Origin of the sequence: Micromonospora sp. DT62, assembly GCF_049847285.1 — a bacterium.
GTDB classification, from domain to species: domain Bacteria; phylum Actinomycetota; class Actinomycetes; order Mycobacteriales; family Micromonosporaceae; genus Micromonospora; species Micromonospora reichwaldensis.
The window spans coordinates 1-57359 of the sequence record NZ_JBNCOB010000030.1 but is presented as its reverse complement, the minus strand read 5'-3'; the positions used below and the strand labels follow the sequence as shown (position 1 = coordinate 57359).

The window sequence follows — 57359 nt, the reverse complement described above, 5'->3', positions numbered from 1 at the left end:
GTCAGCCGCAGCCCCCGGGCGTGGTCCGGGTGCAGGCGGCGGCCCCGCCACGAGGAGCGCGGCGGGGCGGCGAGGGTACGCGGGCCGGACGGGCTCATGACAGTGGTCCTACCCGGGACGTGGCCCGGTCAGACCCGATCGGGGGCGGCCACCCGGGGCCGGTTGCCCGTGCGGGGCGACGGCGGCGCCTCCCGGCAGGGCGACGACGACCGGGCCGGCCGCTCAGCGCGCCGGTGGGCGACGCCACGTCCCGGTGGTGCGCCGGGGCGAGGCCAGCGGGGTCCACTGGCGGAACCGGCGCACCATCAACGCCGCCCCGGTCAGCAGGGCGACGAAGAACGCGGCTCCGGTCCACAACTGCTCCGGCGTGGTCTCCTCCTGCGCGCCCGCCGGCTGTGCCGCCCACCGGGACTGCTGGCGCGGCACCGTGAAGCCGCGCGGGTCGCCGCCGACCCCCGCGACGTCGGGCTGCGTCGCCCCCGGGGCCGGGCCGAACCCGACCACGCCCGGCGAGGACTCGTCGTCCAGCGGGTTGCGGCCCACCGGGCTCACCTCGGCGTCCAGCGCGGCGACCGGGTCGACCATGCCGTACCCGAACCGGTCGTCCCGGCCGGTGGGGCCGATGTCGCGGGCGGTGGCGAGCAGCCGGTTGACGACGTCGCCGGCGGACATCTCCGGGTAGCGGGCCCGCACCAGCGCGGCGGTCGCGGCGACCAGCGGCGCCGCGAAGCTGGTGCCCTGCACCCGCCAGTAGCCGCCCGGCCGGGCCCCGACCAGGCCGGTCGCGGGGGCGGTGAGCACGGTGGCCCGTCCGGTGATCGAACCGGACCAGAGGTTGTCGCTGTCGCGCTCCGACCCGGCGACCGCGATGACGCCCGGCTCGCGGGCCGGGTACCAGACCTTCGCGTTGGACGAGTTGCCCAGGTTGCCGGTGCAGGCGACCACGACGACGTCCCGGGCGAAGGCGTAGTCGAGCGCCGCCGCCAGGGCGGGGCTGTCGCCGCTGCCGCCGAGGGACAGGTTGATCACGCGGGCGCCGTTGTCGACGGCCCAGCGCACGCCCTTCGCGACGATCAGGGCGTCGTCGTAGCGGTTCTCGGCGTCGAGGACGCGCACCGGGAGGATCCGGGCGTCCGGCGCCAGGCCGACAGCCCCCCGCGCGTCGTCGTTGCGGCCGGCGATCAGCCCGGCCACGGTGGTGCCGTGGCCGACCGGATCGGGGCCGCCGACGGCGCCCCGGGGCGCGACCAGGTCGAGGCCGGGCAGCACCTGGCCGGCCAGGTCGGGGTGGGCGGCGTCCACGCCGGAGTCGATCACCGCGACGGTGACCCCCCGCCCGGTCGAGCTGCGCCAGGCGGTCTTCGCCTGCAACACGTCGAGCTGCCACTGCTCGTCGCGGACCTGGTCGGGGCGGTTCTTGCTGTCGGGCGCCGCGAGCGCCACCGGGACGACGGCGGCCGGCGGGTGGAGGACCTGCCGGGCGGCGGGCTGCGGAGGGGCGGCGTCGGCCGCCGTGACCGGACCCGCGACCGACACGACGGCGGCCGCCAGACCGAGCAACGTACGTCCGGCGATCCGCCGAGCCGCTGGCGGACAGCTGTGCCGCACGGTCGTCACATCCTCAGGCATTCATCGCGACGCAAACATGACGATCGGAGATTACCGGTTCCTCGCCGCCTTGCGGGGCGTTCCCGGGACACCGGTCACGGCGGCGGCAGATGCGCCAACTGGACGAGGCGTACGCCCTCGCGCCGAGTGACCAGCCGGCCGCGCCCCGGGGGCAGCGGACCGGGCCGGACCGGACCGACCAGCGCCCCCTCCTCCGGGCTGCCCGCCATCACCAGCCCCGAGGTGGAGAGCTCCCGCAGGCGCTGCACGAGCGGCTCGTACTGGGCCCGTCCGGCGCCGCCCGAGCGACGGGCGAGCACCAGGTGCAGCCCGACGTCCCGGGCGTGCGGCAGGTGCTCCTCCAGGGCGCGCAGCGGGTTGGACGGCCCGCCGGCGACCAGGTCGTAGTCGTCGACCAGCACGAACAGCTCCGGCCCGGACCACCACGACCGCTGCCGCAGCTGCGCGGGCGTGACGTCGGGCCCGGGCACCCGCCCCGCCATGTAGCCGGCGGCGGACTCGACCAGGTCGGTGGTGTGCGCCGCGGCGGAGCCGTAGCCGATCAGGTGCGGCGACGCCGACTCGGTCAGGTCCACCAGGCTGCGGCGGTAGTCGACCAGGATGACCCGGGCCTGCTCCGGGGTGAACCGGGTCATGATCGAGGTGGCCAGCGCGCGCAGGAACGACGACTTGCCGCACTCGGCGTCGCCGAAGACCACGAAGTGCGGCTCGGTGCCGAAGTCCAGCACCACCGGGCGCAGGTCCGCCTCGGCGATCCCCACCGGGATGCCCAGGCCGGTGGCGACGGCCAGGTCCAGCTCGGCGTACGGGAGCACCGGCGGGAGCAGCCGCACCGGGGGCGCGACCGGGCCGGCCCAGCCCCCGGCGGACTGCGTGACCAGATCCGCGGTGTCCCCGCCCGAGGCGGCGAGCTGCGGCAGCGCGGTGAGGAAGTGCAGGCTCTCCGCCGTGACGCCCCGGCCGGGGGTCTTCTCCGGCACGTTCGCCGCAGCCCGGCGGGCCACCAGCGAGTCGGCCGGGTCGCCGAGGCGCAGCTCCAGCCGGGAACCGAAGAGGTCCCGGATCGCCGGCCGGAAGTCCAGCCAACGCACCGCCGTCGCCACCACGTGCACCCCGTACGACAGCCCCCGGGTGGCCAGGTCGGTGATGAGGGGCTCCAGGTCGTCGTACTCGCCGCGCAGGGTGGCCCAGCCGTCCACCACCAGGAACACGTCGCCGAACGGGTCGGCCCCGGGCTGGCCGGTGCCGGCGAGCGCGGCCCGGCGCTGCCGCCAGGCGACCATCGACTCCACGCCCAGCTCGGCGAAGCGCTGTTCCCGGTCGACCAGCAGGGTCGCGATCTCGCCGACCGTACGCCGGACGGCCGTCGGGTCGGCGCGGCCGGTGACCCCGCCGACGTGCGGCAGGTCGCGCAGCGCGGCCAGCCCACCGCCGCCGAAGTCGAGGCAGTAGACCTGCACCTCGGCCGGGGTGTGGGTGAGCGCCAGGGCGCAGATCAGCGTGCGCAGCGCGGTCGACTTGCCGCTCTGCGGGCCGCCGACCACCGCGACGTGGCCGGCGGCGCCGTCCAGCGCCAGCCAGAGCGCGTCGCGGCGCTGCTCGAAGGGCCTGTCGACGACCGCGACCGGCACCTGGAGCGCGCCGTGCAGCTCCGGGTTGCCGAAGGTCAGACCGCGCGTCGGGTCCACGCCGACCGGCCCCAGCAGCTCGTCCAGCGCGGGCGCCCGGCCGAGCGGGGGCAGCCAGACCTGGTGGGCGGGCGGCCCCTGCCCGGCGAGCCGGTCGACCATCAGCTCCAGCAGGCTCTCCGTGCCGCCCTCGTCGGCCGTCGCGGGCAGGGCGGGCGGCCCGACCGGCTCCGGCTTGGGCACGAGGTGGGTGGAGAAGGCGAGCAGGCGCGGGGCCCCGGTGCCACCCGCGCCGGGCGCCGCACCGCGCCGGCGCAGCGCCCCCGAGACGTACGCGGCCTTGAACCGCACCAGCGGCTCGGTGCCGAAGCGCAGGTAGCCGTGGCCGGGGGAGCGGGGCAGCTCGTGCGCGTCCGGCACCCCGAGCACCGTGCGGGACTCCAGCGCCGAGAAGGTCCGCAGCCCGATCCGGTACGACAGGTGGGTGTCGAGCCCGCGCAGCCGCCCCTCCTCCAGCCGCTGCGAGGCCAGCAGCAGGTGCACGCCGAGCGACCGGCCCAGCCGGCCGATCTGCACGAACAGGTCGATGAAGTCGGGCTTGGCCGAGAGCAGCTCGGAGAACTCGTCGCAGATCAGCAGCAGCGACGGCAGCGGGGCGAGCGGGGTGCCGGCGGCCCGGGCCCGCTCGTAGTCGCGCAGGCTCGCGAAGTTGCCGGCCCGGCGCAGCAGCTCCTGGCGGCGGACCAGCTCGCCGTTGATGGCGTCGACCATCCGGTCGACCAGCGGCAGCGCGTCGGCCAGGTTGGTGATCACCGCGGCGGTGTGCGGCAGCCGGTCGAACGAGGCGAAGGTCGCGCCGCCCTTGAAGTCGATCAGTACGAAGTTGAGCTGCTCCGAGCTGTGCGTGGCGGCCAGCCCGAGCACCAGCGTGCGCAGCAGCTCGGACTTGCCGGAGCCGGTCGCCCCGATCAGCAGGCCGTGCGGCCCCATCCCGTCCTGCGCCGACTCCTTCAGGTCCAGCTCGATGGCGCCGCCGTCGGTGCCCACCCCGATCGGCACCCGCAGCCGCTCCCGGGCGGACCGGGGCGCCCACCCCTGCTCGGCGGTGAAGCTCTCCGGGTCGCCGAGACCGAGCAGCTCGGGCAGGCCCAGCTCCGCGCCCGGCGGGGCGTCGGGGCCGCGTGCCGCCGTGGCCAGCCGCAGCGGGGCCAGGCGCCGGGCGACGGCCTCCGCGTCGACGAGGTCCAGCCGGTCCGCCGTACCGACCTCGGCGTGCCCGTCGGCGGAGTGGGAGTGCAGCCGGCCCCCGCGCAGCTCCAGCAGCAGCGCGAACCGGTCCAGCAGGCGCGGCGGCGGGGTGTCCAGGTCGATGATCGTGACCGCGTCGATGCCGCCGTCGCCGGTCAGGTCGGTGGCTCCGGTCAGGTCGCCCCCGTCGAGCACCACCACCACGTGCGGGCCGTCGGTGGCCGGGCCGGCGGGGCTGAACCGGGACCGGCTGGCCAGCACCTCGTCCAGCAGCCCCTCCAGCTCGGCCCCCGCGCTGGTGACCAGCCGGACCGGGCCGAGCGCGTCGGTGCGGGTGGGGTGGTGGGCGTGCGGCAGCCACTTGACCCACTCCCAGGCGGCCCGCCGCTCCGGCCCGGCGCAGACGGCGACGAGCAGCTCGTCCGGGGCGTGGAAGACCGCGAGCTGGGCGAGCATCGCCCGGGCCAGCGCCTGGGCGGCGGTTCCGTCGGCGTCGTCGGCCGGGCCGGCGGCCCGTACGAAGACCCGGGCGAAGCTGCGCAGCGAGAGCGCCACCGGCAGGTCGGGCACCACGGAGTACGCGTCCAGGAACCGGCGCAGCGAGCCGGCGGTCATCGGTTCCAGCTCCTCCAGCGGACGGGTGACCGGGGGAACCAGCGGGGTGGCGAGGGTCTGCGGGCCGACGGCGACCCGGACCACCGCGAAGTCCGGGTCGGTGGGACGGCGTTCCCAGACCCGGTGGCTGTCGACGGTCGACCAGAGCCGGCCGGGATCCGGGTGCCGGTAGTAGAGCCCGGCGCGCTGCTGCCCGGCGGTCTGCCGGACCCGGCGCCGCAGCACGGTCAGGTGCCGCAGGTAGTCCCGCCGGGCGGCCATCATCTCCGACTTCTTCGGCGTGCCGGAGGCGCTGCCCCACGAGGTCACCAGCATGGCCAGCGAGGAGAGCCCGAACATCCCGCCGACCACGTACGAGTAGGCGCCCCCGCCGCGGCCGAACATCATCGCCATCGCCACGGTGCCGCCGAGCATGGGCAGCACCATGAGCAGCTGCTGCCAGCGCCCGCCGGCGACGGCGGGGATCTCCGGCGGCGCGTCCACCGGCAGCTCACCCACCGGAATCTCCGGCGCCGGTCGGCGGGGCGGCCGCTTGATGACGACAGTGGACACTCGACCTCCTGACAGCGCTCGGTAACCCGAGCCTGGCTCATGGTAGGTAAAGTCCTGTCGTCCGCGCAGCCACCAACCCCGCCGAACATGGAGATCAGTCGATGACGATCGGGCTGGCCCGGGTCACCATCAGCGCCCCCCAGCGGCGGGTCGACGTCGCACTGCCCGAGCAGGTGCCCCTGGCCGAGCTGCTGCCCGAGGTGTTGCGGCACGCCGGCGAGGGGCTCGCCGACGACGGCGAGCGGCACGGCGGCTGGGTGCTGCGGCGCACCGACGGCGCGGTGCTGACCACCGCCCAGGCCCTGCTGCCGCAGGGGGTCCGCGACGGCGAGGTGCTGCATCTCGTACCGGCCCACGCGCAGTGGCCCGAGCTGGAGTACGACGACGTGGTCGAGGCGATCGCCGACGGCGCCCGGCGGCGCGGCGGGGCGTGGTCACCCGCCGCCACCCGGGCCGCCGCCCTGGCCGGGGCCGCCGTACCGCTGGCCGTCGGGCTGCTCGCCGTGACGGCCGGCGGGCCGGCGTACGGGTCGGCCTGGCCGGCCGCCGCCGTGGTGGCGCTCCTGCTCACCCTCGCCGGGGTGGTGGCGTCCCGTGCCCACGCGGACGGGGCCGCCGGCGCGACCCTGGGCGGCTACGCCCTGCCCTACGCGGCGGCGGCGGGCGCCCTGGCGGTCAGCTCCGGCGATCCGGTCGGGCCGGTCCCGGGGCTGCGCTGGATCGGCGCGCCCGAGCTGCTCGCCGGGTCGGTGGCGCTGCTGCTGGTGGCGGTGCTCGGGCTGGTCGGCGTCGCCACCCGGCTGCGGGTCTTCGTGGCGGGCGCCACCGCCGGGTTCGTGGGCGCCCTGGCGGCCCTCGGTGGACTGCTGCTCAGCCCGGCCGGCACGGCGGCGGTCCTGCTCTGCGTGCTGGTCTTCGCCGTGGGGGCGGTGCCGCTGCTGGCCATCCGGCTGGGGAAGGTGCCGCTGCCCCCGATCACCCTGCCCACCGGGGAGCCGGGCGACGCCGACCGGGTCCGCGACCTGCCGGACCGGGACCGGGTCTACGCGGCGGTGGCGCGCACCGAGGAGATGCTCACCGGGATGCTGCTCGGGCACGCCGTGCTGGCGGTCGCCGCCGCGGTGGTGCTGGGCCTCTCCGGCGGGACGGCCGGCCGGCTGCTGGTGGCGGTGGCCGCGGCCGTGCTGCTGCTCCGCTCCCGGCTGTTCGTGTCCCTGCGCCACCGGGTGCCGACCGTCGTCGCCGGCCTCGCCGGGTACGCCGTGCTGGGCGCCGTGCTCGTCGGGCACTCCGGCCCGACCGGCCGACTGGCGCTGGTCGTCGGCGGGCTGGCGCTGGCCCTCGTGGCGGTGGTCGCCGGCACCACGTACGCCCGCCGCCCGGTCTCCCCGTACGTCGGCCGGATCGCCGACCTGACCGACACCGCCCTGGTGGTGTCGGTGGTGCCCGTCGCCTGCGCGGTGCTCGACCTGTACGAACGGGCCCGGGGGCTGCTCGGCTGAGCGGCCCCCGGGCCCGTTCGGTGGTCAGTGCCGGGTCAGTGCGCGGACTCGCCGCGCGCCTCGGCGTCCCGGGCGCGCTGGTACGACGCCACGATCTCCGCCTCGGCCTCGATCCGCCCCACCCACGTGGCGCCCTCGACCGACTTGCCGGGCTCCAGGTCCTTGTAGACCTCGAAGAAGTGCTGGATCTCCAGCCGGTCGAACTCGCCGAGGTGGTGGATGTCGCGCAGGTGCTCCTGGCGCGGGTCCTCGTAGGGCACGCAGAGGACCTTGTCGTCGCCGCCCTTCTCGTCCGTCATCCGGAACATGCCGATGGTGCGGCACCGGATCAGGCAGCCCGGGAAGGTGGGCTCGGGGACCAGCACGAGCGCGTCCAGCGGGTCGCCGTCCTCGCCCAGTGTCCCCTCGATGAAGCCGTAGTCGGCCGGGTACTGCGTGGAGGTGAAGAGGGTACGGTCCAGCCGGATCCGGCCGGTCGCGTGGTCGACCTCGTACTTGTTGCGGTGACCCTTGGGGATCTCAACCGTCACGTCGAAATCCATCTGCACGCTCCCTCGTTTGCCCACGCTGGCCAACGGAAACCAGCGGCACGCCGCTCCCGCACAGGTGAATGCCCACCCGCGGGCTCCGGCCGCCGCATAGTGTTCGGACCGAAGTAGTGTCACCCAAGCAGATTTTCACGGGGCGAGGAGGGGGCCGTGGGGAGGGAAGATTCACACTACCGTCCGGATGCCGACGCTGGACGGGGTACCGGGGGATCTGCTTCCGGCGAGGCGACCGGGCGGTTCCCGGTGCCCGACGCCTACCTTCCCCACCCGCCCGCGTCCCCGGGCGACCCTGCCCTGACGCCGGTCCCGTCCCCGGGCAACGACGCCCCAGCCGGTCCCGACGCCGCGACCGGTCCCGGCGCTCCGGCCGGTCCCGGCGCTCCGGCCGGTCCCGGCGGCCAGTCCGGCGCAACGGGCCCGATGGGCCCGACCGGCGCGGCCGGCCCGGCTCCCTCGTCGGGCTCGACCGACCTCTGGGCCGCCGCCGCGAACCGACCCGCTGGCGGGCCATCCGGTCCCGGCGGCCCGGGCGACCCCGCCGCGTCACCCGCGCCGGCCTCCCGCCGCCGGACCCTGCCCGTCGTGCTGGCCGCGGTGCTCGTGCTGGTGCTGGCCGCCGTCGGGATCGCCGTGGTCCGTCCGGGACCGGTGGCGGACTGGCTGGGCACCGAGCCCGCCGACCGGGGGGCCGCCGAGACGGCGGCGGAACCGGCGCCCGTGGCGGTGCTGGCCGGCACGGACGCGAACGCCCCGATGCCCACCCCCGAGGGCGTACGCGCCGCGCTCGCCCCGCTCGTCGGCGTGCCCGCCCTCGGCGACCGGGTCCACGTCTCGGTGGCCGACGTGACCACCGGCCAGCCGCTCTTCGGCCGGGGCGAGGACGACGGCACGGTGCCCGCCTCGGTGACCAAGCTGGTCACCGGGGTCACGGTGCTCGCCGCGCGCGGCCCGGCGTACCGCATCCCGACCCGGGCGGTGGCCGGTGCGACCCCGGGCGAGGTGGTGATCGTCGGCGGCGGCGACCCCACGCTGGCGGTCGACAAGAACGGCTTCTACCCGGGCGCGGCCCGGCTGGACGACCTCGCCGGCCAGGTGCGTGACGCCCTCGGCGGCACGAAGCCGACGAAGGTGACGGTCGACTCGTCGCTGTACTCCGGTCCGCTCTTCGAGCCGGGCTGGGACGACGACATCCCCACCGGCGGCTACGGCGGGGCGATCACGGCGCTGATGACCGACGGGGCCCGCAGCGACGTGACCCGCGCGAAGAAGGACGACGCGGCCGGCAACCACTGGGCCGAGCGGGTGTCCCAGCCCGACCTCGCGGCCGGCAGGGCCCTCGCCAGGCTGCTCGGCGTGCCGGCCGGCGCGGTCGCCCGCGGCACCGCCCCCGCCGGCTCCACCCCCGCAGCCGACGCGGGCGCCACCCCCGCAGCCGCCCCGGGGCCCGGCGCGGAGCTGGGCAGAGTGGAGTCGCTGCCGATGGTCCGGCTGGTCGACATCATGATCAGCGACAGCGACAACATCGTCGCCGAGGCGCTGGCCCGGCAGGTCGCGTTGGCCCGCAACCAGCCCGCCTCGTTCGCCGGCGCCGGGGCGGCGATGGACGCCGTGGCCGGGGAGCTCGGCCTGCCGGCCGACGAACTCACCCTCGCCGACGGCAGTGGCCTGTCGCGCAGCAACCGGATCAGCCCCTCGCTGCTCACCGACCTGATCGCGCTCGCCGGCGACGGCAGCCGCCCCGAGCTGGCCGCCATCTTCGGCGGCCTGCCCGTCGCCGACTGGTCCGGCACCCTCGCCGACCGCTACGAGACGGCGGCGACGAAGGCCGGTGCCGGGGTGGTCCGGGCCAAGACCGGGACGTTGACCAAGGTGCACGCCGTCGCCGGCCTGGTCAGCACGGCCGACGGGCGGCTGCTCACCTTCGCCGTGCTCACCGACGCGGTGCCCCCCGACGGGCTGACGGCCGCCCGGGGAGCGCTGGACCGGATCGGCGCCGCCCTGGCCGGCTGCGGCTGCCGCTGACCGCCGTCGGGCGGGACGGGCATCGACCGCCGGGCGCGAGCCCGGGCCGGGGTGTCGCGGCGCGGGTACGGTGGGGTGCATGGCGCAGTTCGTGGACTGGGATCTGGCCGCCGCTACCGCGGGGGCGCTGAGCAAGTCGGGCCCCCGGGTGTCGTACACCGAGGCCACCGACGTGGTCAGTGACCTGCGGCGGTTGACCGACGAGGCGGCGGGGCACGTCGCGGACTACACGGGCCTCCGCTCGCAGGTGTCGCACCCGCCGGTGCGGGTGGTGGACCGGCGGGACTGGGCGGCGACCAACATCGCCGGGCTGCGCGAGGTGATCACCCCCCTGGTGGGCCGGCTCACCAAGGACAAGCAGCCGGGCGCGCTGACCGAGGCGATCGGCTCCCGGGTCACCGGCGTGCAGGCCGGCACCGTGCTGGCCTACCTCTCCGGCCGGGTCCTCGGCCAGTACGAGGTCTTCTCCGCCGACCCGGGGCAGCTGCTGCTGGTCGCGCCGAACATCGTCGAGGTGGAGCGCAAGCTCGGGGCCGACCCGCGCGACTTCCGGCTCTGGGTCTGCCTGCACGAGGTGACCCACCGCACCCAGTTCACCGCCGTGCCGTGGATGCGGGCGTACTTCCTCAGCGAGGTGCAGGCATTCGTGGACGCGTCGTCCAGCGGCGGCGAGCACCTGCTGGAGCGGCTGCGCCGGGGCGTGGCCACGCTCTCGGACGCGGTGAAGGACCCGGAGAGCCGCACCAGCGTGCTGGACATCGTCCAGACCCCGGGGCAGCGGGCCGTGCTGGACCGGCTCACCGCGCTGATGACCCTGCTGGAGGGGCACGCCGAGTTCGTCATGGACGGCGTCGGCCCGCAGGTCGTCCCGAGCGTGGATCAGATCCGGGCGGCGTTCAACCGGCGCCGGGAGGCCGGCAACCCGCTGGAGAAGGCCATCCGCCGGCTGCTCGGCATCGAGGTCAAGATGCGCCAGTACGCCGAGGGCCGCAAGTTCGTGCACGGCGTCGTCGACCGGGTCGGCATGGCGGGCTTCAACAAGATCTTCGACTCGCCGCTCACCCTGCCCCGGCTGGAGGAGCTCGGCGACCCGGACGCCTGGGTGGCGCGGGTGCACGGGCCGGTCGGCCCGGCCCCGACCGCCGGCTGACCGTACGCCCGTGGCCGCGCTCGCCCCGCCGGTGGCCGCGATCCGGGTCGCGGTCCGCCGGGCGCTGGCCGACCTGCCGCCCGGGGGGCCGGTGCTGGTCGCCTGCTCCGGCGGCGCGGACTCGCTCGCGCTGGCCGCCGCCACCGCGTTCGTGGCGCCCCGGCTGGGTCGCGCCGCCGGCCTGGTGACGGTCGACCACGGCCTCCAGGAGGGCTCGGCGCGGCGGGCCGCGGCGGTGGTGACCTGGGCCCGCGAGGTCGGCCTGGCCCCGGTCGAGTCGGTGCGGGTGGAGGTGGCCGGGCGACCGGGCGGGCCCGAGGCGGCCGCCCGGGAGGCGCGCTACCTGGCGCTCGCCGAGGTGGCCGGCCGGCTCGAGGCGGGGGCCCTGCTCACCGGGCACACCCGCGACGACCAGGCGGAAACCGTGCTGCTCGCGCTCGCCCGGGGCGCCGGCCCGCGCGGGCTGGCCGGGATGCCCGCCCGGCGGGACCTCGACGGGGTGCCGCTGCTGCGCCCGCTGCTGGAGGTCGGCCGGGAGCAGACCCGCACGGCGTGCGCGGTGCTCGGGTTGAACCCCTGGGAGGACCCGCACAACGCCGACCCGTCGTACGCCCGGGCCCGGGTCCGGGCCGACCTGCTGCCCGCCCTGGTCCGCGCGCTCGGGCCGGGGGTGCTGGACAACCTGGCCCGAACCGCCCGGCTGGTGGCGGCGGACAACGCCGTCCTCGACGAGTTGGCTGACGCCGCGCTGGTCGACGTCCGCCATCCCGACGGCGGGCTCGCGGTGCGGGCGCTGGCCGAGCTCCCGCCGGCGGTACGCGGCCGGGTGCTGCACGCCTGGGCCCGGGAGTTGGGCGCCCCGCCCGCCGCCCTGTCGCACCGGCACGTGACCGCGCTGGACACGCTGGTCACCGGCTGGCGGGGGCAGGGGGCGGCGCACCTGCCGGGCGGGCTGCGGGTGCTGCGCCGCGACGGCCGGCTCGCCGCCATCGGTGCCCGCTGATCCGCTCCGCCGGACGGTGACCCCGTGGCCCCGGCGCCGGTCCGTCGGCGCGGGGTCCGGTTCCGGGGCCGCGGGATCCGCCGGGAGGCGGTAGACATGGCGCATGGCGTACCCCCGACAGCCGCTCTTCGCGCCGCACGGCGCGGTGGCGACGAGCCAGCCGCTGGCCGCGGCGGCCGGCCTGGCCGTGCTGCGACGCGGTGGCAACGCCGTCGACGCGGCCCTCGCCACCGCGATCACCCTGACCGTGGTGCAGCCCCCGTCCAACGACATCGGCGGCGACCTGTTCGCGATCGTCTGGGACGGCGAGCGGCTGCACGGCCTCAACGCCTCCGGCCGGTCCCCGGCGGCCCTGACCCGCGAGCTGGTGCTCGCCGCGACCGGGGGGCGCGGCGCGGCCCCGGTCGACGCCCTGGGCGGCGCGCAGCGGGCCGGGCCGGCGATGCCCGCCCGGGGCTGGCTGCCGGTGACCGTCCCCGGCGCGCCGGCCGGCTGGCGCGACCTGCACGACCGGTTCGGGTCGCTGCCCTTCGCGGATCTCTTCGCTGACGCGATCGGCTACGCCGAGCACGGTCACCCGGTCTCCCCCGGCGTGTCGGGGATCTGGTCGCGCGCGCTCGCCGCGCCAGGTCCGACCGGCGCGGAGTTCGCCGAGTTCGACCGCGTGTTCGCGCCCGGCGGCCGGGCGCCCCGGGCCGGGGAGCGCTGGCGCAACCCGGACGCGGCGCGGACCCTGCGGCTGATCGCCGACACCGGGGCGGAGGACTTCTACCGGGGCGAAATCGCGGAGGCGCTGGCCGCGCACGCGGCCCGCACCGGCGGCCTGCTCACCGGCGACGACCTGGCCGGGCACGCCTCGACGTGGGTGACCCCCGTGTCCGCCCGCTACCGGGGCCACGAGGTCTGGGAGCTGCCGCCCAACGGGCAGGGCCTGGCGGCGCTGCTGGCGCTGCACATCCTCGACGGGGCCGACCTCGCCGGGCTGCCGCTCGCCGAGCGGCTGCACCGGCAGATCGAGGCGATGAAGCTCGGCTTCGCCGACGCGCACGCCCACGTCGCCGACCCGGAGCGGGTGCCGGTGCCGACGGAGGCGCTGCTCTCCCCGGCGTACGCGGCGGCCCGCCGCGCGCTGATCACCGAGCGGGCCGGGGAGCCGGCCGCCGGCGACCCGGAGCGCGGCGGGACGGTCTATCTCTGCACCGCCGACGCCGGCGGAATGATGGTCAGCCTGATCCAGTCGACCTACCTGGCGTTCGGCTCCCGCGTGGTGCTGCCCGGGCACGGCTTCGCCCTGCAGAACCGGGGGCTCGGGTTCCGGCTCGACCCCGCCCACCCCAACGTGGTGGGGCCGGCGAAGCGGCCCTACCACACGATCATTCCCGGCTTCCTGACCCGGGACGGGCGGCCGGTGGGCCCGTTCGGGGTGATGGGCGGGCACATGCAGCCGCAGGGGCACGTGCAGCTGGTCTCGGCGACCCTGGACGGCGGGCTCGACCCGCAGGCGGCGCTGGACGCGCCGCGCTGGTACTGGCACGCCGGCCGGTCGGTGCTGGTCGAGTCGGAGCTGGTCGCCACCGCCGAGGGGCGGGCCGCGGTCGACGAGCTGCGGGCCCGGGGGCACGAGATCGCCGTCGCGGAGGAGCCGGGGGTCTTCGGGCACGGGCAGGCGATCTGGCGGCTGCCCGACGGCGGCTACGCGGTCGGCTCGGAGCCCCGCGTGGGCGGTGGGATGCTCGGCTGGTGACCGCAGCCCCGGGGGTGCCGTCGACCCTGCCGTCGGTGCCGCGGTCCGACGTCGCGGGGCCGGGGCTCAGGCCTCCACGCGTTCGCGGAAGGTGGTCCGGTAGGTGTGCGGGGTGGCGCCGACCCGGCGGGCGAAGTGGTGCCGCAGCGCCGCCGAGTCGCCGAAGCCGGCCCGGTCGGCGACGGCCTCGACGCTGAGCCCGGTCTCCTCCAGCAGCCGCCGGGCCAGCAGCACCCGCTGGTTGGTCAGCCAGTCGTGCGGTGTGGTGCCGGTCTCGGCGCGGAACCGCCGGGCGAACGTGCGCGGCGACATCTCCGCCCGCGCGGCCAGCTCGTCGACGGTGACCGGGCGGTCCAGGTGTCCCATCAGCCATTCCAGCACCGGCTCCAGCGTCGGCGCCTCGGGGGTCTCGGGGATGGGCGCCTCGATGTACTGCGCCTGCCCGCCGTCGCGGTGCGGGGGCACCACCATCCGGCGGGCCAGCCGGGTGGCCGTCGCCGAGCCGTGCTCCTGGCGGATCAGGTGCAGGCAGGCGTCGATGCCGGCGGCCGTGCCGGCGCTGGTGAGCAGCCGGCCGTCCTGCACGTAGAGCGAGTTGCAGCGGACCCTGGCGGTCGGGTGGCGGCGTTGCAGCTCGTCGACGTACCGCCAGTGGGTGGTGCACTCCCGGCCGTCGAGCAGGCCGGCCTCGCCCAGCACGAACGCACCGGAGCAGACACTGAAGACGTACGCCCCCCGGTCGGCGGCGCGGCGCAGCGCGGCGAGCACCGTGCCGGGCACGACGGTGCCGTGATGGGCCGGGACGGCGACCAGGTCGGCCTCCTCCATCGGGCCGAGGTCGGCGTGCGGGGTCAGGTGGAAGCCCGACGAGGTGCGGACCGGAGCCCCGTCGGGGCTGCACACGTGGAAGCGGTGGTCGGGGAACCCGTCGGCGGTGCGGTCGGTCCCGAAGACCTCGGCGAGGACCCCGAGCTCGAACGTGGCGACCTGGTCCAGGGCGAGGACGGCGACCGATCTGAGCATGTGACGAGGGTAACCGCACGGGTGGCAGGAAATCGAGGGTGCGTGGCATTCCTGCCACTGTCCGGGTGGCGGTGGCCGGCGGAGACTGGTTCCAGTCCGGTGCGCACCGGCGGCGAAAACGACAGCAACCATGCGAAAGCGAGCGCCGCCATGGAGATCTTCCTCTTCCTCTTCCTCTTCTTCTTCGTCCTCCTGGCCCTGGCCTCGGCCGCCGGTCTCACCGCCGACAGCCGGGACTCGGCCGACTGGAAGCCGTCCGACGACGGTCGCCGCTGGCGGTCGCGTGCCTGCTGAGGTGGTTCGCGGCCTTCGTCAGGGTTTATCCAAGGTGGGACCGCGCCCAGAAGGGGCGGCCCCGCCGACGGAGGCCATCCGGCGTACGGCAGGCTAGGAGCCATGGCTGACGGCTCCTGGTACGACGCCGATATCGACCACGTGATCATCTCCGAGGCGCAGATCCGCGAGAAGACCGCGGAACTCGCCAAGCAGGTCTCGGCGGACTACGCCGACGTCGATGACGGGCTCCTGCTGGTCTGCGTCCTCAAGGGCGCGGTGATGTTCATGGCCGACTTCGCCCGGGCGCTGGGCCGCAGCGGGCCGCCCGCCGAACTGGACTTCATGGCCATCTCCTCCTACGGCCAGGGCACCACCTCCTCCGGCGTGGTCCGCATCCTCAAGGATCTGGACCGGGACATCGCCGGCCGGCACGTGGTCGTGGTCGAGGACATCGTCGATTCCGGCCTGACCCTGTCCTGGCTGCTGCGCTACCTGGAGTCCCGCTCGGCCGCGAGCGTCGAGGTGGTCGCGCTGTTCCGCAAGCCGGACGCGGTCAAGGTGCCGGTGCCGGTGAAGTACGTCGGCTTCGACATCCCGACCGAGTTCGTCGTCGGCTACGGCCTCGACTTCGGCGAGCGCTACCGCGAGCTGCCCTACGTCGGGGTGCTCAAGCCCGAGGTGTACGCCCGGACCTGAGCCCTCGCCGGGCCCGGTACATCGGCACCGGTCGAGCGGACGTTCAGCGGGCTCTCAGCGATTCGGACTACGGTAGAGGCCGGTGGCGTGGAGGCACCCTCCACGCCCGACCTCTCGAACCGCGGGACCGGGCGGACGGGAGGCCGGGCGCGGAGCTCCCGTCACGCCGGCTGGACCCGGTTCGCCCTACGCGTAATTGTTGGGCTCGCAAGCGCGCTCCACGCGCGCACGATGATCGGATCGTGCGCGATCGCGGGGTTCGCAAGCTCGCTCGGTGCGCGCACAGCTGTTCCCTTTGTGCGCGACTGCGGGGCTCGCAAGCTCACTCCTCGCGTGCACGGTGTACCGTCGAATGACCGCGGCGCGGCAGTTTCGTGCCTCGGGGTCGAGCCGGCCCGCACGGCGGCTCCGGCCGCCGCCACAGGCGGCGACACCATCAGACGGTCAGGACGTCGATCAGGAGGATGCGGGCGCCTCGGCGCTCGACAACAGTATGGAACGTACGCGTTTCTTCCGCCGACCGGTGGTCTGGATCATCCTGGTCATCCTCGGCGCCGTTGTGCTCAGTCAACTGTTCACCGCTGGTCCCAGCTACCACCGGGTGGACACTTCCATTGCGCTCGACCAGCTCAACAAGGGCGGCATCGACAAGGTCGTCTTCCAGGACAAGGAGCAGACGCTCCGGCTCGACCTGAAGGACAAGGCCAAGTTCGGTGACACCGACACCGACCGGATCGAGGCGCAGTTCCCCTACGAGGTCGGCGACGAGGTCTGGAACGAGGTCCTCGAGGCCAAGGCGAACAACCGGGTCACCGGCCCGGCCAACGTCGAGGTGTCGTCCGACAGCATCTGGGTGAGCCTGCTGGTCAACCTGCTCCCGATCGCCCTGCTGGTGCTCCTGCTGCTCTTCTTCATGTCGCAGATGCAGGGCGGCGGCTCCCGGGTGCTCAACTTCGGCAAGTCCAAGGCGAAGATGATCACCAAGGACACGCCGAAGACCACGTTCGCGGACGTGGCCGGCGCCGAGGAGGCCGTCGAGGAGCTGCACGAGATCAAGGACTTCCTGCAGAACCCGGCGAAGTACCAGGCCCTGGGCGCCAAGATCCCGAAGGGCGTCCTGCTCTTCGGCCCGCCCGGCACCGGTAAGACGCTGCTGGCCCGCGCCGTCGCCGGCGAGGCAGGGGTGCCCTTCTACTCGATCTCCGGCTCGGACTTCGTGGAGATGTTCGTCGGTGTCGGCGCCAGCCGGGTCCGCGACCTCTTCGAGCAGGCCAAGGCGAACGCCCCGGCCATCGTCTTCGTCGACGAGATCGACGCCGTCGGCCGCCACCGCGGCGCCGGCATGGGCGGCGGTCACGACGAGCGCGAGCAGACCCTCAACCAGCTGCTCGTCGAGATGGACGGCTTCGACACCAAGGGCGGGGTCATCCTGATCGCCGCCACCAACCGGCCGGACATCCTCGACCCGGCGCTGCTGCGCCCGGGCCGCTTCGACCGGCAGATCCCGGTGGACGCCCCCGACATGGAGGGCCGCAAGGCGATCCTGCGGGTGCACGCCAAGGGCAAGCCGTTCACCCCCGACGTCGACCTCGACGCGGTGGCCCGGCGCACCCCGGGCTTCAGCGGTGCCGACCTGGCCAACGTGATCAACGAGTCCGCGCTGCTCACCGCCCGCAAGGACCAGCGGGCGATCAGCAACGACTCCCTGGAGGAGTCGATCGACCGGGTGATCGCCGGTCCGCAGCGCCGGACCCGGGTGATGAGCGACCAGGAGAAGAAGATCACCGCCTACCACGAGGGTGGGCACGCGCTGGTCGCCTGGGCACTGCCGCACGCCGCGCCGGTGCACAAGGTGACCATCCTGTCCCGCGGTCGGTCGCTGGGCCACACCCTGGTCCTGCCCACCGAGGACAAGTACACCCAGACCCGCGCCGAGATGGTCGACACCCTGGCGTACGCGCTGGGTGGCCGGGCCGCCGAGGAACTGGTCTTCCACGAGCCGACCACCGGCGCCGGCAACGACATCGAGAAGGCCACCCAGCTGGCCCGCGCGATGATCACGCAGTACGGCATGAGCTCCAAGCTCGGCGCGATCAAGTACGGCACCAGCGGCGACGAGCCGTTCCTCGGCCGCAACATGGGCCACGAGCGGGACTACTCCGACGTCGTCGCCGCCGAGATCGACGGCGAGATGCGGGCGCTGATCGAGCTGGCCCACGACGAGGCCTGGGAGATCCTGGTGGAATACCGGGACGTCCTGGACAACATCGTGCTGGAGCTGATGGAGAAGGAGACCCTCTCCACCGCCGACATGGCGCGGATCTGCTCCCGGGTGGCCAAGCGTCCGCCGATGGCGCCGTACAACGGCTTCGGCAAGCGCCAGCCCTCCACCGAACCGCCCGTGCTCACGCCGGCGGAGAAGGACGCGCTCAAGGTGCAGGCCCAGGCCGACGGCGCCCAGGCGACGGTGGGCGGCGGCACCTCGAACAACTCCAACAACTCGGACGGTACGCACTGAGCACGGACCCGACGGCCAGTTCCCGTAAGTACCGGGAACTGGCCGTCTCCGCGACCGAGCCGGACGGCGACGACACCCTCGACTACGTCGCCGCGCGCCTGATCAGCGGCAAGCTCACCGGTCGGCCCGTCGAGGAGACCATGGACCTCGGGCGGATCGAGAAGGCGGTCCGCGAGATCCTGATCGCCGTCGGGGAGGACCCGGACCGCGACGGGCTCCAGCAGACCCCCGCCCGGGTGGCCCGGGCGTACGCCGAACTCTTCGCCGGCCTCCGGGTCGACCCGGCCCAGGTGCTCAGCACCACCTTCGAGGCCAACCACGAGGAGCTGGTGCTCGTCCGGGACATCGACGTGATGAGCCTGTGCGAGCACCACCTGCTGCCGTTCCGGGGCAGCGCCCACATCGGCTACATCCCGGGGCCGGACGGCCGGATCACCGGTCTGTCGAAGCTGGCCCGGCTGGTCGAGGTCTTCGCCCGCCGGCCGCAGGTACAGGAGCGGCTCACCTCGCAGATCGCCGACCTGCTGATGGAGCGGCTCGCGCCGCGCGGCGTGGTGGTGGTGCTCGAATGCGAGCACATGTGCATGGCGATGCGCGGCATCCAGAAGTCGGGTGCCAAGACCATCACCTCGGCCGTACGGGGCACCCTCCAGCGCGACGCCAAGTCGCGCGCCGAGGCGATGGCGCTGATCATTCCCCGCTGACCGCGACAGACCGGCCGGCCGAAACCCACACCCGGGTCGGCCGGCCGTCGCGCGTCAGCCCGCCGACGTGGGTCTGGAAGGCGGGCTACGGAAGGCGCGGGTGTGTGACGCGGGGCCCGGGAGGCGCGGGTGTGTGACGCGGGGGCCCGGGAGGCGCGGGTGTGGGAGGCGCGGGCCCGGGAGGGGCGGGTCTGTGAGGCGGGCCCCGGGAGGTGCGGGCGTCGCTCAGCCGGCCAGCATCGCGAGCAACAGGCCCGCGCTGACCAGCACCGCCGGGACCAGGCACACCAGGGCGCCGAGCCGGGCCGTGCGCTCCACCCGGCCGCCCGCCGGCGGCGGAAAGAGCCGCCCGACGCCGATCCAGCCCGCCACGAACGCCACCGCCGGCATCGGCAGCCCGCAGACCAGCGCCGCCACGCTCGCCGCCCCGGTGCCGGTCGCCACGAACAACACCAGCTGGATCGCCGGCACCAGCAGCGCCAGCGGCCCGTACACCAGCATGTTCCGCAGGCGCGGCGGCCAGGCAGCCAGGCGGGGCAGCCCCCGCGCGGCGAGCGTCGCGTCTGCGGCGTCCGCCCGGCCCCGGGCGGCGCGCAGCGCGGCCAGCACCGCCGCCGGCCCGCCCGCCATCGCCCGGGTCGCCTCGGTCAGCTCCGGCGGCGTCGGGACCAGCGAGATCGGCGGTACGCCCCGCTCGTGCAGCCGGGCCTCCTGCGACGCCAGCCGGGTGCGTACGGCGGTCAACTCCTCGCGGGCGGCCTGCACCGACCGGGCCTGCTCGCCGGCGGCGGTGGCGGCGTCGCGGCGTACCCCGTCGAGCTGGCGAGCGGCGGCGAGATACTCGGTCCACGCGGCGCGCACCGGATCGACGCCCCCGGCGCTCTCCGCCTGCCCGGCCGTGTCGGTGCGTTCCGGCGTCGGATCGGCGCCGGTCCGCTGCCGCCCCGGCGCGGCGTGCCCCGCCGTGGTCCGTGCCCCGCCACGGGTCATCCGGGCTCCCCCTCCTCGCCGAACGGGACCAGCACGGTGCCCTGCTCGCCGGGGCCGTCCCAGAGCACCGCCCGGCCGGGGCGGGGCCGCCACTGCACCTGCCGCCCGAAGACCGACGTCAGCTGCGCACCCGGCAGGTCCACCACGGCCACGGCGGCGAGCTTGTCCACCTCGCCCTCGGGTTCGAGCAGCGCCGCGAACGACGGCACCGTCCGCCAGCGGCCCAGCAGGTGCCGGCCAGCGGGCGGCCCCTCCCGCAGCAGCGCGCGCAGCCGCTCCGGGGGCAGCTGCTCCGGGGTCGGCACGTCCAGCCCGAAGACCACCAGGTAGGCCGGCGCGGCGTCGTCCACGGCGGCGAGCAGGCCGGCCAGGTCCACGGTGTCCACCGGGTGCCGTCCGGCCAGCTCGGTCGCCAACGCCTCGGCCACCGGCCGGCACTCCTCGTCCGGCGCGGCGAGCACGAAGCGGGCGGCCCCCGGCGCGTGGTGCACCGCCACGCTGCGCGCCGCGGTGACCAGCAGCCGGGCCGCCTCCGACCCGGGACCGAGTACGGCCAGGTTCCGCCCCGGGGCCGGCCCGAGCGACACCGCGACGGTGCTCCGGGGCACGTCCACCGCCCGGCCCAGCAGGGCGGCGGGACCGGGCACCTGCCCGGCGAGCGCGGCCCGGTGCCGGGGATCGTTGCGCAGGAGCGGGCGGGCGTAACCGGCGAAGACCACGGGCGGGGTGGCCCCCTCCGGGCGGGCCGACCAGAGCCGGTGCCGCAGCGCCTCCACCGTGTCGAGGTGGTCCTGCGGATCCGGGAACCGGACCATCCGCTCGTGCCCCCGGATCGCGCCCCGGGGCCCGCCGAGCCCGCCGGCGGTGTTCACCACCGCGCTGCCCACCGGCAGCCCGGCGGCCGAGTCGTTCGTCGGCTCCAGCACGGCGCCCCCACCGGGCAGCGCCACCCGCACCGGGAACTGCCCCAGCACCGAGTCCCGGTCCGTACGCGAGCCCAACCCCAGGTCGCCCTCGCCGGCCAGCACCAGGTGCACCCCGTACGCGCGCCCGGTGCGGGCCAGCGCGTCCAGCCGGGCGGCGGCGTCGGCGGCCAGCCGGTCCCGCTCGGCGAAGAGCAACGGGAGATTGTCGAGCACACACACGATCCGGGGCATGGCCCGGTGCTGCCGCAGCTCGGCGAAGCGCTGCCCGCCGGCCCGGCCGCCCGCCTCCTCGCGCCGGCGCACCTCCGCCACGAGCTCGTCCAGCAGGCTCAGCACGTACTCCCGGTCGGCGGCCATCGCGGCGGCCCGCACCTGCGGGATCCACGACCGGTCCCGCTTCGTCTGGAGGAACTCCACGAAGGACTCGGCGTCGGCGAGATCCGCCAGGTAGAGAGCCAGCTCGTCGGGGCCGTACCTGGCGGTCAGGCCGAGCAGCGCCGTGGTGAGGAACGTGGAGCGGCCCGTGCCCGAGCGGCCGCTGACCAGCCAGTGCGGCGTCAGCTCCGTGAAGCCGAGCGACACGGGACGGCCACCGGCGTCCCCGACGGTCGTGGTCAGCCCGCCCACCCCGCTCGCCGTCCACAGCTCCTCGTCGGCCGCCGGCAGCAGGTCGGTCAGCGCCAGCCGGGAGCCCGCCTCCACCTGCGCGGCCAGCCGGTGGCAGACCGCGTCGACGAGTTCGGCCGGCGGATCCGCCTCGATGAAGACCGGCGAGTTCAGCCCGCCCGGCGGCTCGGCGCCCGGGCTCGCGAACGACCCGCCCGGCGGGTCACCCAGCAGCGCGTACGCGGTCCGGACCGCCAGCGTCGTCGCCCGCGGCAGCGGCTCCCGGTCGCCCACCGGAGGCCAGCCCGCCACCACGAGGTGCAGCCCTGCGGACCGACCCGGCTCGGCCAGGGCATCGATCCGGGCCAGGTCGGTGGGGCCGGTCGATTCGGGCAGCGCGGCGACCACCAGCAGCAGCGTCCGGTCGTGCCGGCGCCGCCCGCTCGCCCCCGGCGCCACCCACTGCTCGGCCTCGGTGAGCACGGCCCGCAGCCCGGCCACGTCCACCGCCGGGGGCGGCAGCAGGCCCGCGTCCGCGAGCGGCGCGAACGGCGCGAGGGCCGAGCCGGTCGCGTCCACCGCGCGGACCAGCAGCGCCCCGGCCGGGGTCGCCGCCAGCAGCCGCAGCAGTACGCCCCGCAGCAGCCCCGCCACCCGGGAATCCCGGGCGTCCACGTCCACCGAGAGGTGACCCGTGCCGAGCAACGGCACCAGTGCGGGGAACCGGGCGTCGTCCAGCGGTGCCGCCGTACCGACCCGGACGAAGGGAGGCGGCCCCTCACCGGCCGGTGTGGCCGGTGCCACCGTCTCCAGGGGAGCGCCCGCCCAGCCGGGGGCCAGCACCGCCGCCGCAGAACGGAGGCGGTCGGCCAGTTCGTACTGGCGGCGTTGGTCGGCGGGAACGGGCCGGGTGTCGTCGAGGACGCTCGCGGCGGCGGTCGCGGTGGCGGCAGCCCGCCTGTGCAGTGCGGCGGCGCGGTTGGTGCGTGCCTTCGGACCGGCCACCGCGTCCACCCCCTCCGTCCGAGGTCGACAACCCCTCCCCGCGCAGAGACCGTAACCCAGTCGGGCCGACTCGTCCGGGATGCGCGGCGGCACTGCGCCGGGGATGTCGTGGATCTCACCGATGGGGAGTGGTCCGTCACGATCCGCTGGATCTGGGGCATTGGGTCTATCGCGTCCAGCCGCTAGCCTCAGAGGGTGGAATCAGTGCAGCCCCCCGCCGGTTCCCAGGTCTCCCGCGTACCGGCGCAACGGCCTCCCTCCGACCACCTGGCGCCGCCCTCGCCGGCGCCAGTGCCGGAGCGGCCACGGCGGCGGCTGCGCACCATGGTCACGGTGGTCGCGAGCGTCGTCGCGGCACTCTGCCTCGGCGGAGTGGCCGCCGGATTCGTGCTCTACAACCGGGCCGCGGCACCCGACCGGAGTGCGCCCGACGTGGTGGTGGACAACTACCTCCGTGCCTTCCTCGTGGACCGCAACGACACCCGCGCCAACCTCTACACCTGCGGTAATGCCAGTGAGGCCGGACAGCTCCGGGCGTTGCGCGACGACCTGGTCGCGCGCGAGAAGCGTTTCGCGACCACCTTCACGTTCAGCTGGGGCAGTCTGCAGTGGCAGCAACATGGCAGCGGCGCCGAGGTTCAGGTCGAGCTCATCATTTCCGCCCGCGTCGACGGAATTACCCAAAGTGATCGACAGGCGTGGCAGTTCACCACCCGCTTGGACGACGACTGGCGGGTCTGTGCAGGATCCAGAGTCCCCTGACCCGCTACTCAATCCAAAGCAGATGTACTGGAACCTCCAGTGTGGTTGGTGACTGGCCTCGCCAGGCCCAGCGGTACCACTCCACCTCCGGCGCAACCCGGACGCAGATGTCGCCTTCCGCGCCGGAGTAGGTCTCGGTGACGGCCCGCAGGTCCCGGTGCTCGACGGAGTCGACGACGTGCACCACCCGGCGACCCGTGACGGCGTCCGACTCGAAGACCGGGGTTGGGGCGCGGTGCGCCGGGGCGTCCAGCGAGACCAGGCGGACGCCCGTCTCGCGAACCGCCGACGCGTCCGGCTGCTGGGCCCCCACCGTCTCCACCCATACCCGCTCGACCGGAACCAGCGGCGCGAAGACCTCCACCTGGTCGGACTCCGCCCGGTACCACTCGTGCTCGGGGATGACCGGCACGTAGGTCCGGCTGCCCTGCACCACCCGGTCGTCGGCGCGGAGGTCACCCCGCCAGCCGAGTCCGGGCAGGCCGACCAGCACACGCTGCCCGCGGAGCTCGACGCGACCGGTGGCCGGCACGATCTCGATCGGTCGGGGCGGCCGGGGCGCCCAGTCCGGATGGTCGGCGAACGGGTCGGGAAGTGGGTCGTTCATGACGGCGAGCGTCTCATTCCGCGCCCTTGAGCGGCGCGCCACGCGAGCGCATGAACGGCACCGGGTCGATGGCACCGCGGCTGCTCCTGTCTCCGTCCTCGTGCACCTCGAAGTGCAGGTGAGGGCCGGAGGAGTTGCCGCTGCTGCCCACCTCGCCGATGACCGCTCCGGCCTCGACGAGCTGGCCGACCTTGACCCGGGGCTTGCTGACCATGTGGCAGTAGCGGGTGATGAACCCGCCGGCGTGCAGGACGTCGACGAACCAGCCGCAGCCGCCCTTGTTCGGCCAGCCGTCGACGTCGCAGGTGCGGCGGCCGCCGGAGTCCGGGTCGCAGCGGGACACCAGGACGCGTCCGGTGGCGGCGACACGGATGTCGGTGCCCTTCGGCGCGGCGATGTCGACCCCGTTGTGCTTGGGACGGCTCGCGGTCCGGAAGCCCGAGCCGACGCCGCCGGGTATGGGAGCCGTCCAGCCCGAGGCGGCGATCTGCCCGGCGGCGGCGCGGTCGCAGGTCTTCCTACCGTCGATCAGCGCGATCCGGGCAGCTCCGCCGGCCAGCGCATTGACGATCTGGGCGGCCACGTCCTCGTGCTTTGCGTACGCGTCCGGGAAGGCGCTGATCTGCACGGCCTGCGCGGCCCGGGTCAGCGACATCGTCTCCCAGCCGGGCACCTTGACCAGCTTCTCGTAGAACTTCCGGGCGGCGTACTCAGGCGTCATCCGCTGCGCCACGGTGCCCCAGCCCGCCCTCTGCTGGAACAGCCCGACGGAGTCGTGATCGGCACCGACCCCCTCGTTGGGGAGGTCCTCGGACTCGCCGACGGTCCGGTTCGCCAGATTGCGCAGCCGGGACTCCTGCATGGCGGTCGCCACGGCGATCACCCATCCGCGCGGCGGCACCTTCATCTCCTGCCCGACCTTGATGATCCGAGCGGCGTTACGAAGCTGGACCTGACCGTAGCCGGACATCCGGGGAATCTTGCCGCGAACATCGACCCGGTAGTTCTCCTTGCAGTCCATGCTCACCGGGGCCATGTCCGTGGATTCGCCGCCCAGCTCCGTGAGGAAGAAGGCCCCGGCACCGCCGGTGCAGCAGAGCAGGGCGAGCGTCGCCGTCAACGCGGCGGCCAGTGCGCCGAGTCGGAGCTGTCGACCGCCCGGTCGCGTCCCGTCGCTCATCTCTGCTCCCAGTCCACGGCATCCACCAGCCACCGCCCGTCGGGCGCCACCAGTTCGAGGCGGAGCCGACCCGTGTCAAGCGGAACCAGCACCTCGACGAAGTTCTCGGCCCGGGGCTGGAGCGTGACGTCGCCGTCGACCTGACCGGTCGGCACCCCGGACGGGTCGACGCCGGCCAACTTGTCGGTCAGCACCGGGGTGGACAGGGGACGTAGGCCCTCCTGCCATTTCTCCGCCGTGGTGCCTGGCTTGCCGAGCCAGGCGGCGACGAAGCGTTCGGCGGTCTGCTCCGGCGTGAGTTCGCCTGGGCGGGTGACGGGGGAGGGGGGAGCGCCCGTGGAGAACGCCCCGTCGTCGCCGGCGGTCGGGTCGACCGTGGTGATCGGTCGGCTCGGGCGGTTGCTGAGCCCGGAGGTGGGGTCACCGGGCCCGGAGACCAGCCGCGCCGCTCCGATGATCCCGAACACGAGTACGGCGATGCCGATCGCGACGCCGAACCGGGACCGGAGCACCCGGGTCACCAGGAATTCGACCGCCCGCCGCACCGCGCTCACCGCGCCTCGGAGCGGATCCGGGGAGTGGGCCGGTCAGGCTCGCGTTCCGTGGACCCGGGACGGTAGATGACGAACGAGGGGTTCTCGTCCGGCACGTCCGGCTCTGTCCAGGTGGCCGGCTGCCGCCGCCGGGGTCGAGGGGCGACCGGGCGGGAGGTGCCCCTTTCCTCGGACGGCGCCCCCTTCTCGGCGGCCGACTCGCGGCCGTCGGGCCGCTGCCGCTCCTCCCCACCGGGCTTGGCGGCATGCCCACCGCGGGTGGCGGCGTGCGCCGGATCCTCCCGCCGGGCCTCGGGCCGGAGGGTGGGCTGCTCCGCCACGACAGCCCGACGCCGGCCCATCGCCGGCTCGGCCGTGCCGCCGGGTTCAGCGACGTCGAGCCGGGCGGCGGTGCGCATGTCCCGGAAGAAGCGCCGGTGCCACGAGCCGGCCGAACCGACCGCCTCGCTGCTGTCCTTGCCGCCGAGTTGGGTGATCCGGCGATAGGGGCGCAGCAGCAGCCAACCCACCACGCCGCATAGCCAGACCAGCACCACCTGGAGCCAGCCGGGCAGGGTCGGCGTGCTCATGATGAGGTCGACCGCGAAGAGATAGATGGCGGCGCCGGTGCCGAAGATGGCGATGTTGAAGACGGCGGCGACCACCGCATTCGCCAACCGCCGCAACCCGGCGCTGGCCGGCCGCATCAGGCCTACCGTGCCCAGGATCGGCGCGGCGATCACCGCCCAGCGGAAGATCAGGAAGCCCAGCAGCACCAGCAGCGAGGCGGTCAGGTCGAACATCGCGAAGAGCACGGCGGCCAGCACCGCGATGAACCCGGCGCCCACCCGGTCCATGTCCCGGACGCCCTGGAGATACTCGTACGCCTCCGGGTCCTCGGTCTCGATCTGCTGCGCGACCCGCGCCCACTGCTGCTGCTTGGCCTTGATGGTGGCCTCTCGCGTGGCCGGATTCGACCGGAGCTTCGCCGCCTCCTCCCAGGAGAGCGACTTCGCGTCGTATAGGGCCGGACCGTACTTCTTCGCGGTCTCGCTGTCCGCCGAGCCGAGCACGCCCCGCAGCCAGTTGCGATAGAGCATGGCCTCGGTGGCTGTGTCACTGGCCCGCACGGCCGGCGGGCGCTTGTCGACGCAGGCGTCTGGATTGGGCAGCGTGCACTTGTCTGGGGGCGTGTCCTTGGTGGCCGGACCGACCGCGTCGTGGACCACGCCCAGGGTGGTGACGAGGGTGCCGTCGGCGATATTGGCCGACTTGACCGGCCAGGCGGCCAGGGCGGTCACCGCCACCATCACCAGGAGGGCCCAGCCCGCCGTGGTCATCGCGTTGCTCATGTCGGACTGGCGGGAACGCCAGAGCAGGTAAAGGCCGACCACGCACAGCGTGACGATGCCGAAGACGCTGAACACCTTCTGGTAGACGGCCTTGGTCGCCTGGTCCACCAGCGGGTCGGCCCAGCCCCACATCGAGCGCGGGTCCCAGGCGCGTTCCCGCAGCGCGTTCGAGGCACCCACGATCGCCGTGGCGATCATGAACTCGCCGTTGGCGACCGTGTTGGTGAACTTGTAGTCGGGGTGCAATACCGCTGTCGCGCAACCGCTGTCGATGTCGTACGTGGAGTAGCTGTATCCGGCATAGCCGTAGTCGCTGTAGAAGCCCTTCGGGCCCGGCTTCGTGGCCGACTCCGGTCGGGACGCGAACCAGCCCGCGAGCCCGGAGTCGGGCGCACCGGGAGTCGGGGCGTTCCGGCACTTGACCTCGGAGTCGGCGACTTCCTTCAGTTTGGCGACGCAGGCGCGGAAGTCGGCCTGCCACTCCGGCGTGGTGCAGAGGTCGGCCTTCGCCTGGGCGGTCAGCGGTGCGGGGGCGGCCGCCATGGCGCCGACGGCCGGCCAGCCGATCGTGGCCCCGGCGAGTACGCCGAGCGCGAGCAGGAACGCCGCCAACCGTGCCCGGGCCCGCGCCATGTCACGCCTCCATGTTCGGCAGGATGGCCGGCAGCACCCCGGCCGCCGCGGCGATCGCGGCGGGGGTGGTGTCGAGGTGGTCCAGCAGCCCGTCGACGTACGAGACGTCGACCCGGACCTTTTGCACCCGGCCGTCGACGTCCCGCATGACGAATTCCCGGAAGCCGAGCCGGGTCGAGCTGGTGGCGTCGGCGGTGGAGAGGGAGGCCAGGGTGGCCTCGTAGCCGTCGTTGACCGGCACCCGCAGCAGGCGGAGCGCTTCGGAGGCGATCTCCGCGTCCTCGGCGATCCGGCCGACGAAGACGGTGGAGACCAGGTTCTGCACGTCGAGGCCGAGGATGTCCTTCGGGTTCTGCGAGGCGACCAGCGCGGCGAGGTTCCACTTGCGGGAGTCGCGCGCGAGCCGGACCAGGAACGACCGTCCGGAGCGCCACCCCTCCATGAAGTGCGCCTCGTCCAGGCCCACCAGCTTCCGCGACGACATCGAGCCGCCGTAGCAGCGGCGTACGGCGAGCCGGTGCGCGGTGTGCAGCATCGGCAGGGCCAGCGCCTCCTCGGCGGACCAGTACTCCCGCTCGATCTTCAGGTCGGGCAGTCGCAGCCCGGCCATGGTGATCACGGTGAGGGCGGCGTCCGCGCCGAGCAGTCCCTCCGGCGGGCGGCCGAAGAAGAGCATGGCCAGCGGCATCTCGGCGGTGTCGAGCAGCAGGTTGGCCAGTTCCTTGCCGGCGTCGTCGTCGAGTTGACTGAGGCAGGCGACCACGTCGTCCAGGGTGGAGGTCTCCTCCGCCGGCACCTGGCGTACGGCGTGCCGGAAGAGGGTGGCGGTGGACGCCTCGCGGGCGACCTGCGGGGGCACCAGCATCATGCAGATGTCCTGCACCAGCATCCGCCGCTCGGCGCGGGCGTTGGAGACCGCGATCTCGAACTCCCGGTCGCCCGAGGCCCCGGTGCCGAACTCGCTGCGCAGCGGCGTCGGGATGAGCGAGTACGGGGCCAGGGTGCCGTGCTCGGAGCCGGTCAGGTTCAGCACCCGCGCGTACGGCCGCAGTTCCGGCATGGCGCAGAGCCGGGCGAGCGGGCCGGACGGGTCGAGCAGCGTCACCTGGACGCCGCGTCGGGCTGCGAGGTAGCCGAGCGCGCCGAGCAGGGTGGACTTGCCGCCGCCCGGTTCGGCGACGAAGACGGCGAGCCCGGAGCGTTCGCGTACTTCCATCGGGAAGTGCAGGTCGAGGAAGACCGGCCGGCGGCAGGTGCCGGCGGTGCGCCCGATGAGGTCGCCGCGCCGGTCGCCGACGGTGGAGGCGGCCTGGGGGAGCGCGGCGGCGAGCAGGTTGACCGGCATCCGCCGGACGTAGCCGGTGTTGGCGATCGGCTCGCCGGGGATGAACTCGCGGGCCAGCCAGTCCTGGTTCTTCGGGTGTTGCAGCGAGATCCGCAGCTCGCGGGAGTAGAGCTGGATCAGCCGGCGGGCCCGCTCCAGGCACTCCTCGCGGTTGCGGCCGCCGACGGCGATCCGGTGCCAGCCGTGCGCGCGGGCGGAGTCGACCGGCAGCCCGGTGGTCATCTCGTCGCCGATGACCAGGGCGCGCTTGGCCAGCCGCTCCAGCTCGGGCGGGGCGTCGATGCCGTGTTCCGCGTAGTCGAGCTGCTGAGAGCGGATCATCCGCAGCCGGTGCTCCAGGTTACGGAAGGAGTCGCCGGAACCGAGGATGTCGACGCGGGTGGAGAGCTCCATCGGCCACGGCAGCCGCTCGTGGAAGTGCAGCCAGGGCTCGTGCCGCTCGGGGATCTCCAGGGGCTCCATCCGGCCGACCGCCAGCACGGCGACGTGCCGTTCCTCGCCGGTCATCCGGTTGACCAGCTTGACCGTCGAGCCGTACGGGGTGCGGTAGCGCTCGACCTGCTCGGTGAGGGCGAGCAGGTCGCCGCGTTCCCACTGCCCGTCGGTGAGCGGGGAGAGCTGCCCGGGCGGCGCCATGCAGAGCGCCACCGAGCGGTAGAGCAGCCATTCCAGTTCCTGTGCCGTGACCCGCCGGCCGCGCATGCCGAACGCGCCCAGCACCTCGTCGAACTGCTCGACGGTGCGGCCGAGCTTGCGGCGCTCGCCCTCGGCGACGCCCCGGCCGAAGGTGCGCAGCAGCCGTTCGGTGAGCGAGTCGCCGAGGGAGCGCCGGGCGAAGGTGACGCCGAGGTAGGTCTGCCCCTCGGCGTGGTTGACCGAGAGCAGGTGCCGCTGCGCGGCCACGAGGTGGTCGCCCCAGCTGGCGGTGCCGGGCACGTCGGGCAGCGGCGCGGCGGTGTGCGCGTCGATGGTGCGGGCCCACTCGTCGGCCGGGAAGGGCCGCGTGGTGCGCCGCAGGTGCAGGCGGAAGCCGGCCAGCCCGGCGTACTGCTCGGAGATCGCCGAGAGCAGCGCCTCCCGTTCGGCGTCCGGCCGGAACGCCCAGCGCACCTCGGGCAGCCAGTACCAGGCGGTGACGGTGTTGGGGGTGAAGGTCAGGTGGCCGGCGATCTCGGTGATGGCCAGCTCGACCGCCGGGTCCCGGTCCCCGAACTTGATCTTCGGTGGCTTGACCCGGGTGGGCTTGGTGGGCTGGCTCCGCCGGCCGGCGGAGCGTTGGCGCGGCGGCGCCACCTCCCGGCCGGCCCGCTCCGGTGGGCGCTCCCCGGTGCGGCGGGACGTCGGCTCCGACGCCGGGTCGGGCGCGGGCGGGTCGAGCGGTGCCGCGTGCTGGAGGGGCACCGGGTGGGACGACGGCGGTGCCGCGACGGGCGGCAGGTCCTCCGCCTCCGCCGGTGGGCGGAGCGTGGGCAGCCGGTCCCCGGGCTGGTGCGGCACCCGGGACCTGGCCGGTCGGGCGGGCGGCTCGTACGCGTCGGCGGGGGGCTGGTCGGCGGCCGGTGCCACCCCCGGGGCCGTCCGGTGGGCCGGCTGGCCGGTCCGGGAAGCCGCGTCGGCCGGGTGGCCGGTCCGGAAGGCGTCGGCCCCGTGGCCCGCCCGTGGAGGCGGCGGAAGGGGGGCGGGAGCCGGCGGGAGCGCCGCCGGGGCCGGCGCGGCGGCGGCCGGCTGCTGGCCGATGGCGGGTTGCTCCCGCCCGCCGGCCCGCTGCGGAGGCGCCGTCGGCCGGGTCGCGCCGGGGCGCGTACCGCCGAACAGGTCGAGGAAGGGCGAGTCGATGTCGGCGCTGTCGGCGGGTTGCGGCTCGGCGGGCGGCGGTGTCCGGCGTGGCGCCGGACGGGGGGCCTGGAAGACGCCCACGCCACCGTGCCCGGGTGTCGTCACCAGGGCCGGGTCGAGGGCGACCTCGTCCGTCTCGGGATCATCGGGGTAGTCGAACGACCGCGCACGGTTACCGTGCGGGACGGCCGGGCGCCCTGCCGGGGAACCCGGCGTGGAACTGCGATTCATGCGACCGCCTCATCCGCGTCGTTCGACTGCCTGGTCGGGGTGCGACCGGTCATGCCAGTTCCTCCCGGATCCTGATCCGACTGCCGACCAGGCGGGGGTCCCGCTGCTCCGCGGCCGGCTCCCGGGTCCGCCGCCAGTCGGTCAGCGCGGTGCGGATCACCATGCGCGCGGGCCGGTCCGGGTCGACGTACCGGAAGATGAACGAGGTGCTCACGATGGCGAGCGCGATCTCCCAGGCGGGGAAGAGCTCGACCTGCAACGTGAACAGCCAGTGGATGAACATGTAGAGGGGAACGAGCAGCATGAACAGCCCGTACTGGGCGTACGGCAGGTGGACGGGAAGGGTGTAGCCGGGCGGCCCGAGGTAGACCAGGCGAGCCCGGTAGATGTCGTCGTCGGTGCGCAGCCGCATCTCGTGCCCGCGCCTATTCGAAGATCAGGTCGATCAGGTAGTCGCCGATGAAGAAGAGTGTGGCGGCTCCGGCGATGAAGGCGAGCCCGACGATCGCGATCGCCGAGCTGGTGAGGACCTTGGAGATCTCACCCCGGCTGGCGCGCCCGATGAAGATGACGCCCAGCACGGCCAGCAGGATCGGAGCGATCTTGCTGGCGAAGAACGTGACGACACCCTCGGTGTCGATGCCCTTGGGCGCAGGCTCGGCGAGTGGAGTCGACGCCAGGGCGGAGAGCGTGTGGGCGGCGGCGGACGTCGCCGTCTCCATCAGCTCGATGGCGATCACTGGAACCTCCCCAAGTCGCGGCCGGCGGCGCCGCGGTGGTGCAGTAGACATGCCTGGCGGGAACGGTGCTCCCTGTGCGCAGCGTCGGCGACCCTGCGTTCGTTACCCACCACGGAGGGTGGTGAGCTTTGGGCGGATTCTCCCGCTTCGGCCCTCCCTCCAGGCTTCGCCATCTCGATGCCGGGCAGTTCCAAAGCGTACGGGCACCCACTGTTTGCGACAAGCCGCGAAGAGTCTGCCCGATCCGACCAGGACGACCGATCGTACACCCGTTCGAATGCGCATGTCATCGCCCTCGACCCGGTTCGCTCGGGGTGCTCCGGCCGACCGGTACCGTCTAGCCGTGAGCGATCTGGTACGGGCCTCGGCCCCGGTGGTGATGGGCGTCCTCAACGTCACGCCCGACTCCTTCTCCGACGGCGGACGGTACGCCGACCTCGACGCCGCCGTCGGACACGGCGTGCGGCTGCGGGCCGACGGCGCCCACCTGGTGGACGTCGGCGGCGAGTCCACCCGACCGGGCTCCGACCGGGTCGACGCGGAGACCGAGACGGCCCGGGTGGTGCCCGTGATCCGGGAGCTGACCGCCGCCGGCGTGCCGGTCAGCATCGACACCACCCGCGCACGGGTCGCCGAGGCGGCCCTCGCCGCCGGTGCGGCCGTGGTCAACGACGTCTCCGGCGGCCTCGCCGACCCCGACATGGCCCGGGTGGTCCGCGACGCCGGCTGCCCATGGGTGCTCATGCACTGGCGGGGCCACTCCCGGGAGATGGGTGAGCTGGCCCGCTACGCCGACGTGGTCGCCGACGTGCGCGCCGAGCTGGGCCGCCGCGTCGACGAGGCGCTGCGGGCCGGGGTCGGCGCCGACCGCATCGTCGTCGACCCGGGGCTCGGCTTCGCCAAGACGGCCGCGCACAACTGGGAACTGAGCACCCGCCTGTCCGAGCTGCTGGACCTCGGCTTCCCGCTGCTCTTCGCGTCCAGCCGCAAGTCGTACCTGGGGCGGCTGCTGGCCGGTCCCGACGGCACCCCCCGCCCCACGGGCGGCCGCGACGTGGCCACCGTCGCCACCAGCCTGCTCGCGGTGGCGGCCGGCGCCTGGGGCGTACGCGTGCACGACGTCCGGGCCACCGTGGACGCCCTCGCCGTCTGGCAGGCCACGGGCGCGCCCCGCCTGGCGCCCGCCGCCGTCGGTGGGGCCCGGGCGGCCCACGCCGGCGCCGGCCGGGCGGACCGCACCGCCGACCACGGAGGAGACCGATGACCGACCGGATCCAGCTGACCGGCCTGCGGGCGCACGGCCGGCACGGGGTGTACGACTTCGAGCGCGCCCAGGGCCAGGACTTCGTGGTGGACGCCGTCCTGGAGATGGACCTCGCCCCGGCGGCCCGCTCCGACGAGGTGGGCGACACCGTCCACTACGGCGAACTGGCGGAGCGGCTGGTCGCGGTGGTGACCGGCGAGCCGGTCAACCTGATCGAGACGCTCGCCGAGCGGCTGCTGGCCGTCTGCCTGGCCGACCCCCGGGTCGAGGCCGCCACGGTCACCGTGCACAAGCCGGAGGCGCCCGTCCCGCACGCCTTCACCGACGTGGCCGTCACGATGACGCGGCGGCGGGACCGGTGACCCGCGCCCTGCTCTCGCTGGGCAGCAACCTCGGCGACCGGCTCGCCCACCTGCGCTCCGCCGTCTCGACGTTCGGCGACAGCGTGCTCCTGGTCTCCGGCGTCTACGAGACTCCACCGTGGGGGGACGCGGACCAGCCCGCGTACCTGAACGCCGCGCTGCTCGCCGAGGACCCGGCCGCGACCCCGTACGACTGGCTGGAGCGCGCCCGGGCGGCGGAGGGCGCCGCCGGGCGCACCCGCGACCCGCAGCGGCGGTTCGGGCCGCGCACCCTGGACGTGGACGTCATCGCCGTGTGGGCCGACGGCGACGAGCCGGTGCTCAGCGACGACCCGGAGCTGACCCTGCCGCATCCCCGGGCCCACCTGCGGGCCTTCGTGCTGCGGCCGTGGATCGACCTCCAGCCGTACGGGCGGCTGCCCGGGCACGGCTGGCTGACGGACCTGCTCAACACTCCTCCGGTGGCCGACGACGCGCTGGATCTGCGCCCCCGGCCGGATCTGGCGATAGAGTCGACGGCATGACCCAGTGGAGCCGGCCGGCATGACGCAGGCGCAGTCCCCGCGACCGGGCGGGACGGGCCCCGAGCGGTCCCGGATGGGCCCCACCCGGATCTCCACCCTGGTGGTGGCCGCCCTCGGCGCCGCCGCGGTGGCCTGGTTGCTGATCAGCACCCTCTACTACGACTACCTGCCGGAGCTGCCCTGGCTGCCGGTGGTCACGCTCGCCGCGCTGGCCGTGCTGGAGGCGTACGCCGCCGTGAACACCCGGGGGCGCATCGAGCGCAGGCCCGGCCGCGAGCCGGTCAATCCGCTGCTGGTGGCCCGGTTCGTGGTGCTCGCCAAGGCCTCCGCGCTGGCCGGTGCGATCTTCACCGGGTTCTACGCCGGGCTGACCGGCTGGCTCTTCGTGGAGCGTACCGACGCCGCGATGGGCGACCGGCCGATCGCCGGCGCCGGCCTGCTCGCCGGCTTGGCGCTGACGGGGGCGGCGCTCTGGCTGGAGCGCTCCTGCCGGGTTCCCGAGCAGGAGGACGACGAGGACCGCGAGCCCGGCGGCCGGGAGGGCCGCCCCGGCCCGCGCTGATCCGGGGGGTTACGCCCGGCCTCCCGCGCGGGTACGGTGCCTGCGACCGGAGAGCAACGCCGCCCCGGTCCGCCCGCGCGTCGGACCAGGCTGGACGGCGGCCACGTGGGAGGCGGCGTCATGCGGTACGACGAACCGGGGCGTGAGCCGTCCCCCGAGCCCTCGTCCGGCATCCCCGCCTCCGTGCTGGAGAACGTCTTCGACGACCCCGCGCACGGTGAGCCCGGCCGCGACCGGCTCGCCGTCCACGTCGTCTGGGAGTTGCTGCTGCTGGTCGGGCTGGGCGCCCTCGCGTACCTGCTCTGGGCAGAGGACCCGGCCGCGCTGCGGGGCGACGGGCTGCGTTCCCTGCTCCTCGACGCGGTCGTGCTCGGGTTGCTGGCGCTGGCCGCCGGGCTGACCCTGCGTACAGCCGCCGTGAACCTGGCAGTCGGCCCCGTGGCGGTCGCCGCCGCGCTGCACGTCGCCGAGCAGGGCGACCGGGGCGTCAGCGCCGCCGCCGGCCCGGCCCTGCTGGTCGCCGCGCTGGGCGGGCTCGCCCTGGCGCTGGTCGTGGTGGTGCTGCACGTGCCCGGCTGGGCCGCGTCCCTGGCCGGCGCGGCGGTGGTGGTCGTGTACATCCAGCAGCGCTCGGCGTCGGTCCTGCCGCAGGGCGACTACGACCCGGAGCGCGGCGCCCTGCACCTCTTCGTCGGGTTCGCGGCCGTCGCGGTGCTCGGCGGTCTGTTCGGCTCGGTGCGGGCCGTCCGCCGGGTGGTCGGCCGGTTCCGCCCGGTCGTGGATCCCGCCCGCCGTCGGGGGGCGGTGGCGGCGGTGGTCACCTCCGGCGCGCTCGTCGGCTCCACGGTGCTGGCCGCGCTGGCCGGCATGCTGACGGCCAGCCGGGACACCGCCCCGGTCGCGCCGGACCCGGGGCTGGACTGGACGGTGCTCGCGGTCGGCCTGGCGCTGCTCGCCGGCACGAGCGCCTACGGCCGGCGGGGCGGCGTCTTCGGCACCCTGCTGGCGGTCTGCCTGGTCACGGTCTTCTCCGCGTACGCGCAGGCGCGGGGCTGGACGGTGAGCCGGTGGGCGGTCGGCGCGGCGGCGCTCGGCGTCGGGCTGCTGGCCACCCGGCTGGTCGAGGCGTACGGGCGGCCGGCGACCGGAGCGGCGGCGGAACCGGTTCCCGCCGGGGACGGCCGGATCGGCGCGGGCTGGACGGCGCCCCCGACGGACCCGGTCGGCGACTGGCCGCCCGCCGTGCCGAGGCGGTCTCCCGAGAGCCCGGTGGACCCGTGGAGCGACCCCGGCTGGGAGAGCGGCCCGCGCCGGTGGGACGCCGACGAGCGGTGAGCCGGCGCCGCGTCCACCGGGCCGGGAGTGATCTCGCCGGTTAGGCTCGGCGGCATGACCGACACACCATCGTCCTCCGCCGGCCCGTCGTTCGAGGAACTCGACGCGCTGTCCACCGAGGAGCTGCGGGAGCGGGCGTTCGCGGTCGCCCGGGAGCGCCACGACGTGCGCTTCTTCTGGTCCGTGCTGCGGCACCTGCCGAACGCGGACGAGGCCGCCGTCCTCGACGGCGCGCCCAACTCGGTCGGGCCGACGATCGACGAGGCCGCGGCGCTGTGGCGGGAGCTGACCGGGCACGGCTACGAGGAGTCGGCGCCGCTGCTGCGGGCCGCGTTCATCGACTACCTGATGAAGCACCCGCGACAGTGACGGCGACCGCCGGCCCCGGGCAGGTTTGCCCCCCGCGGTCCGCCGGGAACTGAGCCGATCATGGCGCTCACCAACCCGTCACGCACCGGCGGTCGCTACGGGACGGCGGCGGGCACGGGCGCGCTCGCGGCGCTCCTCCTGGTCGCGGTCTGCGGCAGCCCGGCGTACGTCGGCTGGGCCGCCGGCACCGACCCGAACTCCGCCGGCGGCTGGTACCTGCAACTGCTCTCCTGGCCGGCGTGGCTCTTCAACGGTGACGGGGCGACCGGCAACCTGCTCGTGGCGAACCTGCGGGCCGTCCTGCTGGTCATCCTCGCGGCGCTCTTCCTCTACCTGCTGCCCACCTCGCAGGTGGCCCGGGTGCAGGGGTCGGGGACGCAGTTCTTCTCCGGCTGGGCCGCGTACGTCCTGGCCGGCGGCTTCGCCTCCCTGATCGCGGCCTTCCTCGGCCCGGAACCGTCGCTGCTCACGGCGATCCAGGCGGGCGGCGCCGGCGCGACCTACGGCTTCCTGTCCGGGTGGATCATCGGCGCGGCCAGCCTCGGCGGGCGCGCCTGACCGGGCTGCGCCTCACCGCTCGGGCGCGCCCAGTTCGAGCAGCCGCGCCCGGCTGAGCACGCCGACGGGCCGGCCCCCGTCGGTCACCACGACCCGGTCCGCGGCCGAGGTCAGCAGCACCCCCAACGCGTCGTACGCCGAGCCGCCGAGCGGGATCGTCGGCAGCTCGGCCACTCCGGTCTCCGGCAGCGGTTCGACGGCCTCGCCAGTGACCGGGGTGACCGCCAGCCGGCGGATGCCCCGGTCGGCGCCCACGAACTGCCGCACGAAGGGCGTGGCGGGCGCGCCGAGCACGGCGGCCGGGGTGTCGAACTGCTCGAGGCGCCCGCCCTCGGAGAGCACCGCGATCCGGTCGCCCAGCCGGACCGCCTCGTCCAGGTCGTGGGTGACCAGCACGATGGTCTTGCGCACCTCGGCCTGCAACCGGAGGAACTCCTCCTGCAACCGGGTCCGGGCGATCGGGTCGACGGCCGAGAACGGCTCGTCCATCAGCAGCACCACCGGGTCGGCGGCGAGGGCCCGGGCGACCCCGACCCGCTGCCGCTGACCGCCCGAGAGCTCGTGCGGGTAGCGGCGGCCGAACGTGGCCGGATCGAGCCCGACCAGTTCCAGCAGTTCGTCGACCCGGCTGCGGCTGCGCTGGCGGGGCCAGCCGAGCAGTCGGGGCACGGTGGCGACGTTGGCGCTGACCGTCTGGTGCGGAAAGAGCCCGACGTTCTGGATCACGTAACCGATCCGGCGGCGCAGCCGGACCGGGTCGACCCGGGTGACGTCCTCGCCGCCGAGCAGGATCCGGCCGCCGGTCGGCTCGATGAGGCGGTTGACCATCCGGAGCACCGTGGACTTGCCGCAGCCCGACGGTCCGATCAGCACCGCCAGCTCGCCGGCCCTGATGTCCAGGCTCAGCTCGCGTACGGCCTCGGTGCCGTCCGGGTAGCGCTTGCGGATGCCCTCGAGCGTGATCGACGCCGCGCGCGGTTCGGCGGGGGCGGTGCCCTCCGGGGTAACGTCCACACATGTCCTTCCGCCTGAGCTACCGGGCCGACCCGGGTAACCCGTGGTTCTCCTGGCAGTACGTGCGGGACAACTCTGACACGATCCTCGCCGCCGTGCGTGAGCACACCTCGCTGACCGCTCGCGCAGTGCTGATCGCCGCCCTGATCGCGCTGCCGCTGGCAGTGGCCGCCTACTGGTACCGCTCGCTCGCCGGGCCGGTCCTGGCCCTCACCGGGGTGCTCTACACGGTGCCGTCGCTGGCGCTCTTCGCGTTCGTCGCCCCCTACCTGGGCATCGGCGCGGCGACCGCGCTCAGCGTGGTGGTCCTCTACGCGCTGCTGGTGATCGTCCGCAACGCCGTCGCCGGGCTCAACCAGGTGCCCCCCGAGGTCCGCGAGGCGGCGGAGGGGATGGGGTACGGCCGCTGGGGCCGGCTGTTCCGGGTCGAGTTGCCGCTGGCCCTGCCGGGCATCCTCACCGGGCTGCGGCTGGCGACCGTCTCCACGGTCGCCCTGGTGACCGTGGGCGTGGTGATCGGGCGCGGCGGCCTGGGGCAGCTCATCTTCGCCGGCTTCCAGAACAACTTCTACAAGGCGCAGATCATGACGGGGACGCTGCTCTGCGTCCTGCTCGCCCTGGTGCTCGACCTGGTCCTGGCCGGTGCGGGCCGGCTGCTGACCCCCTGGCTGAAGCGGGCGCGGTGAGCGCGAGGAACGCAGCGCAGCGGAGTCCCGCAGTCGCGAACGAAAGGTTGGCTCGGTGAATCCGGTCGAGGCGGCGCTGGTCTGGCTCAACGACCCGCTGAACTGGACGAACCCGGGCGGCGTCCTGGACCGGCTGGGCGAGCACCTGTCGATGTCGGCGGCGGCGGTGGCGCTCGGCTGCCTGGTCGCCTGGCCGATCGGGCTCTGGCTCGGGCACACCGGCCGGGGCGGCGGCCTGGTGGTGCTGGTGTCCAACATGTCGCTCGCCGTCCCCACGCTCGCCCTGCTCACCATCCTGCCGCTGACCTTCCTCGGCTTCGGGCGGCCGTCGGTGGTGGTCGCGCTGGCCGTATTCGCCGTGCCGCCGCTGCTGGCCAACGCGTACACGGGGGTGCGGCAGGCCGATCCGGAGGCCCGGGACGCGGCGCGCGGGATGGGCTTCTCGGGGTGGCAGTTGCTGCGCCGCGTCGAGCTGCCGCTGGCGGTGCCCTACCTGGCGGCCGGGTTCCGCACGGCGGCGGTGCAGGTGGTGGCGACCGCCGCGCTGGCGTCCTTCGTCAACGGCGGTGGCCTGGGCCAGATCATCCGGGCGGGCTTCGGCCTGGACATCGCCGCCGGCGGCGGCCAGATCATCGCCGGTGGCGTGCTGGTGGCCGGGCTCGCCATGCTGCTGGAACTGGTGCTGGCCCTGGTCGAGCGGCTGGTCACGCCGCGCCCGCTGCGGGCGGACCGCCGTCGGGCGCGCCGCCGGGCGGCGCAGGCGGTGGCCGGCGGCTGAGCGTCGTCCGCCCACCCCGGACTCACGCGCCGGGCGGGTCGCGTGGCCGTACCCGGCCATCGACGCCCGGGACCGGAACGCCTGGACGCCACGAACCGGAACGCCTCGACACCACGGACCGGAACATCCCGACGACGGGTCGGCGCGGCTGACTTCCGGTGACGATCCGGTGACAAACCTCGCCTCGGGTTGTCGGTCCCGCGTGGAAGATGTTGGGGTGGGAAACCGGGCGGCCGCAACGCGAGCCGTCCGTGGGACACAGCGGGCGGCCGGACGGAGATCGCCCGTCGGACACGCGGCCGGCCCGACAGGGTCGCGCCGGGACACGGAAGGCGGGCACTGATGCGCGCTCGTACACGCCTGGCCGTCGGTGCGGTGGGAGCCCTCGCCGCGGCGGGGCTGCTGACCGGCTGCGGCGACGCCGGCTCCTCCGGCACGGACGCCCCGGAGCAGGCGGCCTCGGGCGCCGGCTGCGCGCCGGTCGCCGGTGACCAGCTCGTCGTCCTCAACGACGACAAGAAGCTCCAGAACACCGACAACGTCATTCCGGCGGTCAACGCCGACGCGGCCAACCCGCAGTTGATCGCGGCGCTGGACAAGGTCTCGGCCGCGCTCGACACGCCGAAGCTGATCCAGCTGAACAAGGCCGTCGACGTCGACCGCAAGACGGCCCAGAAGGCGGCCGAGGAGTTCGCGGCAGCCAACGGCGTCACCGCGGGCATCGCCAAGGGCCCCGGCGGGCAGATCGTGATCGGCGCGGCCAACTTCACGGAGAACCAGATCCTGGCCGAGCTCTACAAGATCGCCCTGACGGCCGCCGGCTACGACGCCAAGGTGCAGCAGATCGGCAACCGCGAGCTCTACGAGCCGGCCCTGGAGAAGGGCGAGATCCAGGTCGTCCCGGAGTACGCGGCGACCATGGCCGAGTTCCTCAACACCAAGGCCAACGGCAAGGACGCCCCGCCGGTGTCGTCGCCGGAGCTGGAGAAGACCGTCGCGGCGCTCAAGGCGGCCGGCGACAAGGTGGGCCTCGTCTTCGGCACGCCCGCCGCCGCACAGGACCAGAACGCCTTCGCCGTCACGAAGGCGTTCGCCGACAAGTACGGCGTCAGCACGCTCTCCGAGCTGGCCGCCAAGTGCTCGGGCCAGGCCACGGTGCTGGCCGGGCCGCCGGAGTGCCCGCAGCGGCCGAAGTGCCAGGCGGGGCTCGTCCAGGTCTACGACTTCAAGGCCGGCTCGTTCAGCTCGCTGGACCAGGGCGGCCCGCAGACCAAGAACGCGCTGAAGACCGGGGCCGCGAGCGTGGGCCTGGTGTTCTCCTCGGACGGCGCACTGGCCGTCGGCTGATGCCCGACCGGCCGCCGGTGGCCCCGTGCCACCGGCGGCCGAGGGGCGGGCGGCGCGGTCGGTCGGTCGACGGCGGGCGGGGCGATCGGCGGCGAAGATGCCGGATGCCCCGTTCACCCTTTCCCGGGCGGGGCAGCTCTCGGTAGGCTGCGGACCCATGCCAGCCCCGGTCGCCCCCGCCGACAAGCGCAGTCCGTCACTGCTCACCGTGCTCTTCTGGATCGGTGTCGCCCTGGCACCGGTGGCGGCGTTGATCCTGCTCGTCGCCGACGGCAACGGCCCGCTGCGGTTCGCCGCCGTGCTGGCCATCCTGGCCGTCGTCCTGATCGGCCTGTCGATCGCGTTGCGCGCCGACGGTGCGGGCCCGGCCCGCACCGACGAGCTGCTGGACGAGATCGAGGAACTCCGCCGCGAGTTGCGCGGGGAGATCGTGGCCGCCGCCCAACGCGGCAACCAGGCGCTCGATCACGCCCAGCGGGCACAGGACGAGGTCGCCGCGCTGCGTCGGCGGCTGGACGCGAGCAGCGCCGCGCTGGCCGGCGTCGACGCCCCGGCCGGCGCCGGCCGGGCCCGGGCGTCCGTCGACGACGCGGTCGCCGGCCGCAGGCAGGTGCCGGACCAGGACGACACGGCGCCCCGCCGGGGACGCGCCGACCGGGACGACGAGGAGCCCGCCGGCAGGCCGCAGCCGACTCCACGTGCCGCGCGGCCCGTGCCCGCCCCGGCCGCCGGGTACGGCACGGACGGGCCGGCACCGGGCGCGGCCGGTGGGTACGGCCCGGACCGGCCGGCCGCCGGCGGAACGGCCGGGGTGTACGGGGCGGCCCGGCCGGCGGAGCCGGCGAGCCAGCCCTCGGCCCGTTCGCTCGGGGTGGTGCGGCACACCGAGACCGTGCACGTCACCACCCGGCACACCATCGTGGACGGCGCCGCGCCCGTCCCCGGTGACCGAGGGGCCCGCTACGGCGGCGGGTACGCGGGACGCTGGTCGCCGGAGCAGGAGGAGCGGCCGTGGTCGGGTGAGCCGGACGACCGTTCCTGGGCCGGTCACGGGCACGGCGAACCGGACGAGAGGTCCCGTCACGACGACCGGTCACGCCGGGACGACGTCGTGTCGCGGCCGGGCCCCGGGGCTGCCCGGGACGACCGGCCCCGGCCCACCCAGCCCGGCGGCCGGGAGTGGTCCGCCGAGCCCGGCGGCCGGGAGTGGTCCGCCGAGCCCGGCGGCCGGGAGTGGTCCGGCGGGCGCGACGAGCGGGAGTGGCCGGGGCGGCACGACGAGCGCGGACAGCAGCGGGCCGACCCGGGCCGGGGCGTCGCGGGGGCACCGGGTCGGGATGCGCCGGCCGAAGCGCGCGGCCGGGCGTACCCGCCGGACGAGGCGGGGGCGGAGAGCGGGGAGTACTGGTCGCAGTTGCGCGCCGGGGACCGGTGGGCCGCCGTGCGCGACGACGACCGGGGCCGGGAGCTGCGGGTCGGGGAGCGGCGTGCCGAGGTGCACGCGGACGCCACCGGCACCGAGTACCGGGTCGCGGACCGCTGGGCGTCGGTCCGGCGGGACGAGCCGCGCCGGGGTCCGGACCGGCCGGACGACGGGTGGCGCGGCGGCTGGTCGGAGCCGGACGACGCCCCGGCCCTGCCGGCCGGCGGCGTGCCGGTGCCCGACGAGTGGCGTGCGCCCCGTCAGCGGGGACAGCAGCCCGAGGCGCGGCACGACGCCGGTCAGCCCGAGGCGCACCGCACCCGTCGGGCGGAGCCCGAGCCGCAGCGGTACGGCCGGCGGCAAGAGGAGCCCTACGGCTACCCGCCGCAGGACGACGAGCCCCGCGCGGGCGGCGCCCGCAACGCCGACCGCTGGCGCTGACCCCGGACGGCCGCCCCGACCGGCAGCCGCCGCGCCGCCCGCCGCGACCGGACGGGCGTACGCGGCCGGGTCACTTGTCGATGTCGCCGACCACGAAGAACATCGAGCCGAGGATGGCGATCAGGTCCGGTACCAGGCAGCCGGGGAGCAGGGTGGCCAGCGCCTGCACGTTCGCGTACGACGCAGTGCGTAGCTTCAGCCGCCACGGCGTCTTCTCGCCCCGGGAGACCAGGTAGTAGCCGTTGATGCCGAGCGGGTTCTCGGTCCAGGCGTAGGTGTGCCCCTCGGGGGCCTTGAGCACCTTCGGCAGCCGGGTGTTGACCGGTCCGGTGAGCCGGTCCACCCGGTCCAGGCACTGCTCGGCGAGGTCGAGCGAGGCGTACACCTGGTCGAGCAGCACCTCGAAGCGGGCGTGGCAGTCCCCGGCGGTCTTCGTCACGACCGGCACGTCCAGCTGGTCGTAGGCCAGGTAGGGCTCGTCGCGGCGCAGGTCCAGGTCGAGGCCGGAAGCCCGGGCGACGGGCCCGGACGCGCCGAACGCGGCGGCGTCCGCCGCGGAGAGCACCCCGACGCCGACCGTACGGGCCAGGAAGATGTCGTTGCGCCGGATGAGGTTGTCCAGGTCCGGCATCCGCCGGCGGACCTCGGCGATGGCGGCCCGCGCCCGGCCGGTCCAGCCGGCGGGGATCTCCTCCTTGAGCCCGCCGACCCGGTTGAACATGTAGTGGATCCGGCCGCCGGAGACCTCCTCCATGACCGCCTGGATGGTCTCCCGCTCGCGGAACGCGTAGAACATCGGCGTGATCGCGCCGATCTCCAGCGGGTAGGAGCCGAGGAACATCAGGTGGTTGAGCACCCGGTTCAGCTCTGCGAGGGCCATCCGCAGCCAGGTGGCCCGCTCCGGCACCTCCATGCCCATCAGCCGTTCGACGGCGAGCACCACGCCCAGCTCGTTGGAGAAGGCCGAGAGCCAGTCGTGCCGGTTGGCCAGCACGATGATCTGCCGGTAGTCGCGGACCTCGAACAGCTTCTCCGCGCCCCGGTGCATGTAGCCGACGATCGGCTCGCAGGCCACCACCCGTTCGCCGTCGAGCACCAGCCTGAGCCGGAGCACGCCGTGCGTGGAGGGGTGCTGCGGCCCGATGTTGAGCACCATGTCGGTGCCGAGCTGCTCGCCGCCGGCCCCGGTGCCGACGGTCAGCTCGCGGAGGTCGCCGGCGTCCGTGGTCATGACCGTCATCGTGCCATGAACGGCCCGGGGTCGACGCCGACCGGTTGCCGCAGCCACCAGTGCCCGCCCAAGCCGGCCGGGTCGGTCAGCTCGGCCACCGCCGACGCGGCGGCGAGCGCCCGCACGTACCCGGCCGGGTCGCTGGCGGCCAGGCTGAGCGGCGGTCGCCCGCCGTCGGCCCCGAGCGCCCGCAGCGCCTCCCGCTGCGACACGAGGTCGTACGCGCACCCGGCGACCTCGGCACCGGCGGAGGCGACCGAGTCGACGGCGACGTGCGCGGTGACGTCGCGGCTCCCGTCCGGCACCGGCGGCACCTGCCGCCCGCCCCGGTACCCGGTCAACGTCCCGTCCACGGGCCGACCGTCGCGCAGGTGCCCGTAGTCCACGGCCAGCGCCAGCCCCCGGTCGACGTGGCCCACGGCGTCTGCCCAGGCCTCGTCGCGCGTCCGGCCGATCTCGGCCCGCACTGTCGTAGGGGGGTCCTGGCGCCCCGACCGGCTCCGGGCGGTCAGGCTTGATTCCTCCGCCGATCGGGCTGCCAGGAACCCCGACACGGTCGGGCCGATCCCGTCCGCGCCGGCATCCGGTGCCGGCCACCACCGGGTGAGCCAGTCCGCGTCGGCGGGGTCGACCGGGTCGCCGACGGTCTCCGCGCCGGTGGCCGGGTCGACCAGCAGGTAGCGCCAGCCTTCGGCGGTGTGCACCGTCACGTCGAGCGGCACGTTGTCCAGCCACTCGGTGGCCACCAGCAGCCCGGTGATCCCGTCGGGGATCTCGTCGAGCCAGTCGATCCTGTCGGGCAGGTCGGCCGGTCGTGGGGCTTTCTCGACCGCGGTGAGGCGTACCCGGGAGGCGAGCGGAACCGACGCGGAGGGCGCGGGACCGGCGGACGACGGGCCGGATGAGGCCGAGGGCCGGGCCGGGGGAGTCCCCAGCGCGGCGGAGAGGGCGCGCAGCAGCTCGCCCCGCCCCGCGCCCACGTCGACCACGCGGAGGACGCCCGGGTGGCCGAGGGCGGCGTCGACCTGCTCGACTAGCCGCAGCAGCGCGGCGGCGAAGGCCGGGGACGCGTGCACGCTGGTGCGGAAGTGGGCCGCCGGGCCGGAGCCGGAGACGAAGAACCCGTCCGGCCCGTAGAGGGACCGTTCCATCGCGTCCCGCCAGCGCTCCGGCATCAGTTTCGTTCCCTGTTCGGCGTACGTCACCGTGCCGACCCTACGGTCGGCGGCTGTGCGGCGGCTGTCATCCCCGCCCTGGCGGTCGTACCGCTGCTGCTGGCCGGCACGCCCCGCACACGCCGGCTGCCATCGGTGAGCGTTTTCACACATCCTTGTCCCGGTTCCGTGACCCCGGCGCATACTTGCCATCGACCGGTACCCCTTCTCGAGGACTGGATCGTCGCCCATGAGCGCACCCCTGCGCCCGCGCCCGGCCGCCCCCCGCGGGGCCGCCGTACCGCCGGCCGCCACCCCCCGTCTCCTCACCGTCGGTGTCGTCGGCTCCGGTCGGGTCGGCACGGTGCTGGGCGCCGCACTCGCCGCCGCCGGCCACCGGGTCGTCGCCGTCACGGCCGGCTCCGGCGCCTCCCGGGCCCGGGCCGCGCTGCTGCTTCCCGACGTGCCCCGCCGCTCCGCCGCCGCCGTGGCGCGGGCGGCCACCGACCTGCTGCTGGTCGCGGTGCCCGACGACGCGCTCGCCGGGGTGGTCGCCGCCCTGGCCGACGGCGGCGCGCTGCGCCCCGGCCAGGTGGTCGCGCACACCTCGGGCGCGCACGGGCTGGCCGTGCTCGCCCCCGCCGCCGCGGCGGGCGCCCGACCGCTCGCCCTGCACCCCGCGATGACCTTCACCGGTACGCCGGACGACCTCGCCCGGCTGGCGGGCATCTCGTACGGGGTGACCGCCCCGGCGGAGCTGCGCCCCCTGGCCGCCCGGCTGGTCGCCGACCTCGGCGGGGTGCCGGAGTGGGTCGGCGAGGGGGACCGGCCGCTCTACCACGCGGCGCTGGCGCACGGCGCCAACCACCTGGTGACCCTGGTCAACGAGGCGGCCGACCGGCTGCGCGACGCCGGGGTGGCCCAGCCGGAGAAGGTGCTCGCCCCGCTGCTGCGGGCCGCCCTGGAGAACGCGCTGCGCCTCGGCGACGACGCGCTGACCGGGCCGGTGTCCCGGGGCGACGCCGGCACGGTCGAGCGGCACCTGGCCCGGCTCGCCGCGACCGCCCCCGAGTCGGTCGCGCCCTATCTGGCCCTGGCCCGGCGTACGGCCGACCGGGCCATCGCCGCGGGCCGGTTGTCGCCGGTCGACGCGGAGTCGCTGCTCGGCGTGCTCGCCGGCGACCGGCGCGAGGTGGCGGCGTGACCGGGCCGACGGTGGACGGAGGGGGACAGGTGACGGAACTGGTGCACACCCGCGCCGAGCTGGCTGCGGCGCGCGACGGGCTCAAGGGCACCGTGGGCGTCGTGATGACCATGGGCGCGCTGCACTCCGGGCACGAGACGCTGCTGCGGGCGGCCGGGGAGCGCGCCGACCACGTGCTCGTCACGATCTTCGTGAACCCGTTGCAGTTCGGCCCGAACGAGGACTTCGACCGCTACCCGCGCACCCTCGACGCCGACCTGGAGATCTGCCGGCGGGCCGGCGCGGACGTGGTCTTCGCCCCCTCGGTGGCCGACATGTACCCGGACGGCCAGCCCCGGGTCCGGGTGAACCCGGGCCCGCTGGGGGAGGACCTGGAGGGGCAGAGCCGCCCCGGGTTCTTCCACGGGGTCCTCACCGTGGTGCTGAAGCTGCTCCAGCTCACCCGCCCCGACCTGACGTTCTTCGGCGAGAAGGACTACCAGCAGCTGACCCTGGTGCGGCGGATGGCCCGGGACCTCGACGTGCCGGTCGAGGTGGTCGGCGTGCCGACCGTACGGGAGCCGGACGGGCTGGCCCTGTCCAGCCGCAACCGCTACCTGTCCCCGGCCGAGCGGGAGGCCGCGCTGAGCCTGTCCGCGGCGCTGCGGGCCGGGGCCGCGGCCGCCGACGAGGGCGGTGACGCGGGGGCGGTGCTCGCCGCCGCGCACGCGGCCTTCGGCGCCGGTACGCCTGGCGCGCGCCTCGACTACCTGGTGCTCACCGACCCGGACCTGGAACCGGGACCGGTCTCCGGGCCGGCGCGGCTGCTCGTGGCCGCCTGGGTGGGCGCCACCCGGTTGATCGACAACGCGGCGATCCGGCTCGCCCCCCGTTCCTGAACCCCACCCCCGCCACCTTTCCGCGAAAGGCATCCCGATGCTGCGCACCATGCTCAAGTCGAAGATCCACCGGGCTACGGTGACCCAGGCCGACCTGCACTACGTCGGCTCGGTGACCGTCGACGAGGACCTGCTCGACGCCGCCGACCTGATCCCCGGCGAGCAGGTGGCGATCGTGGACATCACCAACGGGGCGCGGCTGGAGACGTACGTGATCCCGGGCGAGCGGGGCAGCGGCGTGATCGGCATCAACGGCGCCGCCGCCCACCTGGTGCACCCGGGCGACCTGGTCATCCTCATCTCGTACGGGCAGATGGATGACGTCGAGGCCCGTGCCTACCGGCCACGGGTCGTGCACGTCGACGCCGACAACCGGGTCGTCGAGCTGAACGCCGACCCGACCACCGCCGCACCCGGCACCGCCGGCGCCCCGATCCCCAATCCCCTCGCCGCCGCCGTCTGACCCGCCCGTTCCCGCCTTCCGCCCGCTCCTCCGGCGGATTCTGTCGGTTTTCGTACCCTTCGTGACCGCAGGACCCTGGAGGTGCGGGGAAGCGGGCGTGCGTGCGGTCTGTCACCGGAAGGTCATCCCTGGGTAGTCTGGTTGCCCGTCGAGAGACGCGGGTGGCTGGGGGAGGCCGCTGTGCGCCGTGCGATGACCACCCTGCTCGCTGCCGTCGCCACGGCCGCGCTCCTGGCCGGCTGCGCCGACGCCGGCGGGCTGGACGGTGACCTGGTCGACGACTGGGCGGCCCCGCCCGCCGCCGGGCCCTTCACCCCGGCCGCCGGGGTGTGCCAGGTCGCCGACTTCGTCGAGGTGGTGACCCTGGCGGCGTACGCGCCGGTGGACTGCGCCGTGCCGCACCGGGTCGAGACCGTGCACGTGGGCGCCTTCCCGGCCGGGCGGCCCGCCCCGCCGCCGGGCGGCTCGGCCGAGCTGCGGGGGGCCTTCGCCGACTGCGACGCCCGGGCGACCGGTCACGTGGGCGCCGACTGGCGGGCGGGGCGGCTGCGGCTGGCGGTGGCGGTGCCGTCCGGGGCGGGCTGGACGGCGGGCGCCCGCTGGTACCGGTGCGACCTGACCGAGGTGAGCACCGCCGAGGCCGCCGCCACGGTGGTGGTCCGCACCGGCAGCCTCCGGGACGCGCTGCGGGGGCCGTCCCCGCTGCGCCTGGGCTGCCAGCAGGCCCGATCCCGGGGCGGGTCGGTGCGGACGCTGCTCCCGGTCGACTGCGCCACCCGGCACGACGCCGAGTTCGTCGGGGTGTGGCGGGCGCCCGACCGCCCGTACCCGACCCGGGCCGCCGACTGGGCCCCGCTGTACGCCGGCTGCCGCTCGGTGCTCGGCCGTTACGTGGGGGTGCCCGACGACGCCGACCTGCGCTTCCGCAGCGGGGTGGTGGTCCGTCCGCCGGGAGCGGGCCGGTGGCGCGTCGGCGACCGGGGCGTCCGCTGCTACCTCTGGCTCGACGACCGTACGGTGACCGGCTCGCTGCGGGGCGCGGGCCCGGCGGCCCTCCCGGTCCGGACGCGGTAGCGCGCGCCGGCCCACGCAGGCGGTTCCACGCGTGGCGTGGCCCGGGACCCCATGGCCCAAACCACTCGTCCCGCCCCCGCCGCCCCCCGCGAGGACCCTTCGGGTTGACTGTGGGTATGGACCTTCCGACCGTCGACCTGCCGGCGCTGCCCAGACTGCTGGCCGCCCCCGCGCCCGGCTGGGTGGAGACCACCGACGTGATCGTGGTCGGTTCCGGGGTGGCGGGCCTGACCGCCGCGCTGCACCTGCGCGAGGCGGGGCTGCACGTCACCGTGGTGACCAAGGTCGACATGGACGAGGGGTCGACCCGCTGGGCGCAGGGCGGCATCGCCGCCGTGCTCGACCCGCAGGACACCCCGACCGCGCACGCCTCGGACACCGAGATCGCCGGCGTCGGGCTCTGCGACCCGGCGGCGGTGCGGGTGCTGGTCGAGGAGGGCCCCACCCGGCTGCGCGAGCTGATGCGGATCGGGGCGGAGTTCGACCGCAACCCGGACGGCTCGCTGATGCTGACCCGGGAGGGCGGGCACCGGGCGGACCGGATCGTGCACGCCGGCGGCGACGCCACCGGGGTCGAGGTGCAGCGCGCCCTGCACGCCGCCGTGCGCCGCGACCCCTGGATCCGGCTGGTGGAGCACGCCCTCGTGCTGGACCTGCTGCGCGCCCCCGGGGACGGTCCCGACGGGCTCGGCCCGGCCTGCGGCATCACCCTGCACGTGCTCGGCGAGGGCAGCGAGGACGGCGTGGGCGCCATCCTGGCCCGGGCGGTCGTCCTGGCCACCGGCGGGATGGGCCAGATCTACGCGGCCACCACCAACCCGGCCGTGTCGACCGGGGACGGGGTGGCCCTCGCGATGCGGGCCGGCGCGGCGGTGACAGACGTGGAGTTCGTCCAGTTCCACCCGACCGCGCTGATCACCCCGGCCGGTGCCGGCGTGCCCGGCGCCGGGCACGCCCAGCAGCCGCTGGTCTCCGAGGCGTTGCGCGGCGAGGGCGCCCACCTGGTCGACGGCGACAGCAAGCGGTTCATGGTCGGGCAGCACGAGCTGGCCGAGCTGGCGCCCCGGGACGTGGTGGCCAAGGGCATCCACCGGGTCCTGCTGGCCACCGGGGCGGACCACGTGTTCCTCGACGCCCGGCACCTGGGCGGTGACTTCCTGGCCCGGCGCTTCCCGACCATCGTCGCGTCCTGCCTGGCCATCGGGGTCGACCCGGGGACCGATCTGATCCCGGTCGCCCCGGCCGCGCACTACGCCTCCGGCGGCGTCCGCACGGACCTGCGCGGCCGCACCTCCATCCCCGGGCTGTACGCGTGCGGCGAGGTCGCCTGCACGGGCGTGCACGGCGCCAACCGGCTGGCCAGCAACTCGCTGCTGGAGGGGCTGGTCTTCTCCCGGCGGATCGCCGAGGACATCGCGGCCGGCCTGCCCGAGCAGGCCCAGCCGGCGGCGACGGGCGCCTGGGTGGGCGGCGAGGGCTGGGTGGTACCGGCCGAGGCGACGCCGACGCTGCAACGGGCGATGACCCGGGGCGCGGGCGTGCTCCGCTCGGCGGAGACCCTCGCGGCGACCGCCGGCGCGCTGACCGGGCTCGGCGAGGGCCGGGGGCGGCCCCGGACGGCCGACTGGGAGGCGACGAACCTGATCACCGTGGCGTCGGCGCTGGTCGCCGCCGCGTACGCCCGCCGGGAGACCCGGGGCTGCCACTGGCGGGAGGACTTCCCGACGGCCGACGAGCGGTGGCACGGCCACCTGGTCGGCGCGGTCGGGGCGCAGGGCCGGCTGACGCAAGCGTGGGAGGGAACCCGATGACGGAGTCGACGGAACGGGCACTGCGGGACGCCGGCCTGGATCCGGCGCAGGTGCGGCGGACGGTCGAGGCCGCGCTCGCCGAGGACCTGGGCCCGGACCTCCTGGACGTCACCAGTGTCGCCACCATCCCGGCCGGGCAGACCGACACGGCCGACCTGGTGGCCCGCGCCGAAGGCGTGGTGGCCGGGCTCGCCGTGGCGGCGGCCGTGTTCGAGCTGGTCGGCGAGGCGACCGGCGCCGGTCGTACGGTCGAGGTGTCGGTGGTGGCCCGCGACGGCGAGCGGGTGGCGCGCGGCGACGTGCTGGCCACGGTGACCGGCCCGACCCGGCTGCTGCTCACCGCCGAGCGCACGGCGCTCAACCTGCTCTGCCGGATGTCCGGGGTGGCCACCCACACCCGGGCCTGGGCGGACGCCCTGGCCGGCACCAAGGCGATGGTGCTGGACACCCGCAAGACGACCCCGGGCCTGCGCGCCCTGGAGAAGTACGCGGTCCGCGCGGGCGGCGGCACGAACAAGCGGATGGGCCTGCACGACGTCGCGATGATCAAGGACAACCACAAGTTCGCGGCGGGCGGCATCACGGCGGCCTTCCGTCGGGTCCGGGAGACCTTCCCGGACGTGCCCGTGCAGGTCGAGGTGGACACGGTCGCCGAGGCGGTGGAGGCGGTCGAGGCCGGCGCGGACTTCCTGCTGCTGGACAACATGACCCCGGAGCTGCTCACCGAGGTGGCCGCCCTGGTGGGGGACCGGGCGGAGCTCGAGGCGACCGGCGGGCTGACCCTCGACGTGGCGGCGCGGTACGCGGCGACCGGCGTCGACTTCGTGTCGGTCGGGGCCCTGACGCACTCCTCGCCGATCCTCGACATCGCCATGGACCTGCGCACCGCGTGAACCGGCGGCCGGGCGTTGTCTAGGCTGCGAGCGTGCTGCTCTGCATCGACATCGGAAACACCAACACCGTGCTGGCGACCTTTGACGGCGACAAGCTGGTGCACTCCTGGCGGATCAAGACCGATGCGCGGGCGACGGCCGACGAGCTGGGCCTGAAGTTCCGGGGCCTGCTCGCTGCGGACGCCGTCGAGATCACCGGGGTCGCGGCCTGCTCCACGGTCCCGGCCGCGCTGCGCTCGCTGCGCAACATGCTCGCCCGCTACTACGCGGACCTGCCGAGCGTGATCGTCGAGCCCGGGGTGCGCACCGGGGTGCAGCTCGCCATCGACAACCCGAAGGAGGTGGGCGCCGACCGGGTGGTGAACACCCTGGCCGCGTACACCCTCTACGGCGGGCCGTCGATCGTGGTGGACTTCGGCACCACCACCAACTTCGACGTGATCAGCGCCCGGGGCGAGTTCCTCGGCGGCGCCTTCGCCCCGGGCATCGAGATCTCCTTCGACGCGCTCGCCGCCCGGGCCGCCCAGCTGCGCAAGGTGGAGGCGACCAAGCCCCGCTCGGTGATCGGCAAGAACACCGTCGAGTGCCTCCAGTCCGGCCTCTACTTCGGCTTCGCCGGGCAGGTGGACCGGATCGTCGAGCGGATGATCGAGGAGATCGGCGAGGTGAGCGCCGTGATCGCCACGGGCGGGCTGGCCTCGCTCGTGATCAACGAGTGCCGCACGATCACCCACCACGAGCCGATGATCACCCTGATCGGCCTGCGGATGGTCTACGAGCGCAACGTCTGAACCCGGCCGCCGGAGAGGGCGCGAGTGGGGCCGGTCATGCGGGCGGGTTATCCCGTAACGCCCTCCGGGCGCCTTGAGTACGCTCGGGGCCTGACCCCGCCCGAAATCTCCTTCTGAGGAAGCGTGCCGTGACCGAGCAGAACCCCGTGCCAGTCGATCCCGCCGACGACCTTCCCGAGCAGATGAAGGTCCGCCGGGAGAAGCGGGACCGGATGCTCGCCGAGGGCGTCGAGCCGTACCCCATCGGATTCCCCCGGACCAGCACGCTGGCCGAGATCCGCGAGAAGTACGCCGAGCTGCCCACCGACACCGCCACGGGGGACCAGGTCTCGGTCACCGGCCGGGTGATCTTCGTACGCAACACGGGCAAGCTCTGCTTCGCCACCCTCCGGGACGGCGACGGCACGGAGCTGCAGGCCATGCTCTCCCTCGACCGGGTCGGCCCCGGCCGGCTGAACGACTGGAAGCGCCTGGTCGACCTCGGTGACCTCGTCGGCGTGACCGGCGAGGTGATCACCAGCCGGCGCGGCGAGCTGTCCGTGCTGGTCGAGCAGTGGGCGGTGACGGCGAAGGCGCTCCGCCCGCTGCCGGTGGCGCACAAGCCGCTCAGCGAGGAGGCGCGGGTCCGGCAGCGCTACGTGGACCTGATCGTCCGGCCGCAGGCCCGCCAGATGGTGCGTACCCGCGCCACGGCCGTGCGCAGCCTGCGCGAGTCGCTGCACGGCCGGGACTTCATCGAGGTGGAGACCCCGATGCTCCAGCTGCTGCACGGCGGCGCGGCGGCCCGGCCATTCGTGACCCACAGCAATGCACTCAGCACCGATCTGTATCTGCGAATCGCGCCGGAACTGTTTCTCAAGCGGGCCGTCGTCGGCGGCGTCGACCGGGTCTTCGAGATCAACCGCAACTTCCGTAATGAGGGTGTCGACTCTTCGCACTCGCCCGAGTTCGCGATGCTCGAGGCATACGAGGCGTACGGCGACTACGACACCATGGCCGAGCTGACCCGGAATCTCGTGCAGCAGGCGGCGATCGCCGTCGGCGGCTCGACCGTGGTGACACACGCCGACGGCCGGGAGTTCGATCTGGGCGGCGAGTGGCGCTCGGTGACCCTCTTCGGGGTGCTTTCCGAGGCCCTCGGCGAGGAGGTCACGGTGCGCACCGAGCGCGCCCGCCTCGTGGAGTACGCCGAGAAGGTGGGTTTGGCGGTCGACCCGAAGTGGGGGCCGGGCAAGCTGGCGGAGGAACTGTTCGAGGAGCTGGTGGTGCCGAGCCTCCAGGCGCCCACTTTCGTCCGCGACTACCCGGAGGAGACGAGCCCGCTGACCCGGGCGCACCGCAGCGAGCCCGGGCTGGCCGAGAAGTGGGACCTCTACGTGCTCGGTTTCGAGCTGGGGACCGCGTACTCCGAGCTGGTGGACCCGGTGGTGCAGCGGGAGCGGCTGGTGGCCCAGGCCCAGCTCGGCGCCCGCGGCGACGACGAGGCCATGCGGCTGGACGAGGACTTTCTCCGGGCGATGGAGTACGGAATGCCGCCGGCCGGGGGTATGGGAATGGGAATCGACCGGCTCTTGATGGCGCTCACCGGCCTGGGAATTCGGGAAACCATCCTCTTCCCCCTGGTTCGCCCGGAGTAGCCGCACATCTCCACCGGGTCGTTACCGCATCCTATTGACGTGGGAAGCGTCGCGCGGGTTATCGTGCTTACAGTTTGCAGGAGCACCCTGCTCGAAAGGAATGTGGGACGTGGCCAAGCAGATCATTCATAAGCTGGTCGATGACCTGGACGGCGGGGACGCTGACGAGACGGTCAAGTTCGCGCTCGACGGCGTTCAGTACGAGATCGACCTGTCCAGCTCGAACGCCGAGAAATTGCGCGACGTATTCGCCTCGTACATCGCCCACGGCACCAAGGTGGGCAGGGGCGGCGTCGTCGTCGGCGGCCGGGCCGCGCGCGGCCGGGGTGGCGCCACCGCCGACCGGGAGCAGAACAAGGCGATCCGCGCCTGGGCCAAGAAGGCCGGCAAGGACATCTCCGACCGGGGCCGGATCCCCCAGGAGATCGTCGACGAGTACCACGCGAAGGCCGGTCACTGACCGGGACCGCCAACGGGCGACACCGACGCCGGGCCGGAGCACGACTCCGGGCCGGCGTCGCCGTATCCGCCCGGGGTCGCGTCCGAGCGGGAAGAATTCCGTCCCGACGGTCGTTGTCCACAGCCGGTGGAGAGTCTGTCCACAGCCTGTGGACAACTCCCGGACGGCCCGGATGAGGGCCGCCTCGGCACCGGCGCGACCCGCACGACGGGTCCGCGACCGGGGTCGAATTTCGCTCTGCGCGTACAGGCAGGGGTACCGGAACACCCCCTGAGCGCGGACGGTTGTGCAAAACGACGCGTACACGGCTTCCGACGGGGACACACGACCTCAGCGGAGTCGGTCCGCGGCGATAGAGTAAGGAGGCACGGACGCCCGTCCCGGTCGTCCGCGCACCGGCCCCGCCACGACTTCTTGACCATCAAGATCGAGTGCGCACGGCACGTGAGGAGCACGAGGGCATGTTCGAGCGGTTCACCGACCGAGCGCGACGGGTTGTCGTCCTGGCCCAAGAAGAGGCCCGGATGCTCAACCACAACTACATCGGTACGGAACACATCCTGCTGGGCCTGATCCACGAGGGTGAGGGCGTCGCCGCCAAGGCTCTGGAGAGCCTCGGCATCTCCCTGGAGGGTGTGCGGCAGCAGGTCGAGGAGATCATCGGCCAGGGTCAGCAGGCGCCGAGCGGGCACATCCCGTTCACGCCGCGGGCCAAGAAGGTGCTGGAGCTGTCGCTGCGCGAGGCGCTGCAGCTCGGCCACAACTACATCGGCACGGAGCACATCCTGCTCGGCCTGATCCGCGAGGGCGAGGGCGTCGCCGCCCAGGTGCTGGTCAAGCTCGGCGCCGACCTCAACCGGGTCCGCCAGCAGGTGATCCAGCTGCTCTCCGGCTACCAGGGCAAGGAGCCGGCCGCGGCGGGCGCCACGCCGGGCGAGGCCGCGCCGTCCACCAGCCTCGTGCTGGACCAGTTCGGCCGCAACCTGACCCAGGCCGCCCGCGAGGGCAAGCTCGACCCGGTCATCGGGCGCGAGAAGGAAATCGAGCGGGTCATGCAGGTGCTCTCCCGCCGCACCAAGAACAACCCGGTTCTGATCGGTGAGCCCGGCGTCGGCAAGACCGCCGTGGTGGAGGGGCTGGCCCAGAAGATCATCAAGGGCGAGGTGCCCGAGACGCTGAAGGACAAGCAGCTCTACACGCTCGACCTCGGTGCCCTGGTCGCCGGTTCCCGCTACCGCGGTGACTTCGAGGAGCGCCTCAAGAAGGTGCTCAAGGAGATCCGCACCCGCGGCGACATCATCCTCTTCATCGACGAGATCCACACCCTGGTCGGCGCGGGTGCCGCCGAGGGCGCGATCGACGCGGCGAGCATCCTCAAGCCGATGCTGGCCCGTGGCGAGCTGCAGACCATCGGCGCGACCACGCTCGACGAATACCGCAAGCACCTGGAGAAGGACGCCGCCCTCGAGCGCCGCTTCCAGCCGATCCAGGTGGGTGAGCCGTCGCTGGCCCACACCATCGAGATCCTCAAGGGCCTGCGCGACCGCTACGAGGCGCACCACCGGGTCAGCATCACCGACGCCGCTCTCGTGGCCGCCGCGACGCTGGCCGACCGGTACATCTCCGACCGCTTCCTGCCGGACAAGGCGATCGACCTCATCGACGAGGCCGGTGCCCGGATGCGGATCCGCCGGATGACCGCGCCGCCGGACCTGCGCGACTTCGACGAGCGCATCGCCCAGGTGCGTCGCGACAAGGAGTCCGCGATCGACGCGCAGGACTTCGAGCGCGCCGCCCAGCTGCGCGACAAGGAGAAGCAGCTCCTCGGCCAGAAGGCCCAGCGGGAGAAGGAGTGGAAGGCCGGTGACCTGGACGTCGTCAGCGAGGTCGACGACGAGCAGATCGCCGAGGTGCTCGGCAACTGGACCGGCATCCCGGTCTACAAGCTGACCGAGGAGGAGACCTCGCGCCTGCTGCGCATGGAGGACGAGCTGCACAAGCGCGTCATCGGCCAGGAGGACGCGGTCAAGGCGGTCTCGAAGGCGATCCGGCGTACCCGGGCCGGCCTGAAGGACCCGAAGCGTCCGTCGGGCTCGTTCATCTTCGCCGGCCCGTCCGGTGTCGGTAAGACCGAGCTCTCCAAGGCGCTCGCCGAGTTCCTGTTCGGCAGCGAGGACGCCCTCATCCAGCTGGACATGTCCGAGTTCCACGACCGTTACACGGTCTCCCGGCTGGTGGGTGCCCCTCCCGGCTACGTCGGCTACGACGAGGGCGGCCAGCTGACCGAGAAGGTGCGGCGTCGGCCGTTCTCGGTGGTCCTCTTCGACGAGATCGAGAAGGCCCACCCGGACGTGTTCAACACGCTGCTCCAGATCCTGGAGGACGGTCGGCTCACCGACGGTCAGGGCCGGATCGTGGACTTCAAGAACACGGTCATCATCCTGACCACCAACCTGGGCACCCGCGACGTCGCCAAGGCGGTCTCGCTCGGCTTCCAGGCGTCGGAGGACTCCGAGTCCAACTACGACCGGATGAAGCAGAAGGTCAACGACGAGCTCAAGCAGCACTTCCGGCCTGAGTTCCTCAACCGGATCGACGACACCATCGTCTTCCACCAGCTGCGCCAGCTGGAGATCCTGTCGATCGTCGACATCATGATCCAGCGGATCGAGGGCCAGCTGCGGAACAAGGACATGGGTCTGGAGCTGACCGACAACGCCAAGAAGTACCTGGCGAAGAAGGGCTTCGACCCGGTCCTCGGTGCGCGTCCGCTGCGTCGCACGATCCAGCGCGACATCGAGGACAACCTGTCCGAGCGGATCCTCTTCAACGAGCTGATCCCGGGTCAGATCGTGGTGGTGGACTGCGAGGGCGATCCGGAGGACATCGACAAGTCCAAGCTCATCTTCACGGGCGCGGACCGGCCGGCCACCGTGCCGGACGCCGTCCCGGCCGACCTCGGTGGCACCGCCGCCGCAGGCGCGGACGAGTAGGACCGAAACAGCACGAGGGCGGCGGCCCGGTGGCACCAGCCACCGGGCCGCCGCCTTTCTTCCGTCCACCCCGCTCACCCCGCCCCCTTGGTCGGCGGAGTCGCGGCCAGTCTGGGGCGCGCGTCCGGTTCGTGGTACCGCCATCGGCGCCGCGACCAGGAAATCCACCATGATCGGGAAGTGCCACGGCACCTGATCTTGGCCCTCTTGCCCCGCAGCTCGTCCGTGAGCCGGGGGGCCGATCAGGCTGTCTATCCGTTTCGTGACGTTTTGTGGTGGCCGGCGCCACGGATGCGGTGCATGGGTCGGGGGCCCGGGTCGTTGTAACCACCGTGAGCGCGTAACCCCGGGGCCCTGGACCCCTGAGGCCTGCGGGATGGCCGGGGGTCGCCGGTCGGAATGCCGGCCGGGCCCGTGTCGTTACATCCCCCGGACGCGCCCCACCCCCTCGTCGAGGGCGTACCTGGTTCGACCTTTCCTCAGCCCGTGACGCCACCCGTCCC

At 74.5% G+C, this 57359-nt stretch carries 48 protein-coding genes (1 of these 48 running past the window's edge); 31 read left to right on the top strand and 17 right to left on the bottom strand.

Translation table 11 applies throughout. The annotated features are described in order from the left end of the window. From ACPXCB_RS27965 to eccCa, 3 genes are all read right to left on the bottom strand, one after another. Nucleotides 1-98, bottom strand: the 5' end (the start) of a protein-coding gene (locus ACPXCB_RS27965; protein WP_425878799.1) for a phosphatase PAP2 family protein. The gene continues 676 nt to the left of window position 1, outside the view; 98 of the gene's 774 nt are visible here — the first part of the coding sequence; it begins with the start codon at nt 96-98; the stop codon falls past the left edge of the window. A 124-nt stretch (nt 99-222) separates the two neighbouring features. Next, a complete protein-coding gene (mycP, locus tag ACPXCB_RS27960; protein WP_425878797.1) occupies nt 223-1629 on the bottom strand; it encodes a type VII secretion-associated serine protease mycosin in 1407 nt (468 codons plus the stop codon). Nucleotides 1630-1703: 74 nt separating this feature from the next. Beyond that, nucleotides 1704-5672, bottom strand: coding sequence for a type VII secretion protein EccCa (gene eccCa / locus ACPXCB_RS27955; RefSeq protein WP_425878795.1), 3969 nt, complete (start codon nt 5670-5672; stop codon nt 1704-1706). Between the two features lie 101 nt (nt 5673-5773). Here eccCa and eccD point away from each other — a divergent pair, with 101 nt between their 5' ends. Further along, the gene (eccD, locus tag ACPXCB_RS27950; protein WP_425878793.1) at nt 5774-7174 is read left to right on the top strand and encodes a type VII secretion integral membrane protein EccD; all 1401 of its coding nucleotides are present in this window, start codon (nt 5774-5776) and stop codon (nt 7172-7174) included. Nucleotides 7175-7209: 35 nt separating this feature from the next. On the opposite strand, the gene ACPXCB_RS27945 is transcribed toward eccD, so the two are convergent. Next, nucleotides 7210-7716 (bottom strand): inorganic diphosphatase, encoded by a 507-nt coding sequence (locus ACPXCB_RS27945; RefSeq protein WP_091634882.1) that lies wholly within the window; start codon nt 7714-7716, stop codon nt 7210-7212. Between the two features lie 426 nt (nt 7717-8142). On the opposite strand from ACPXCB_RS27945, the gene dacB reads away from it, so the two are divergent. From dacB to ACPXCB_RS27925, 4 genes are all read left to right on the top strand, one after another. Continuing rightward, entirely contained in the window at nt 8143-9744 is a 1602-nt protein-coding gene (dacB, locus tag ACPXCB_RS27940; protein WP_425878791.1) for a D-alanyl-D-alanine carboxypeptidase/D-alanyl-D-alanine endopeptidase, read from the top strand. A gap of 79 nt (nt 9745-9823) precedes the next feature. After that, nucleotides 9824-10894, top strand: a complete 1071-nt coding sequence (locus ACPXCB_RS27935) for a zinc-dependent metalloprotease (RefSeq protein ID WP_425878790.1) — start codon at nt 9824-9826, stop codon at nt 10892-10894. Nucleotides 10895-10904: 10 nt separating this feature from the next. Beyond that, the gene (tilS, locus tag ACPXCB_RS27930; RefSeq protein WP_425878788.1) at nt 10905-11897 is read left to right on the top strand and encodes a tRNA lysidine(34) synthetase TilS; all 993 of its coding nucleotides are present in this window, start codon (nt 10905-10907) and stop codon (nt 11895-11897) included. Nucleotides 11898-12000: 103 nt separating this feature from the next. Continuing rightward, nucleotides 12001-13641, top strand: a complete 1641-nt coding sequence (locus tag ACPXCB_RS27925; protein WP_425878787.1) for a gamma-glutamyltransferase family protein — start codon at nt 12001-12003, stop codon at nt 13639-13641. A 66-nt stretch (nt 13642-13707) separates the two neighbouring features. On the opposite strand, the gene ACPXCB_RS27920 is transcribed toward ACPXCB_RS27925, so the two are convergent. Further along, the gene (locus ACPXCB_RS27920) at nt 13708-14664 is read right to left on the bottom strand and encodes a GlxA family transcriptional regulator (RefSeq protein WP_132238610.1); all 957 of its coding nucleotides are present in this window, start codon (nt 14662-14664) and stop codon (nt 13708-13710) included. A 150-nt stretch (nt 14665-14814) separates the two neighbouring features. On the opposite strand from ACPXCB_RS27920, the gene ACPXCB_RS27915 reads away from it, so the two are divergent. From ACPXCB_RS27915 to folE, 4 genes are all read left to right on the top strand, one after another. Continuing rightward, the gene (locus tag ACPXCB_RS27915; RefSeq protein WP_425878785.1) at nt 14815-14958 is read left to right on the top strand and encodes a hypothetical protein; all 144 of its coding nucleotides are present in this window, start codon (nt 14815-14817) and stop codon (nt 14956-14958) included. A gap of 102 nt (nt 14959-15060) precedes the next feature. Beyond that, nucleotides 15061-15636: a hypoxanthine phosphoribosyltransferase gene (gene hpt / locus ACPXCB_RS27910; protein ID WP_151455493.1), complete on the top strand. Its 576-nt coding sequence runs from the start codon at nt 15061-15063 to the stop codon at nt 15634-15636. Nucleotides 15637-16129: 493 nt separating this feature from the next. Beyond that, nucleotides 16130-18154, top strand: a complete 2025-nt coding sequence (ftsH, locus tag ACPXCB_RS27905; protein ID WP_425878784.1) for an ATP-dependent zinc metalloprotease FtsH — start codon at nt 16130-16132, stop codon at nt 18152-18154. A gap of 38 nt (nt 18155-18192) precedes the next feature. After that, nucleotides 18193-18858 (top strand): GTP cyclohydrolase I FolE, encoded by a 666-nt coding sequence (folE, locus tag ACPXCB_RS27900; RefSeq protein ID WP_121401600.1) that lies wholly within the window; start codon nt 18193-18195, stop codon nt 18856-18858. Between the two features lie 225 nt (nt 18859-19083). On the opposite strand, the gene ACPXCB_RS27895 is transcribed toward folE, so the two are convergent. Then, entirely contained in the window at nt 19084-19848 is a 765-nt protein-coding gene (locus tag ACPXCB_RS27895; protein ID WP_425878783.1) for a hypothetical protein, read from the bottom strand. Beyond that, the gene (locus tag ACPXCB_RS27890) at nt 19845-22394 is read right to left on the bottom strand and encodes an FtsK/SpoIIIE domain-containing protein (RefSeq protein ID WP_425878782.1); all 2550 of its coding nucleotides are present in this window, start codon (nt 22392-22394) and stop codon (nt 19845-19847) included. Before ACPXCB_RS27890 ends, ACPXCB_RS27895 begins: the two co-directional genes overlap by 4 nt. Nucleotides 22395-22589: 195 nt before the next feature. On the opposite strand from ACPXCB_RS27890, the gene ACPXCB_RS27885 reads away from it, so the two are divergent. After that, a complete protein-coding gene (locus ACPXCB_RS27885; RefSeq protein ID WP_425878839.1) occupies nt 22590-23147 on the top strand; it encodes a hypothetical protein in 558 nt (185 codons plus the stop codon). 4 nt (nt 23148-23151) lie between these two features. Here ACPXCB_RS27885 and ACPXCB_RS27880 read toward each other — a convergent pair whose 3' ends face one another. From ACPXCB_RS27880 to ACPXCB_RS27850, 7 genes are read right to left on the bottom strand one after another with little or no spacing between them, the layout of a single operon-like run. After that, complete coding sequence (locus ACPXCB_RS27880; RefSeq protein ID WP_425878780.1) at nt 23152-23754, bottom strand: hypothetical protein; 603 nt, start codon at nt 23752-23754, stop codon at nt 23152-23154. A 13-nt stretch (nt 23755-23767) separates the two neighbouring features. Next, entirely contained in the window at nt 23768-24934 is a 1167-nt protein-coding gene (locus tag ACPXCB_RS27875; protein ID WP_425878779.1) for a M23 family metallopeptidase, read from the bottom strand. Continuing rightward, complete coding sequence (locus ACPXCB_RS27870) at nt 24931-25488, bottom strand: hypothetical protein (protein ID WP_425878778.1); 558 nt, start codon at nt 25486-25488, stop codon at nt 24931-24933. The genes ACPXCB_RS27875 and ACPXCB_RS27870 overlap by 4 nt, the downstream gene beginning before the upstream one ends. After that, complete coding sequence (locus ACPXCB_RS27865; protein ID WP_425878776.1) at nt 25485-27452, bottom strand: MFS transporter; 1968 nt, start codon at nt 27450-27452, stop codon at nt 25485-25487. Before ACPXCB_RS27865 ends, ACPXCB_RS27870 begins: the two co-directional genes overlap by 4 nt. Nucleotide 27453: 1 nt before the next feature. Next, nucleotides 27454-30864, bottom strand: a complete 3411-nt coding sequence (locus ACPXCB_RS27860) for an ATP-binding protein (RefSeq protein WP_425878774.1) — start codon at nt 30862-30864, stop codon at nt 27454-27456. Between the two features lie 49 nt (nt 30865-30913). Beyond that, complete coding sequence (locus tag ACPXCB_RS27855; RefSeq protein WP_089003089.1) at nt 30914-31276, bottom strand: hypothetical protein; 363 nt, start codon at nt 31274-31276, stop codon at nt 30914-30916. A gap of 13 nt (nt 31277-31289) precedes the next feature. After that, entirely contained in the window at nt 31290-31604 is a 315-nt protein-coding gene (locus ACPXCB_RS27850; RefSeq protein WP_121401588.1) for a hypothetical protein, read from the bottom strand. A 343-nt stretch (nt 31605-31947) separates the two neighbouring features. Here ACPXCB_RS27850 and folP point away from each other — a divergent pair, with 343 nt between their 5' ends. The 7 genes from folP to ACPXCB_RS27815 all read left to right on the top strand — a co-directional run bounded on the left by folP (nt 31948) and on the right by ACPXCB_RS27815 (nt 36578). Then, nucleotides 31948-32868, top strand: coding sequence for a dihydropteroate synthase (folP, locus tag ACPXCB_RS27845; protein ID WP_425878772.1), 921 nt, complete (start codon nt 31948-31950; stop codon nt 32866-32868). After that, nucleotides 32865-33230, top strand: coding sequence for a dihydroneopterin aldolase (folB, locus tag ACPXCB_RS27840; RefSeq protein WP_425878771.1), 366 nt, complete (start codon nt 32865-32867; stop codon nt 33228-33230). The genes folP and folB overlap by 4 nt, the downstream gene beginning before the upstream one ends. After that, the gene (folK, locus tag ACPXCB_RS27835) at nt 33227-33754 is read left to right on the top strand and encodes a 2-amino-4-hydroxy-6-hydroxymethyldihydropteridine diphosphokinase (RefSeq protein WP_425878769.1); all 528 of its coding nucleotides are present in this window, start codon (nt 33227-33229) and stop codon (nt 33752-33754) included. Before folB ends, folK begins: the two co-directional genes overlap by 4 nt. Before the next feature lie 19 nt (nt 33755-33773). Then, nucleotides 33774-34316: a DUF3180 domain-containing protein gene (locus tag ACPXCB_RS27830; protein WP_132238636.1), complete on the top strand. Its 543-nt coding sequence runs from the start codon at nt 33774-33776 to the stop codon at nt 34314-34316. Between the two features lie 120 nt (nt 34317-34436). Next, nucleotides 34437-35651 carry an ABC transporter permease gene (locus ACPXCB_RS27825; RefSeq protein ID WP_425878767.1) on the top strand — a complete coding sequence of 405 codons (1215 nt, stop codon included), beginning with the start codon at nt 34437-34439 and terminating at the stop codon, nt 35649-35651. 54 nt (nt 35652-35705) lie between these two features. Beyond that, nucleotides 35706-36020 carry a hypothetical protein gene (locus ACPXCB_RS27820; protein WP_151456512.1) on the top strand — a complete coding sequence of 105 codons (315 nt, stop codon included), beginning with the start codon at nt 35706-35708 and terminating at the stop codon, nt 36018-36020. A 60-nt stretch (nt 36021-36080) separates the two neighbouring features. Beyond that, nucleotides 36081-36578 (top strand): hypothetical protein, encoded by a 498-nt coding sequence (locus ACPXCB_RS27815; RefSeq protein ID WP_311413186.1) that lies wholly within the window; start codon nt 36081-36083, stop codon nt 36576-36578. Nucleotides 36579-36590: 12 nt separating this feature from the next. Here the strand turns inward: ACPXCB_RS27815 and ACPXCB_RS27810 are convergent, their stop codons facing one another. Further along, nucleotides 36591-37592 (bottom strand): ATP-binding cassette domain-containing protein, encoded by a 1002-nt coding sequence (locus ACPXCB_RS27810; protein ID WP_132238644.1) that lies wholly within the window; start codon nt 37590-37592, stop codon nt 36591-36593. 2 nt (nt 37593-37594) lie between these two features. Here ACPXCB_RS27810 and ACPXCB_RS27805 point away from each other — a divergent pair, with 2 nt between their 5' ends. The 4 genes from ACPXCB_RS27805 to ACPXCB_RS27790 all read left to right on the top strand — a co-directional run bounded on the left by ACPXCB_RS27805 (nt 37595) and on the right by ACPXCB_RS27790 (nt 42267). Beyond that, nucleotides 37595-38278 carry an ABC transporter permease gene (locus ACPXCB_RS27805; protein ID WP_357577918.1) on the top strand — a complete coding sequence of 228 codons (684 nt, stop codon included), beginning with the start codon at nt 37595-37597 and terminating at the stop codon, nt 38276-38278. A 55-nt stretch (nt 38279-38333) separates the two neighbouring features. Beyond that, nucleotides 38334-39056: an ABC transporter permease gene (locus ACPXCB_RS27800; RefSeq protein WP_425878764.1), complete on the top strand. Its 723-nt coding sequence runs from the start codon at nt 38334-38336 to the stop codon at nt 39054-39056. 342 nt (nt 39057-39398) lie between these two features. Next, a complete protein-coding gene (locus tag ACPXCB_RS27795) occupies nt 39399-40403 on the top strand; it encodes a glycine betaine ABC transporter substrate-binding protein (protein WP_425878762.1) in 1005 nt (334 codons plus the stop codon). A 157-nt stretch (nt 40404-40560) separates the two neighbouring features. Next, the gene (locus ACPXCB_RS27790) at nt 40561-42267 is read left to right on the top strand and encodes a hypothetical protein (RefSeq protein ID WP_425878760.1); all 1707 of its coding nucleotides are present in this window, start codon (nt 40561-40563) and stop codon (nt 42265-42267) included. A 70-nt stretch (nt 42268-42337) separates the two neighbouring features. On the opposite strand, the gene ACPXCB_RS27785 is transcribed toward ACPXCB_RS27790, so the two are convergent. After that, on the bottom strand, nt 42338-43507 hold the full coding sequence (locus tag ACPXCB_RS27785) for an NADH-quinone oxidoreductase subunit D (protein WP_425878759.1): 1170 nt from the start codon (nt 43505-43507) through the stop codon (nt 42338-42340). Further along, complete coding sequence (locus ACPXCB_RS27780; RefSeq protein ID WP_425878838.1) at nt 43504-44673, bottom strand: SAM-dependent methyltransferase; 1170 nt, start codon at nt 44671-44673, stop codon at nt 43504-43506. The genes ACPXCB_RS27785 and ACPXCB_RS27780 overlap by 4 nt, the downstream gene beginning before the upstream one ends. 229 nt (nt 44674-44902) lie before the next feature. On the opposite strand from ACPXCB_RS27780, the gene ACPXCB_RS27775 reads away from it, so the two are divergent. The 10 genes from ACPXCB_RS27775 (at nt 44903) to ACPXCB_RS27730 (ending at nt 56856) form a co-directional block, all read left to right on the top strand. After that, nucleotides 44903-45856 carry a Rossmann-like and DUF2520 domain-containing protein gene (locus ACPXCB_RS27775; RefSeq protein ID WP_425878757.1) on the top strand — a complete coding sequence of 318 codons (954 nt, stop codon included), beginning with the start codon at nt 44903-44905 and terminating at the stop codon, nt 45854-45856. 29 nt (nt 45857-45885) lie between these two features. Continuing rightward, nucleotides 45886-46734, top strand: a complete 849-nt coding sequence (gene panC / locus ACPXCB_RS27770; protein WP_425878837.1) for a pantoate--beta-alanine ligase — start codon at nt 45886-45888, stop codon at nt 46732-46734. A gap of 37 nt (nt 46735-46771) precedes the next feature. After that, entirely contained in the window at nt 46772-47197 is a 426-nt protein-coding gene (gene panD, locus ACPXCB_RS27765; RefSeq protein WP_132238660.1) for an aspartate 1-decarboxylase, read from the top strand. Nucleotides 47198-47389: 192 nt separating this feature from the next. Continuing rightward, the gene (locus ACPXCB_RS27760) at nt 47390-48271 is read left to right on the top strand and encodes a septum formation family protein (RefSeq protein ID WP_425878835.1); all 882 of its coding nucleotides are present in this window, start codon (nt 47390-47392) and stop codon (nt 48269-48271) included. 116 nt (nt 48272-48387) lie between these two features. Further along, nucleotides 48388-50082: an L-aspartate oxidase gene (locus ACPXCB_RS27755; protein ID WP_425878756.1), complete on the top strand. Its 1695-nt coding sequence runs from the start codon at nt 48388-48390 to the stop codon at nt 50080-50082. Then, nucleotides 50079-50975: a carboxylating nicotinate-nucleotide diphosphorylase gene (gene nadC / locus ACPXCB_RS27750; RefSeq protein ID WP_425878754.1), complete on the top strand. Its 897-nt coding sequence runs from the start codon at nt 50079-50081 to the stop codon at nt 50973-50975. The genes ACPXCB_RS27755 and nadC overlap by 4 nt, the downstream gene beginning before the upstream one ends. A 32-nt stretch (nt 50976-51007) precedes the next feature. Next, complete coding sequence (locus ACPXCB_RS27745) at nt 51008-51766, top strand: type III pantothenate kinase (RefSeq protein ID WP_425878752.1); 759 nt, start codon at nt 51008-51010, stop codon at nt 51764-51766. A gap of 128 nt (nt 51767-51894) precedes the next feature. Beyond that, the gene (lysS, locus tag ACPXCB_RS27740; protein WP_425878750.1) at nt 51895-53403 is read left to right on the top strand and encodes a lysine--tRNA ligase; all 1509 of its coding nucleotides are present in this window, start codon (nt 51895-51897) and stop codon (nt 53401-53403) included. Between the two features lie 109 nt (nt 53404-53512). Next, complete coding sequence (locus ACPXCB_RS27735; protein WP_165947879.1) at nt 53513-53863, top strand: histone-like nucleoid-structuring protein Lsr2; 351 nt, start codon at nt 53513-53515, stop codon at nt 53861-53863. Between the two features lie 461 nt (nt 53864-54324). Further along, nucleotides 54325-56856: an ATP-dependent Clp protease ATP-binding subunit gene (locus ACPXCB_RS27730; RefSeq protein WP_425878834.1), complete on the top strand. Its 2532-nt coding sequence runs from the start codon at nt 54325-54327 to the stop codon at nt 56854-56856. Nucleotides 56857-57359 lie beyond the last annotated feature (503 nt).

Bases quoted from the DNA above. Each gene is read 5' to 3' on its own strand.
- ACPXCB_RS27820 (WP_151456512.1), top strand. From the start codon at position 35,706: ATGACCGACACACCATCGTCCTCCGCCGGCCCGTCGTTCGAGGAACTC.
- ACPXCB_RS27860 (WP_425878774.1), bottom strand. From the start codon at position 30,864: ATGAATCGCAGTTCCACGCCGGGTTCCCCGGCAGGGCGCCCGGCCGTC.
- dacB (WP_425878791.1), top strand. From the start codon at position 8,143: ATGGGCCCGACCGGCGCGGCCGGCCCGGCTCCCTCGTCGGGCTCGACC.
- ACPXCB_RS27795 (WP_425878762.1), top strand. From the start codon at position 39,399: ATGCGCGCTCGTACACGCCTGGCCGTCGGTGCGGTGGGAGCCCTCGCC.
- ACPXCB_RS27780 (WP_425878838.1), bottom strand. From the start codon at position 44,673: ATGCCGGAGCGCTGGCGGGACGCGATGGAACGGTCCCTCTACGGGCCG.
- ACPXCB_RS27935 (WP_425878790.1), top strand. From the start codon at position 9,824: ATGGCGCAGTTCGTGGACTGGGATCTGGCCGCCGCTACCGCGGGGGCG.
- ACPXCB_RS27755 (WP_425878756.1), top strand. From the start codon at position 48,388: ATGGACCTTCCGACCGTCGACCTGCCGGCGCTGCCCAGACTGCTGGCC.
- panD (WP_132238660.1), top strand. From the start codon at position 46,772: ATGCTGCGCACCATGCTCAAGTCGAAGATCCACCGGGCTACGGTGACC.
- eccD (WP_425878793.1), top strand. From the start codon at position 5,774: ATGACGATCGGGCTGGCCCGGGTCACCATCAGCGCCCCCCAGCGGCGG.
- ACPXCB_RS27865 (WP_425878776.1), bottom strand. From the start codon at position 27,452: ATGGCGCGGGCCCGGGCACGGTTGGCGGCGTTCCTGCTCGCGCTCGGC.
- ACPXCB_RS27895 (WP_425878783.1), bottom strand. From the start codon at position 19,848: ATGACCCGTGGCGGGGCACGGACCACGGCGGGGCACGCCGCGCCGGGG.
- mycP (WP_425878797.1), bottom strand. From the start codon at position 1,629: ATGCCTGAGGATGTGACGACCGTGCGGCACAGCTGTCCGCCAGCGGCT.
- ACPXCB_RS27875 (WP_425878779.1), bottom strand. From the start codon at position 24,934: ATGAGCGACGGGACGCGACCGGGCGGTCGACAGCTCCGACTCGGCGCA.
- hpt (WP_151455493.1), top strand. From the start codon at position 15,061: ATGGCTGACGGCTCCTGGTACGACGCCGATATCGACCACGTGATCATC.
- ACPXCB_RS27825 (WP_425878767.1), top strand. From the start codon at position 34,437: ATGCGGTACGACGAACCGGGGCGTGAGCCGTCCCCCGAGCCCTCGTCC.
- ACPXCB_RS27815 (WP_311413186.1), top strand. From the start codon at position 36,081: ATGGCGCTCACCAACCCGTCACGCACCGGCGGTCGCTACGGGACGGCG.
- ACPXCB_RS27945 (WP_091634882.1), bottom strand. From the start codon at position 7,716: ATGGATTTCGACGTGACGGTTGAGATCCCCAAGGGTCACCGCAACAAG.
- ACPXCB_RS27920 (WP_132238610.1), bottom strand. From the start codon at position 14,664: ATGCTCAGATCGGTCGCCGTCCTCGCCCTGGACCAGGTCGCCACGTTC.
- nadC (WP_425878754.1), top strand. From the start codon at position 50,079: ATGACGGAGTCGACGGAACGGGCACTGCGGGACGCCGGCCTGGATCCG.
- ACPXCB_RS27785 (WP_425878759.1), bottom strand. From the start codon at position 43,507: ATGACGGTCATGACCACGGACGCCGGCGACCTCCGCGAGCTGACCGTC.
- ACPXCB_RS27880 (WP_425878780.1), bottom strand. From the start codon at position 23,754: ATGAACGACCCACTTCCCGACCCGTTCGCCGACCATCCGGACTGGGCG.
- ACPXCB_RS27805 (WP_357577918.1), top strand. From the start codon at position 37,595: ATGTCCTTCCGCCTGAGCTACCGGGCCGACCCGGGTAACCCGTGGTTC.
- ACPXCB_RS27915 (WP_425878785.1), top strand. From the start codon at position 14,815: ATGGAGATCTTCCTCTTCCTCTTCCTCTTCTTCTTCGTCCTCCTGGCC.
- ftsH (WP_425878784.1), top strand. From the start codon at position 16,130: ATGGAACGTACGCGTTTCTTCCGCCGACCGGTGGTCTGGATCATCCTG.
- ACPXCB_RS27925 (WP_425878787.1), top strand. From the start codon at position 12,001: ATGGCGTACCCCCGACAGCCGCTCTTCGCGCCGCACGGCGCGGTGGCG.
- ACPXCB_RS27760 (WP_425878835.1), top strand. From the start codon at position 47,390: ATGACCACCCTGCTCGCTGCCGTCGCCACGGCCGCGCTCCTGGCCGGC.
- ACPXCB_RS27775 (WP_425878757.1), top strand. From the start codon at position 44,903: ATGAGCGCACCCCTGCGCCCGCGCCCGGCCGCCCCCCGCGGGGCCGCC.
- folB (WP_425878771.1), top strand. From the start codon at position 32,865: ATGACCGACCGGATCCAGCTGACCGGCCTGCGGGCGCACGGCCGGCAC.
- ACPXCB_RS27830 (WP_132238636.1), top strand. From the start codon at position 33,774: ATGACGCAGGCGCAGTCCCCGCGACCGGGCGGGACGGGCCCCGAGCGG.
- ACPXCB_RS27855 (WP_089003089.1), bottom strand. From the start codon at position 31,276: ATGCGGCTGCGCACCGACGACGACATCTACCGGGCTCGCCTGGTCTAC.
- ACPXCB_RS27730 (WP_425878834.1), top strand. From the start codon at position 54,325: ATGTTCGAGCGGTTCACCGACCGAGCGCGACGGGTTGTCGTCCTGGCC.
- ACPXCB_RS27790 (WP_425878760.1), top strand. From the start codon at position 40,561: ATGCCAGCCCCGGTCGCCCCCGCCGACAAGCGCAGTCCGTCACTGCTC.